Origin of the sequence: Bacillus sp. NSP9.1 (genome assembly GCF_000465465.2) — a bacterium.
Lineage (GTDB): Bacteria > Bacillota > Bacilli > Bacillales > Bacillaceae > Bacillus > Bacillus sonorensis_A.
The window spans coordinates 2,009,951-2,067,621 of sequence record NZ_CP048273.1; the positions used below are offsets into that span (position 1 = coordinate 2,009,951).

General features: G+C 46.9%; 57 protein-coding genes and 1 other annotated feature (2 of these 58 running past the window's edge). Of the genes, 54 read left to right on the plus strand and 3 right to left on the minus strand.

The window, feature by feature from the left end; translation table 11 throughout:
- From M654_RS10435 to coaD, 9 genes are all read left to right on the plus strand, one after another.
- On the plus strand, positions 1–404 hold the 3' portion of the coding sequence (locus tag M654_RS10435) for a CBS domain-containing protein (RefSeq protein WP_026586844.1). 43 nt of this gene lie to the left of the window's left edge; the window shows 404 of its 447 coding nt (coding positions 44–447); the start codon falls outside the window, past its left edge; it ends in the stop codon at positions 402–404.
- A gap of 147 nt (positions 405–551) precedes the next feature.
- Complete coding sequence (locus M654_RS10440; RefSeq protein WP_026586845.1) at positions 552–1,595, plus strand: CAP domain-containing protein; 1,044 nt, start codon at positions 552–554, stop codon at positions 1,593–1,595.
- Positions 1,596–1,885: 290 nt separating this feature from the next.
- Positions 1,886–2,284, plus strand: coding sequence for a YlbD family protein (locus M654_RS10445; RefSeq protein WP_026586846.1), 399 nt, complete (start codon positions 1,886–1,888; stop codon positions 2,282–2,284).
- Positions 2,285–2,298: 14 nt separating this feature from the next.
- Positions 2,299–2,538, plus strand: a complete 240-nt coding sequence (locus tag M654_RS10450; RefSeq protein ID WP_026586847.1) for a YlbE-like family protein — start codon at positions 2,299–2,301, stop codon at positions 2,536–2,538.
- A gap of 296 nt (positions 2,539–2,834) precedes the next feature.
- Positions 2,835–3,284, plus strand: coding sequence for a regulatory iron-sulfur-containing complex subunit RicF (locus M654_RS10455; protein WP_026586848.1), 450 nt, complete (start codon positions 2,835–2,837; stop codon positions 3,282–3,284).
- A gap of 68 nt (positions 3,285–3,352) precedes the next feature.
- Entirely contained in the window at positions 3,353–3,625 is a 273-nt protein-coding gene (locus tag M654_RS10460) for a YlbG family protein (RefSeq protein ID WP_026586849.1), read from the plus strand.
- A gap of 109 nt (positions 3,626–3,734) precedes the next feature.
- The gene (locus tag M654_RS24115; RefSeq protein ID WP_256860424.1) at positions 3,735–3,869 is read left to right on the plus strand and encodes a hypothetical protein; all 135 of its coding nucleotides are present in this window, start codon (positions 3,735–3,737) and stop codon (positions 3,867–3,869) included.
- A 41-nt stretch (positions 3,870–3,910) separates the two neighbouring features.
- Positions 3,911–4,477: a 16S rRNA (guanine(966)-N(2))-methyltransferase RsmD gene (gene rsmD, locus M654_RS10465; protein WP_026586850.1), complete on the plus strand. Its 567-nt coding sequence runs from the start codon at positions 3,911–3,913 to the stop codon at positions 4,475–4,477.
- On the plus strand, positions 4,470–4,955 hold the full coding sequence (coaD, locus tag M654_RS10470) for a pantetheine-phosphate adenylyltransferase (RefSeq protein WP_026586851.1): 486 nt from the start codon (positions 4,470–4,472) through the stop codon (positions 4,953–4,955). The genes rsmD and coaD overlap by 8 nt, the downstream gene beginning before the upstream one ends.
- Positions 4,956–4,973: 18 nt before the next feature.
- Here coaD and ylbJ read toward each other — a convergent pair whose 3' ends face one another.
- Positions 4,974–6,194: a sporulation integral membrane protein YlbJ gene (gene ylbJ, locus M654_RS10475; protein ID WP_026586852.1), complete on the minus strand. Its 1,221-nt coding sequence runs from the start codon at positions 6,192–6,194 to the stop codon at positions 4,974–4,976.
- A 238-nt stretch (positions 6,195–6,432) separates the two neighbouring features.
- Between ylbJ and M654_RS10480 the strand changes: the two genes are divergently transcribed.
- Positions 6,433–7,455 carry a SepM family pheromone-processing serine protease gene (locus M654_RS10480; RefSeq protein WP_026586853.1) on the plus strand — a complete coding sequence of 341 codons (1,023 nt, stop codon included), beginning with the start codon at positions 6,433–6,435 and terminating at the stop codon, positions 7,453–7,455.
- 12 nt (positions 7,456–7,467) lie between these two features.
- On the opposite strand, the gene M654_RS10485 is transcribed toward M654_RS10480, so the two are convergent.
- The gene (locus M654_RS10485; protein ID WP_026586854.1) at positions 7,468–8,715 is read right to left on the minus strand and encodes a nucleotidyltransferase; all 1,248 of its coding nucleotides are present in this window, start codon (positions 8,713–8,715) and stop codon (positions 7,468–7,470) included.
- A gap of 216 nt (positions 8,716–8,931) precedes the next feature.
- Here M654_RS10485 and M654_RS10490 point away from each other — a divergent pair, with 216 nt between their 5' ends.
- From M654_RS10490 to gerR, 3 genes are all read left to right on the plus strand, one after another.
- Positions 8,932–9,447 carry a YceD family protein gene (locus M654_RS10490; RefSeq protein WP_026586855.1) on the plus strand — a complete coding sequence of 172 codons (516 nt, stop codon included), beginning with the start codon at positions 8,932–8,934 and terminating at the stop codon, positions 9,445–9,447.
- Between the two features lie 23 nt (positions 9,448–9,470).
- Entirely contained in the window at positions 9,471–9,644 is a 174-nt protein-coding gene (rpmF, locus tag M654_RS10495) for a 50S ribosomal protein L32 (RefSeq protein ID WP_003181522.1), read from the plus strand.
- A gap of 153 nt (positions 9,645–9,797) precedes the next feature.
- Entirely contained in the window at positions 9,798–10,403 is a 606-nt protein-coding gene (gene gerR / locus M654_RS10500) for a sporulation-specific transcriptional regulator GerR (protein WP_026586856.1), read from the plus strand.
- A 38-nt stretch (positions 10,404–10,441) separates the two neighbouring features.
- Here the strand turns inward: gerR and M654_RS10505 are convergent, their stop codons facing one another.
- A complete protein-coding gene (locus tag M654_RS10505; RefSeq protein WP_026586857.1) occupies positions 10,442–10,921 on the minus strand; it encodes an N-acetyltransferase in 480 nt (159 codons plus the stop codon).
- 184 nt (positions 10,922–11,105) lie between these two features.
- On the opposite strand from M654_RS10505, the gene M654_RS10510 reads away from it, so the two are divergent.
- The 41 genes from M654_RS10510 to M654_RS10710 form a co-directional block, all read left to right on the plus strand.
- Positions 11,106–11,987 carry a 2-dehydropantoate 2-reductase gene (locus M654_RS10510; RefSeq protein WP_026586858.1) on the plus strand — a complete coding sequence of 294 codons (882 nt, stop codon included), beginning with the start codon at positions 11,106–11,108 and terminating at the stop codon, positions 11,985–11,987.
- 84 nt (positions 11,988–12,071) lie between these two features.
- A complete protein-coding gene (bshC, locus tag M654_RS10515; RefSeq protein WP_026586859.1) occupies positions 12,072–13,688 on the plus strand; it encodes a bacillithiol biosynthesis cysteine-adding enzyme BshC in 1,617 nt (538 codons plus the stop codon).
- 125 nt (positions 13,689–13,813) lie between these two features.
- The gene (gene mraZ / locus M654_RS10520) at positions 13,814–14,245 is read left to right on the plus strand and encodes a division/cell wall cluster transcriptional repressor MraZ (RefSeq protein WP_026586860.1); all 432 of its coding nucleotides are present in this window, start codon (positions 13,814–13,816) and stop codon (positions 14,243–14,245) included.
- 63 nt (positions 14,246–14,308) lie between these two features.
- On the plus strand, positions 14,309–15,247 hold the full coding sequence (gene rsmH / locus M654_RS10525) for a 16S rRNA (cytosine(1402)-N(4))-methyltransferase RsmH (RefSeq protein ID WP_026586861.1): 939 nt from the start codon (positions 14,309–14,311) through the stop codon (positions 15,245–15,247).
- A 31-nt stretch (positions 15,248–15,278) separates the two neighbouring features.
- Positions 15,279–15,632 carry a cell division protein FtsL gene (ftsL, locus tag M654_RS10530; RefSeq protein WP_026586862.1) on the plus strand — a complete coding sequence of 118 codons (354 nt, stop codon included), beginning with the start codon at positions 15,279–15,281 and terminating at the stop codon, positions 15,630–15,632.
- An 8-nt stretch (positions 15,633–15,640) separates the two neighbouring features.
- Positions 15,641–17,785 (plus strand): penicillin-binding protein, encoded by a 2,145-nt coding sequence (locus M654_RS10535; RefSeq protein WP_026586863.1) that lies wholly within the window; start codon positions 15,641–15,643, stop codon positions 17,783–17,785.
- Positions 17,786–17,922: 137 nt separating this feature from the next.
- On the plus strand, positions 17,923–19,884 hold the full coding sequence (locus M654_RS10540; protein ID WP_026586864.1) for a stage V sporulation protein D: 1,962 nt from the start codon (positions 17,923–17,925) through the stop codon (positions 19,882–19,884).
- Positions 19,885–20,104: 220 nt separating this feature from the next.
- Positions 20,105–21,571: a UDP-N-acetylmuramoyl-L-alanyl-D-glutamate--2,6-diaminopimelate ligase gene (locus M654_RS10545; RefSeq protein WP_026586865.1), complete on the plus strand. Its 1,467-nt coding sequence runs from the start codon at positions 20,105–20,107 to the stop codon at positions 21,569–21,571.
- Between the two features lie 142 nt (positions 21,572–21,713).
- On the plus strand, positions 21,714–22,688 hold the full coding sequence (gene mraY, locus M654_RS10550; RefSeq protein ID WP_026586866.1) for a phospho-N-acetylmuramoyl-pentapeptide-transferase: 975 nt from the start codon (positions 21,714–21,716) through the stop codon (positions 22,686–22,688).
- Positions 22,689–24,044, plus strand: a complete 1,356-nt coding sequence (gene murD, locus M654_RS10555; protein WP_026586867.1) for a UDP-N-acetylmuramoyl-L-alanine--D-glutamate ligase — start codon at positions 22,689–22,691, stop codon at positions 24,042–24,044.
- A gap of 53 nt (positions 24,045–24,097) precedes the next feature.
- Positions 24,098–25,198 carry a stage V sporulation protein E gene (gene spoVE, locus M654_RS10560; RefSeq protein ID WP_026586868.1) on the plus strand — a complete coding sequence of 367 codons (1,101 nt, stop codon included), beginning with the start codon at positions 24,098–24,100 and terminating at the stop codon, positions 25,196–25,198.
- Between the two features lie 82 nt (positions 25,199–25,280).
- Positions 25,281–26,384, plus strand: coding sequence for an undecaprenyldiphospho-muramoylpentapeptide beta-N-acetylglucosaminyltransferase (gene murG / locus M654_RS10565; RefSeq protein WP_026586869.1), 1,104 nt, complete (start codon positions 25,281–25,283; stop codon positions 26,382–26,384).
- 28 nt (positions 26,385–26,412) lie between these two features.
- Positions 26,413–27,324: a UDP-N-acetylmuramate dehydrogenase gene (gene murB / locus M654_RS10570; RefSeq protein WP_026586870.1), complete on the plus strand. Its 912-nt coding sequence runs from the start codon at positions 26,413–26,415 to the stop codon at positions 27,322–27,324.
- Positions 27,325–27,502: 178 nt separating this feature from the next.
- The gene (locus M654_RS10575; protein ID WP_026586871.1) at positions 27,503–28,291 is read left to right on the plus strand and encodes a cell division protein FtsQ/DivIB; all 789 of its coding nucleotides are present in this window, start codon (positions 27,503–27,505) and stop codon (positions 28,289–28,291) included.
- Positions 28,288–28,983 (plus strand): DUF881 domain-containing protein, encoded by a 696-nt coding sequence (locus M654_RS10580; RefSeq protein ID WP_026586872.1) that lies wholly within the window; start codon positions 28,288–28,290, stop codon positions 28,981–28,983. The genes M654_RS10575 and M654_RS10580 overlap by 4 nt, the downstream gene beginning before the upstream one ends.
- 21 nt (positions 28,984–29,004) lie before the next feature.
- On the plus strand, positions 29,005–29,730 hold the full coding sequence (locus tag M654_RS10585) for a DUF881 domain-containing protein (protein WP_026586873.1): 726 nt from the start codon (positions 29,005–29,007) through the stop codon (positions 29,728–29,730).
- On the plus strand, positions 29,730–30,083 hold the full coding sequence (locus tag M654_RS10590) for a small basic family protein (protein ID WP_026586874.1): 354 nt from the start codon (positions 29,730–29,732) through the stop codon (positions 30,081–30,083). The genes M654_RS10585 and M654_RS10590 overlap by 1 nt, the downstream gene beginning before the upstream one ends.
- 183 nt (positions 30,084–30,266) lie before the next feature.
- Complete coding sequence (ftsA, locus tag M654_RS10595) at positions 30,267–31,565, plus strand: cell division protein FtsA (protein WP_026586875.1); 1,299 nt, start codon at positions 30,267–30,269, stop codon at positions 31,563–31,565.
- Between the two features lie 34 nt (positions 31,566–31,599).
- Entirely contained in the window at positions 31,600–32,736 is a 1,137-nt protein-coding gene (gene ftsZ / locus M654_RS10600) for a cell division protein FtsZ (RefSeq protein ID WP_026586876.1), read from the plus strand.
- A gap of 367 nt (positions 32,737–33,103) precedes the next feature.
- The gene (locus tag M654_RS10605; protein WP_026586877.1) at positions 33,104–34,615 is read left to right on the plus strand and encodes a S8 family serine peptidase; all 1,512 of its coding nucleotides are present in this window, start codon (positions 33,104–33,106) and stop codon (positions 34,613–34,615) included.
- 337 nt (positions 34,616–34,952) lie between these two features.
- A complete protein-coding gene (locus M654_RS10610; RefSeq protein ID WP_026586878.1) occupies positions 34,953–39,260 on the plus strand; it encodes a S8 family peptidase in 4,308 nt (1,435 codons plus the stop codon).
- A gap of 176 nt (positions 39,261–39,436) precedes the next feature.
- A complete protein-coding gene (spoIIGA, locus tag M654_RS10615) occupies positions 39,437–40,366 on the plus strand; it encodes a sigma-E processing peptidase SpoIIGA (RefSeq protein ID WP_026586879.1) in 930 nt (309 codons plus the stop codon).
- Between the two features lie 60 nt (positions 40,367–40,426).
- Positions 40,427–41,146 carry an RNA polymerase sporulation sigma factor SigE gene (sigE, locus tag M654_RS10620; RefSeq protein WP_026586880.1) on the plus strand — a complete coding sequence of 240 codons (720 nt, stop codon included), beginning with the start codon at positions 40,427–40,429 and terminating at the stop codon, positions 41,144–41,146.
- Between the two features lie 139 nt (positions 41,147–41,285).
- Positions 41,286–42,065, plus strand: coding sequence for an RNA polymerase sporulation sigma factor SigG (sigG, locus tag M654_RS10625; RefSeq protein WP_026586881.1), 780 nt, complete (start codon positions 41,286–41,288; stop codon positions 42,063–42,065).
- A 131-nt stretch (positions 42,066–42,196) separates the two neighbouring features.
- Complete coding sequence (locus M654_RS10630; protein ID WP_026586882.1) at positions 42,197–42,994, plus strand: ABC transporter ATP-binding protein; 798 nt, start codon at positions 42,197–42,199, stop codon at positions 42,992–42,994.
- A gap of 287 nt (positions 42,995–43,281) precedes the next feature.
- Positions 43,282–44,169 (plus strand): putative RNA methyltransferase, encoded by an 888-nt coding sequence (locus tag M654_RS10635; RefSeq protein WP_026586883.1) that lies wholly within the window; start codon positions 43,282–43,284, stop codon positions 44,167–44,169.
- Positions 44,170–44,252: 83 nt separating this feature from the next.
- Positions 44,253–44,486, plus strand: a complete 234-nt coding sequence (locus M654_RS10640; protein ID WP_026586884.1) for a YlmC/YmxH family sporulation protein — start codon at positions 44,253–44,255, stop codon at positions 44,484–44,486.
- A gap of 139 nt (positions 44,487–44,625) precedes the next feature.
- Positions 44,626–45,459 carry a peptidoglycan editing factor PgeF gene (gene pgeF / locus M654_RS10645; protein ID WP_026586885.1) on the plus strand — a complete coding sequence of 278 codons (834 nt, stop codon included), beginning with the start codon at positions 44,626–44,628 and terminating at the stop codon, positions 45,457–45,459.
- A gap of 7 nt (positions 45,460–45,466) precedes the next feature.
- Positions 45,467–46,162, plus strand: a complete 696-nt coding sequence (locus M654_RS10650; RefSeq protein ID WP_026586886.1) for a YggS family pyridoxal phosphate-dependent enzyme — start codon at positions 45,467–45,469, stop codon at positions 46,160–46,162.
- A complete protein-coding gene (sepF, locus tag M654_RS10655; protein WP_026586887.1) occupies positions 46,159–46,611 on the plus strand; it encodes a cell division protein SepF in 453 nt (150 codons plus the stop codon). The genes M654_RS10650 and sepF overlap by 4 nt, the downstream gene beginning before the upstream one ends.
- A 7-nt stretch (positions 46,612–46,618) precedes the next feature.
- Positions 46,619–46,894: a YggT family protein gene (locus M654_RS10660; RefSeq protein WP_026586888.1), complete on the plus strand. Its 276-nt coding sequence runs from the start codon at positions 46,619–46,621 to the stop codon at positions 46,892–46,894.
- Between the two features lie 124 nt (positions 46,895–47,018).
- Positions 47,019–47,795: a YlmH family RNA-binding protein gene (locus tag M654_RS10665; protein WP_026586889.1), complete on the plus strand. Its 777-nt coding sequence runs from the start codon at positions 47,019–47,021 to the stop codon at positions 47,793–47,795.
- Between the two features lie 95 nt (positions 47,796–47,890).
- Complete coding sequence (gene divIVA, locus M654_RS10670) at positions 47,891–48,385, plus strand: septum site-determining protein DivIVA (RefSeq protein WP_026586890.1); 495 nt, start codon at positions 47,891–47,893, stop codon at positions 48,383–48,385.
- Between the two features lie 62 nt (positions 48,386–48,447).
- Positions 48,448–48,675: a binding site (T-box leader), on the plus strand.
- A gap of 51 nt (positions 48,676–48,726) precedes the next feature.
- Positions 48,727–51,489 carry an isoleucine--tRNA ligase gene (ileS, locus tag M654_RS10675; RefSeq protein WP_026586891.1) on the plus strand — a complete coding sequence of 921 codons (2,763 nt, stop codon included), beginning with the start codon at positions 48,727–48,729 and terminating at the stop codon, positions 51,487–51,489.
- Positions 51,490–51,660: 171 nt separating this feature from the next.
- Positions 51,661–52,026 carry a TraR/DksA family transcriptional regulator gene (locus M654_RS10680; RefSeq protein ID WP_026586892.1) on the plus strand — a complete coding sequence of 122 codons (366 nt, stop codon included), beginning with the start codon at positions 51,661–51,663 and terminating at the stop codon, positions 52,024–52,026.
- 44 nt (positions 52,027–52,070) lie between these two features.
- On the plus strand, positions 52,071–52,610 hold the full coding sequence (gene lspA, locus M654_RS10685; protein ID WP_256860416.1) for a signal peptidase II: 540 nt from the start codon (positions 52,071–52,073) through the stop codon (positions 52,608–52,610).
- Between the two features lies 1 nt (position 52,611).
- Entirely contained in the window at positions 52,612–53,526 is a 915-nt protein-coding gene (locus M654_RS10690; protein ID WP_026586894.1) for an RluA family pseudouridine synthase, read from the plus strand.
- 180 nt (positions 53,527–53,706) lie between these two features.
- Positions 53,707–54,255: a bifunctional pyr operon transcriptional regulator/uracil phosphoribosyltransferase PyrR gene (pyrR, locus tag M654_RS10695; protein ID WP_026586895.1), complete on the plus strand. Its 549-nt coding sequence runs from the start codon at positions 53,707–53,709 to the stop codon at positions 54,253–54,255.
- A 195-nt stretch (positions 54,256–54,450) separates the two neighbouring features.
- Positions 54,451–55,743, plus strand: coding sequence for a uracil permease PyrP (gene pyrP, locus M654_RS10700; protein ID WP_026586896.1), 1,293 nt, complete (start codon positions 54,451–54,453; stop codon positions 55,741–55,743).
- 158 nt (positions 55,744–55,901) lie between these two features.
- A complete protein-coding gene (locus M654_RS10705) occupies positions 55,902–56,822 on the plus strand; it encodes an aspartate carbamoyltransferase catalytic subunit (protein WP_026586897.1) in 921 nt (306 codons plus the stop codon).
- A protein-coding gene (locus tag M654_RS10710) for a dihydroorotase (protein ID WP_026586898.1) crosses the window boundary here: on the plus strand, positions 56,806–57,671 show its 5' portion. It continues 421 nt past the right edge of the window; the window shows 866 of its 1,287 coding nt (coding positions 1–866); its start codon is at positions 56,806–56,808; its stop codon lies off the right edge, out of view. Before M654_RS10705 ends, M654_RS10710 begins: the two co-directional genes overlap by 17 nt.

Below are 57,671 nucleotides of genomic sequence, written 5' to 3' on the forward strand. Positions count from 1 at the left end.
GTACCGTTCTCGACAATGTATATGAGGCAGCCGTGAAAATGAAAGACGGAAATGTCGGAGCGATTCCGGTCGTGCTTGACGAACATCTTGAACTCGTCGGGATCGTAACAGACAGGGATTTGGTATTGCGCGGAATAGCCGCAAAAAAACCGAATTCACAAAAGGTGACAAATGTGATGACAACAGAGCTTATCACATTAAGTGAAGATGATACAATTGAAAAAGCAGTCGACCTCATGGGAGATTATCAGATCAGAAGGATTCCGGTCACAAACGGAAAAACGCTGGCGGGCATCATCACCCTCGGAGATGTCTCAACTTATGAAAAATCGAATCGTCAGGCAGGGGACGCGCTGACGTTTATTTCGGAAAATGAAGAGAGGTCCGGAGATTTTCTTCATTAAAAACATATTTGATTCCACATGGTAATAGTCTGTAATATCATTGAAAATTCGCGTCAGTTCTGTTTAAATGACACTAAAGACCATTTGGACGGAACCGACCCGGATCCTTTTTATGGATAGACAGACCGATTAGCCGGAGGTGAAAATTTGAAAAATGTATTGAGAGTTTTTGTGATTCTTCTAATCGTCGCAGCTTCATACGCCCTTTTCATTCAATACGGATCAAATCCCGAGAAGATCGTCAAAGAAGACAAGCCACAGGTTTCCAGCAATGATGCGAAAAAGGAGAAATCGTTAAACATTCCTTCGTCTGGTTTGCTGTCATTTATCGGAAAATCATCCGAAACGATTGAAAAGAAATTGGGAAAGCCCGACAGAGTGGACCCTTCAGCATATGATTATGATTGGTGGGTCTATAATCAAGGGAAAAAGCAGTATGTGCAAATCGGCATTCAGAATCATAAGGCTGTGACGCTTTTTGCGACAGGCGACGGAATCAATGTATCGCCATTTAAAATTGGTCAGCCGTCAAGAGACGTCTTTAAAACGACCCAGATTGCACCTTATGTCAATGTCAAATACGACGGCAATTCATACCGGTTTGAGTTTTCCGAAGAGGATATGAACACGAGGCCGACCGTGAAAGCGGGCAACCGTTATGTTCAGCTTTATATGGACAAATTTGACGGCACTTTGTCGAGCGTCAGGGCATTTGACGCAGCGACATTGATTAAACAAAGGCCGTATGAGGTCGTATACAGAGGAGCGCTGATTGAGCCGAAAACCCTCACTGAAGCGGATTGGAAGAAAATTGAGAGGGCGAACGAAAGACAGATTTTCGACTTGACCAATGTGATCCGACAAAGGCGCGGCCTCTCCCGGCTGGACTGGGATGAAGCCGTTTCAAAGGTTGCATACGGCCACAGCAGCGATATGAAGGAACATCAATATTTTTCCCATGTGTCAGAAACGGATGGAACATTAAAAGACCGCCTGGAAAAAGGAAAGGTGAACTTTGAACAGGCGGGGGAAAACATCGCGCTCAACTATGTCGACGGGCCTGCTGCCGTAGAAGGCTGGATGAACAGCGAAGGACACAGAAAAGCTCTGCTGAACGCGGACTATACCCATCTCGGTGTCGGGGTGGATGAGAAATATTATACGCAAAACTTTATTAAACAATGGCAATAACCTTGACAAGCCCGGGAGTATCCCGGGCTTGTCTTATTTGCAATGGAGCGCAACGGCCCTGATTAACAGTTAGGCATGTTTACCGAGGGTGATGGAGTTAAAAATGAAATCAAGACGGTTCCGATTGCTGTATCTGAATGCAGGAAAATGGGAGAAGGCATCCACCGTTCAACATCGCCGCTCTCCAGGGAAGAGATTTATGTTTGAATGACAGAAAAAATTTAGGCGAACAAAATCTGCGCGGAACGGATACATTATAGTAGGCACTTGTTTTCGGAGGGGGTGTAGACTTGGCAAATCAAAACGCGCAATCTTCTATTGAAGAGTTTAAACGGTTTATCAAACGGCATCCTAAGCTGATTTCCGAAGTTCGAAAAGAGCAAAAGAGCTGGCAGGAAGTGTATGAAAACTGGGTTTTGCTAGGGGAAGATGACGACATATGGGAGCCGTACAGAGAACATGAAACATCAACAGAAACACCATCGGGAGACGGCGGCAAAAACGATTTTATTTCGAAAATGGTCAAGGCTGTAAAGAAGATGGACGCTAACCAAATGAATGAGCAGATCAATAAAATGAGCCAGTCTATTTCTTCGCTGCAAAGCTTGCTCAACCAGTTTTCGGCCGGAAGTGGAAAACAGGAAAACCATGGTGGCGGCGAGCATCCGTTTTCTTTCCGAAAAGATTAGCAAAGGAGATTCGTATGCGCAAAGAAGTACAGGAGTTTGTATTCGCCGATGAGGAGCGCCGCCGGTTTATCCGCGAGCAGCCGATCTGGTACCGCAGGCTTTCGCGGAGACCGAATGATCTGTCTTCCTTTCAGCTGGATATGATGAATTTTTATGAAAAAACGATTCCCCACCGTGTCAACCAGTTTTCAAACGGGATTCAGATGGCTAACATGATGATGCAGATGTTTCAAGCGATGCGCACTCAGGATTAACCGAGCCTGAGTCTTTTTTTGTGATTATAAAAACGTCACGATTCGTAAAAGATAGGGCTGAGGGAGTTGATTCAGATGAAGAAATGCTGGCTGATTTTTTGTTTGTGCATACTGCTGGCGGGCTGCACAACCTATAAACCGAAGCCAAAGGGGAGCTCAGAGTCGGAGCAGATCACTGGACTCGAGCAAGATGAACCCCTCTAAAGCCTTCGGTTGATTTAAAAAAGTATGGCATTGACATATACATTTTGAAAACGGCTGTTTTGTGATACACTAATAGCTGGAGGTGCATGTCAATGTATGCCACGATGGAATCGCTCAGGATTCAAAATGAAGCAGATGTGTTGGCCGGCATGATTCTTCAATCAGAGGCGGCTGAACATTACAGAAAGTGCTACAAGCGTCTCCGGGAAGATGAAGAGGCTGGGCGCATCATCGCTTTGTTTAACAAAATAAAAGAACAATATGAGGATGTACAGCGTTTTGGAAAGTATCATCCTGATTATAAAGAGATTTCAAAAAAAATGAGGGATATTAAACGGAAGCTGGACCTGCATGATACGGTGGCCGAATTTAAAAGAGCCGAAACCGAGCTCCAAAGCATTTTAGATGAGGTCAGCGTGGAGATTGGCCAGGCGGTGTCAAAACATATTAAAGTGCCGACTGGGAACCCTTATTTTGATAATCTTTCATCTTGCGGCGGCGGCTGCGGATCAGGCGGCAGCTGCGGCTGTAAAGTTTCCTGACGAGACCTTGTTAGTCTCGTCTTTTTCATAGAACATAAGGTAATAGAAGCGACAGGCAGGTGATCATTTTGGATATCAGGCGTCAAGGATTGATCGTTTGGCTTCATTCGCTGAAGCAGGCGAAAATGCTCAGGAAATTCGGAAATGTTCATTACGTTTCAAAACGGCTGAAATATGTGGTGGTGTATTGCAATATGGAAGAGGCCGAGAGCATCATGGCCAAGATTCGCTCTTATTCTTTTGTCAAACAGGTGGACCTATCCTATAAGCCGTTTTTGAAAATGGAATTTGAATCCAAGCTGGACAAAGCAAAGGAATATGACTATAAAGCAGGAATCTAACACGGTTCATTTTAAAAAAATCCCCGCAGAAAAAACCCTGCGGGGTCCTTCTATTCCTTAAAGATTTAAGGAGAAGGCAAAGGGAGAGGAGAAACCGGAGGAAGAACTTATGGGGAAACGTAAGTCTTCTCCGCGGTTGGCAACAACATCAATCGATGCTGTTGCTATTATTATCACCATGAGGTCCGGCCGCTATACATATGAATTTGCACTTTGGGTGTTTGTGCCAAAAAACACTTTGTGATAAGATAGTGATGATTTTTTTCAAGAAAAAGTGGTGGAAGTATGAGAGTGATTTCTGGAACGTATAAGGGACGTGTTTTGAAAGCGGTGCCTGGAACGTCAACAAGGCCGACGACTGACAAGGTTAAAGAGTCCATATTTAATATGGTCGGCCCGTATTTTGACGGAGGAAGCGGCCTTGATCTATACGCTGGAAGCGGAGGGTTGGGCATTGAAACGCTGTCCAGGGGTTTTGACCGCTTCATTTTTGTAGACCGGGATTTTAAAGCTGTGCAAACCGTAAAAGGAAACTTGAGAACACTCAGTTTAGAAAAGCGTGCAGAGGTTTACAGAAACGATGCTGAAAGAGCCTTGCATGCATTGGTGAAAAGGGGCATCACCTTTGATGCGGTGTTTTTGGATCCGCCGTATCGGGAACAGAAACTGGAAGCGCTTTTATCGGTGATTGATGAAGCGGATTTGTTGACCGATACAGGGTTTATTGTCACTGAGCATGCGAAGGAAGTCGCACTTCCGGAAGCCGTAGGAAAACTCCTGATGACGAGGCAGGAAATATACGGTTTAACAGGTGTAACGATATACAGAAAGAGAGGGAATGGGGATGGCTAACATTGCCGTATGTCCCGGAAGTTTCGACCCGGTGACGTTTGGACATTTGGATATTATCAGGCGCGGGGCGAAAGTGTTTGATCAAGTGTATGTATGCGTTCTGAATAACTCTGCGAAAAAGCCGCTGTTTACGGTGGAAGAGCGCTGTGAGCTGCTGCGTGAAGTCACGCGGGATATCCAGAATGTTCGTGTTGAATCTTTTCAGGGGCTTTTGATTGACTATGCCAAAAGCAAGCAGGCCAATGTCATCCTGCGCGGCTTGCGGGCTGTCTCTGATTTTGAATATGAGATGCAGGGAACCTCGATGAATAAAGTGCTTGACGAGGACATTGAGACATTTTTTATGATGACGAACAATCAATACTCGTTCTTAAGTTCAAGCATTGTCAAAGAGGTGGCAAAATACAAAGGATCTGTTGCAGAGCTCGTTCCGGAAGCGGTCGAATCTGCGCTTGAACAAAAGTTTGCCAAAAAATGAGCGGCCTTATCCGGCTGCTCATTTTTTAGCAGGTGCACACGTTTTTGCGTAAAGAATGACATACAGCAGAAGGGTGCCGATCGTCAGAAGCGGTCCGGCCTCTGCCATGGTGCTTAACATCTGGGCCAAAAAAGATTCCGTTTTCCCGTCCGGAATCAGGGAAAAGACGGGCTCTGCCGGCGTATGGAAGGAAGTATAAAGCGGCTTCCACAAGATCAGCACAAATACAGCTGCATAAATGCCCTGGAGGAAGCGGGCGATAAAAAACGGTTTGAAGCGAATATCCGTTTCTGCGAGAATCCCGGCCACTTGAGCTTGTACGCAAAAACCGCTGAATCCGAGAATGAAGCTGACGATCACGGCTTTTTCAAGCAATGATGCATCCGTCGCGCTGACCAGTTTGCTGCCAAGCGTTATCTCAAACACTCCCGATAATAGAGGTTTGTCAAAAGCAGCCGGGAACTGAAGCGCAGTCAAAATCATTCTTGTGCCTTTGGAAAGAATGTCCGTTATATGAATGACGGAGAGAATGTTATTAAAGACAGAAAAAAGAATGATAAAACCGCCTACCATCAGCAAGGTTTGCACGGAGGAAATGACAGCATCACTCAGCAGCTTGCCGAGCGGCCGTTTTTCTTTAAGCCGGGCTTGGTGAAGCGCTTTGAATGCTTCTTTAATTGAAGGCAGGGGGAGCTTCTTTTTTCTTGCGGTGCGGTTTTCTTCTTTTCTTCCATAGGAGCGCATCGTCAGTCCGACCGCGAAGTTGCCTAAATAGTGCGCTGCTGCAAGAACGACTCCGAGTGACGGATTATGAAAAAAGCCAACCGCGACTGCTCCAAAAATAAACAGCGGGTTAGATGAATTGGTGAATGAAGCAAGCCGCTCTGCTTCAACCCTGGAAATCTGCCGCTCTTGTCTAAGCCGTGACGTCAGCTTTGCACCGGCCGGATTGCCTGAAGCCATACCCATGGCAAGCACGAATCCCCCGACACCGGGCACGCGGAACACGGGCCGCATGAAAGGCTCCAGAAGCAGCCCGACAAAGCTGACGATTCCAAACCCGATTAAGAGCTCTGATAAAATAAAAAAAGGCAAAAGGGAAGGGAATACGACCTCCCACCACATGGCAAGTCCGCTTTTTGAAGCGTCGAATGATTCCTGCGGGTGGGTAATGACGGCAGCAGTAAACAAAAGCAGCAAAACGGCAATGATGAACGTCTTTACCTTTGACATGTCCATTTCTAACCCCCCTTGCGTTACGGCTGTGAATACACATTGGAAACTGGATCATGATAAAATAAACTGGAGCTTGCCCAAAACTTCTTTATCATTATACGAAGCTTGGTCCTGATTTTAGACCACCATTATGAGAATCAAAACAGGCGGACTCCTAAAAGCCGCAGCGCAGAAAGTATTTGAGTCAGCCGTGAATGTTAAAAAGGCCGGCCGTTAAAAAAAGATGGAGGGTTACATATTGATGCAAAAAAGAAGATTGATCCGTATCGCGTTATTGATCATAATCATTGGGGCGGCCCTTTCGTTTATCAAGCTGCCATATTACATCACTGAGCCGGGCGAGGCGACAGAATTGAAGCCTTTAATTAAAGTCGACGGCGGCTATTCGGAAAAAGGAAGCTTTTCTTTAATGACAGTTAAAGTCGGTCCTGCCAATCCGATTACATACATGTGGGCCAAGATCCGCCCTTACCATGAAGTGCTTCCCGAAGAAAACTTCAAACAACAAGGGGAATCTGATGAGGAGTATATGAAAAGGCAGCTGCAAATGATGAGAGACTCCCAAGAGAATGCGATGATCGCAGCATACAAGCGGGCGGGTAAAGATGTCAGCTATACATTCAACGGCGTCTATGCCATGTATGTCGTCTCAGGCATGCCTGCAGAAGGAAAAATTGAGGTCGGAGACAAAATCAAAGCGGTGGACGGTCAAACATTTCGCTCTGCGGAAAGCCTTGTCCGCTATATCGAATCGAAAAAAGCCAGGGATCAGGTGAAGGTCGCTATTGAAAGGGATCAAAAAGAAAAGACGTATGACTTGAAGCTTAAAACCTTTAAAGAGGATCCGAAGCGGGCCGGACTTGGCGTATCTCTTATCACAGACCGCGATGTCAAAGTCAAGCCCGAGGTCAAACTTGATATTGAAAATATCGGCGGACCTTCGGCCGGGCTGATGATGTCAATGGAAATCTATAATCAGCTGACAAAAAAGGATGAGACAAAAGGGCATCATATCGCGGGAACAGGAACGATTGATGACGAAGGCAAAGTCGGTCCGATCGGGGGGATCAGCCAGAAAGTCGTCGCCGCGGACAAAGCGGGAGCTGACATCTTTTTCGCACCCAATGAAGGCGGGAAAAAAGGATCGAATTATGAAGAAGCGGTCAAAACGGCGAAAGACATCAACACCGACATGAAAATCGTCCCGGTCGACACGATGGATGATGCGATCGAATATTTGGAAATAAAAGTGAAAAACACCTGATCAAGGTGTTTTTCATTTGCGCAAAAATATACGGCTGTCTTCGTCAAATCTAATCGGTGAAAGCGAATATTCCTGCTCTGTCAGCTTCGTTTGTTCAGGCTCCTTCAGCGGTGCGCTGTACACCCGCCCTGCTCTGATGTCCAATTGAAGGGACGGATGTGTGAAAGATCCGATCTTGGTGATCAGCGGGACACACAAGCTTTTTTTCTGAGACGCAAGGTATGCCTGGCCTTTTTTGGTCATGCCGAGCAGCCTGATATAAGCGGGCCGGTTTTCGGCAAGGATGCTGTGAACAGCAGATTTTTTCACTTTCATTAAAATATGTGTGTTCATGCGCTGCAGCCTTGTCCATGTATAGCGTTTCGTCTTTAAAAGCTCCATATATTCCATAAAAGAGCCCGCTTTGCGAATGGCTTTTTTCACCCGGTGTTCAAGACCTTCTTCAACCTCATACACCCCGGCCAATTCTTCTGTATCCATCGTATACAGACTGTATTTCAAAAAAGGGAAATAATCTTCAGGCGAATGCCAGAGCCCGAAAGTCCGCAGATATTCATTCAGCTCATCTTTTGATGCTTCAGGCAGATAGAAGCTGCTTTCGGCAAGGCTCCCGTTTTCAAGCATTGATTTGCGGATGCTTGTCGCGCTGGCGATTTGGCTTTTTTCAGGAAGAATGGAATCGTGATAGCCGGAGGAGCGCCGTTTGACAGTCTCAGGCTTCATTTGAAAATGCTTCTCTAAGATCGTTTTGACATAGTGGAACCCGAGAATGTTGTTCGGTTTGGAAAGGTCAAGTGTCGGCCTGTTTTCCGCCACAGTTTGAAAAGCCTTTGCCATTGCTGCCGGGTAGCTTAGTCCAACCGCAATATGCTTTTTTACCTCCCCGTCAAGCGCATCTCCATGCTCGGCGGTGAATCGCACGGTTTGGATGAACGCGTCAATATCGCCGTGTTCACTTCCGAAAAACAATGAGCGGCACCCTAATTCATTCAAGATGGAGACAGCTCCTGCCGCAAACGTTTCCGCCTTTTGGACGGCGAATGCGTACGGCAATTCAACGACAATGTCAGCATGGGACATGAGCGCCATTTTTGTCCTGGCCCATTTGGAAACGATGGCGGGTTCGCCGCGCTGCAAAAAAGAGCCGCTCATGACGGCGACCGCCACATCGCTTCCCGTTTGTGCCTTTGCCTCTTTTATATGAAATAAGTGTCCGTTATGAAATGGATTGTATTCAACAACAAGACCGACCGCTTTCATCTTTTCACCTCTCTTGCATCTCTAGAAATAGATGTGATACATTTACACATATGTGTTTAGGACGCCTGTTTTGGCAGCGTTTTTTTAAGTGTATGAATTGTTGCGGGCGATGTCAACGAACGAAAGACGCGGGCGTGTGATCTGTAAAGAAAAAATATTGACAAAAAACATGATGAAAGCTATAATCATGTTTGTTGCTCTCTTAGAGGTGATACAATGAAATGGACGATACATCAGCTGAATCAAATGCCGAAGAAAGACTTTGAATTTGATGAAACAGTTGATTTAAGCGAACTCTCTCAAAACTCGGATATACGCCGGATTTCGCCGGTTCGGGTGAAAGGAAAAGCGGAAATCCGCTCAAAGCAGGCTGCATTTGATTTCACGATTTCGGGCGAGATGATCTTGCCTTGTTCCAGAACGCTTGTTGATGTTCGTTATCCATTCAGTATTTCAACAAAAGAACTGTTTATATTTCATAAGACCGATGAGATGGAAGATGAAGACGTTCATATTGTGGAAGACGATCTCATCGACTTGACGCCGGTCGTGAAAGAGGAAATCCTTCTTGAGATCCCTATGCAAATCTTTTGTGAAACTGTACAAAATGAAGAAGGTGCTCCCCAAGAAGGCAAGGATTGGCAGGTCATTACAGAAGATGACCGGAAAAATCGGATCGATCCGAGACTTGCCGGACTTGAGAAGCTCTTAAAACAAGAAGATGAATCTTAACGCTCTTTAAGGAGGTGGGAATAATGGCTGTACCTTTTAGAAGAACTTCTAAAACGAAAAAAAGACTTCGTCGTACACATTTTAAATTGCAAGTGCCTGGTATGGTAGAATGCCCAAACTGCGGTGAGATGAAACTTTCACACCGCGTCTGCAAAGCATGTGGATCATACAAAGGAAAAGACGTAAAAAGCAACTAATTCGTCAAGATGAAAACACAAGACTTCAGGTCTTGTGTTTTTTTATATGCAAATCGCCCCCATCCTTTTATTTCCTGAAAAGAAAATAGTCTATCTACTCTATCAGCCGCATATGTATGAGGTAAATTCATAAAGTCATGGAGGGGGATATCTTTGACAATCACAAGACAGGATGCATGGACAAAAGATGAAGATATATTGCTGGCTGAGGTTGTATTGAGGCATATTCGGGAAGGGGGCACACAGCTTTCGGCGTTTGAAGAAGTCGGCAAAGCGCTGAGCCGGACAGCGGCCGCCTGCGGCTTCCGCTGGAATTCCTTTGTCAGGAAGCAATATCAATCAGGAATTGAACTGGCAAAAAAACAGCGCAAAGAGCTCCGCAAGAAAATCGGCATCCATTCCGCCAATCTGCCGAACTCCGTCAAAACCATATCTGGAGACAAAACGGAAAACATGACAATTGAGGATGTCATCAGCTTTTTAGAAAAACTGAAGGAAGCCCCGGCTCAGAAAGAATTCGCCGAAGAGAAAAAACGGCTCGTTGAAGAAGTCAATGAATTAAAGCAGGAGGTTGAAAAGCTCAGGAGCGAAAACGAATCGCTGAAGAAACAGCTGGAATTGACTGAGGATGATTATAAAGCGTTGATTGAAATCATGGAGCGGGCCAGAAAAATGGTCGTCCTTCAGGAAGATGAGAGAAATAAAAAGGTGAAGTTTCAAATGGAACCGAACGGAAATCTTGAACGGATGGAGGAATAGAGAACCGGCCACTATGCTTTTCGGCCGGTTTTTTTGTTTTAAGCTGATTCTGAGCTTTGATTTGCTTCGCTGTTTGGATGCCAAACGAGCGGGTTTTCCCCTTTGTCGCGGGCCATATCGTATTTTACCGGTTTAAAGCCCATTTTGCTCCAGAAATCAGATGATTTTACACGCGGACTTGTGCGAATCGGCAGTCCGTATGATTTGGCGAATTCCACCAGCATCGTCCCGTATCCGTTTCGCTGGTATCCGGGCAGAACTTCAAGCTTCCAAAGCTCCAGGTAGTCTTCACCTTCCTCAAAGTATTGGTTGGAATTTCCATCTACTTGATACAGGCTCATTCTCGCCACGAGCCGATCCCCGTAATAGATGCCGTAAAACGGTGAATTGCTGTCGTTTTCAATCATGTTGCTTTCAAGGTCTTCCAGCATGGACAGCTCTTGAAGGCCGTATTCCCTGAACTTTTTAAATTCCTCAAGCGTTTTATAGTTGATCAGCAAACGTTCCACTTTGACCATCATGTTACCCCCTTGTTAGTGATCTACTTATATTGTAAACGCTTTTTTACAAAAATCCAAATGATACAAATTTTCTAATATCACGACAGGAAATGGTTATCTGAAAATTTGAAACAACTTACGGGTCAATTGTTTAAAATTCTGCTATGATATACAGTATATGAAAAAAGCCGGGGTGTGAGAATTGAGAATCGGAGTTGTTGGTGGAGGTTCAATCGGCCTTCTTTTTACATACTACTTTTCCTTCCGCCATCAGGTGACGGTGATCACAAGACGGAGGGAACAGGCGGAAGCTATTCAGGAAAAGGGAATCCGCCTAGTGGAAGACGGAAACGAACAGACCGCCGAAGTCATGGGCAAGGCGGAGCTCGGTTCGGGCTATGACCTTCTTTTCGTGGCTGTAAAAGAGCATCAGCTGGCTGCTGTTTTGCCTGAGTTGGAAAAAGCGGCCCCGCTTGATATCGTGTTTCTGCAAAATGGAATGGCCCACATTCCAGTGCTAGAAAATTGGCGTACGACCCACCGGATTTATGTCGGTGCTGTTGAACACGGAGCCGTCAGGGTGGATGACCGTTCATTTCGGCACACGGGGAAAGGAGCTGTGAAATGGAGCGCATTCCGTTCCTTTTCGGCCGACCGGCTGAAAAAAGAGCTGGCGTCCGTTCATGAAGCTTTTCCTTTCACTTGGTGTGATGACTGGCATCAAATGCTTGCCGGAAAATTGATTGTCAACGCCTGCATCAATCCGCTGACAGCTCTTTTGCGGGTGAAAAACGGCAGGTTGATAGAGGCGCCGATGTACTTGTCATTTATGAAACTTGTGTTTGAGGAGGCAAGCCGGATTTTGGCAATTGACGACCCGGAGACGGCTTGGGAAAATGTTCTTTCAGTCTGCCGGAAGACAGGAATGAACACCTCTTCGATGCTCGCGGATGTCCTTAACAGAAGGCGGACGGAAGCGGATGCCATTATGGGCTATTTGCTGAAACGGGCGAAAGAAACCGGACGCGACGCCCCTCACCTCACCTTTTTATATGACAGCATAAAGGCTGCGGAAGAGGGATGAAGCTAAATCTTTTGACCGAAGCGCCGAACATGCTATACTCGTTTCGGAAAGCTAACTATTTATTGGAGAAAGGAAGTTCGAAAGATGCAGCTTACTGAACTTTCCATACAAAGTCAAAATCCTTTTGTACGAGACTATATAAATGGAAACAACGTGATCGGGCCGTTTTTTGATTACGGCTTAACGAAAGAGGATTGGAAAGTCCGTCTGAATGACCTTTCATCCCGGACTTATAACCGCGCCGCTCTGGTCGATTATCTGCTCGATTACCATCGCAAATTTCAATCGGAAAACATGAACAAAGCGATTGAGCGCCTTCGTGATCCCGAAAGCGTCGTCATTGTCGGCGGACAGCAGGCCGGTCTTTTGACAGGACCGCTTTATACCATACATAAAATCATTTCGATCCTTGTTTTAGCAAAGCAAAAAGAACAAGAACTGAACGTTCCGGTCATCCCGGTGTTTTGGGTCGCGGGAGAAGACCATGATTTGGAAGAGATCAATCATTTATTTATATCGGACAGCGGACATGTTAAAAAATATAAGCTGGCCCAGCCCCACTGGAAAAAAAGCCAGGCTGCCAACACCCCGCTTGACACAGACAAAACCGAAACATGGCTGAACGGGATTTTCGCATCTTTTGAAGAGACGGAATACACGAATGGGCTTCTCACTCATTTAAGGCGATGTTTACGGCAATCATCCTCCGTTACTGAGTTTTTTGAATACATTGTCGCCGATATGTTTGAAAAAGAAGGCTTGGTTATGCTGAATTCCGGAGATCCGGGAATCAGAGCCCTTGAAGCCGGGTTTTTTCAGCAGTTGGTCAAAAACAATGATCAGCTCGCTGAGTCAGTCAAACGGCAGCAGGCGCTCATGACGGAAATGGGCTATTCGCCGATCATTGAAGGAGCGGCACAGCACGCCAATCTTTTTTACGAACATGAGGAAGAGCGGTTTTTGATCGAAAAAAAGGACGATGCATTTTTCATAAAAAAACTTGACCTTGAATGGACGCCGTCCGAGCTTTTCGATTTGATCGACAAAACGCCGGAAGCCTTTAGCAATAATGTCGTGACAAGGCCGCTGATGCAGGAATTCCTTCTGCCGACATTGGCCTTTATAGCAGGTCCCGGGGAAATCAATTATTGGGGAGAATTGAAGGGCGCTTTTCAGGTGATGGGTTTTAAAATGCCTCCTGTTGTACCGAGGCTGCAAATCACCTTTCTTGAGCGCCATATTGAAAAAAAGCTGTCTGAACGGGGTATAGAACTCCGGGAATCCCTTGAACAGGGAGCTCTTGCGAGGAAAGACCAGTTTTTTCAAAGCAGAGTGCCAAGCGAATTTACCGCGTCTGTCAAAAGCGCGAAAGACAAAATTGCAGGCATCCATTCTTCAGTGGTGCAAGAAGCGCTGGAAATCGACAGGAGCCTTGAGCCGCTGTTAAAGAAGAATGCCGCCTTTATTCAAGATCAGCTGGGATTCTTGGAGAAAGCGGTGCTGAGAAAGATAGAAGAAAGGGAAAACAACATTCTGCGCGATTTTGACAAAATTCAAACGAGTCTGAGGCCATCAGGCGCTCCGCAGGAGAGAATTTGGAATATCATGTATTATTTGAATAAATACGGTCCGGATTTCTTGGAAAAATACAAAAAACTGCCATATTCATTTCAAAATATGCATCAAGTTGTCAAACTTTGAAATAATTTTTTAAAAAACCCTGAGTAGTTCAGGGTTTTTTTTTGTTCTAAAACAGTGTAAAATGAATATGTGGAGAGAAGTGGTGGATAGTGGTGAGTTGAGGATGGAAAGTGGGGGCCGAGATCATGTTTATGGGTGAATACCAGCATACGATTGATTCAAAAGGCCGCATGATCGTCCCGGCAAAGTTCAGGGAAGGCCTCGGCGAACAGTTCGTTCTGACGCGAGGGCTTGATCAGTGCCTGTTTGGCTACCCGATGTCCGAATGGAAGCTCATCGAGGAAAAACTGAAAGCTCTTCCTCTCACAAAGAAAGACGCACGCGCTTTCACCCGCTTTTTTTTCTCCGGAGCCACAGAATGCGAATTGGACAAGCAGGGCCGGATCAACATCGCATCGCCGCTGTTAAGCTATGCGAAGCTTGAGAAGGAATGTGTGGTCATCGGAGTTTCAAATCGAATTGAATTGTGGAGCAAAGAGATTTGGGAACAATATGTAGAAGAGCAGGAAGATTCATTTGCCGAAATTGCTGAAAACATGATCGGCTTTGATATATAATGAATCTTTGCGGCGTCGCTCTCTAAATTCGTTCATTTGAAAAAGGTGGGACTAAATAAGAACATGTTTCAGCATAAAACAGTACTATTAAAAGAAACAGTCGACGGTTTAAATGTAAAAGAAGACGGTACATATGTAGACTGCACATTAGGCGGTGCGGGTCACAGCGAATATTTGCTTTCCCAGCTGTCAAAGGACGGCAGATTGATCGCTTTTGACCAGGATGAAACCGCGCTCCGCCATGCCGAGGAAAAGCTGGCGGGATACGAAGGACAAGTCGTTTTCATCAAAAGTAATTTTCGGTATTTAAAAGACCGTCTAAACGAAATCGGCATTGCGAAGGTGGACGGTGTTTTATTTGATTTAGGTGTCTCATCTCCTCAGCTGGATACGCCGGAAAGGGGATTCAGCTACCACCATGACGCTCCTCTTGATATGAGGATGGACCAATCGGCCCGGCTCACGGCGAAGGAAGTCGTCAATGAGTGGCGTTATGAGGATCTCGTGAAAATTTTCTTTAAATACGGAGAAGAAAAATTCAGCAAGCAAATAGCCAGAAAGATTGAAGAGGCAAGAGAAAAATCGCCTATTGAAACAACAGGCCAGCTTGTCGATATCATCAAAGAAGCGATTCCCGCACCGGCGAGAAGAAGCGGCGGGCATCCGGCAAAACGGATTTTCCAGGCGATTCGGATCGCGGTGAATGATGAATTGAAAGTATTTGAAGAAGCGCTTTTGCAGGCGATCGAGGTGCTGAAGCCAGGCGGAAGGGTATCGGTCATTACATTTCACTCGCTGGAAGACCGGATTTGCAAGACGACATTTAAAGAAATGGCTTCGCTTCCTGAACTGCCGCACGGCTTGCCCGTGATCCCCAAGGAGTTTGAACCGAAACTGAAACTGGTCAACAAGAAGCCGATCACAGCTTCAAAAGAAGAGCTTGAACATAATAACCGTGCCCGCTCAGCGAAGCTGCGCGTCGCGGAAAAAGCACGAGAATGAGCTGTACGAATGAAAAGGAGGTCATCAGTCTATGAGCAATCTGGCTTATAAGGTGGACAAACAGCAAAGACAGACACAAAGTGCAGAACAAACCGTTATCATCCGAAGAAGAGCATCCATTACATTGGGGGAGAAAGTGCTGATCGTCCTTTTTGCCCTGGCGGTGCTCAGCGCATCAATCTTTATGATTTCCAAAGCTTTTGCGGCATATCAGACCAATATTGAAATTCAAAAGCTCGAAAAAAAGGTTGAAGCGGAAAAAAACAAAGTCGATGACCTCGAAAAAACGGCTGACGAGCTGAAAGAACCTGACCGTATCATGAAAATTGCCCGTGAAAGAGGCCTTAACTTAGGCGACAAAAAAGTAAAAAGCATACAGGAATGATGCAAATGATGCCGAAAAAGAATAAATTTATGAACAGAGGAGCGGCAATACTCAGTATTTGTTTTGCCCTCTTTTTCTTTGTCATTTTAGGAAGATTCGCATTTATTCAAGCGACGGGAAAAGTAAACGGGGAAGTGCTTGCCGTAAAGGCGAACGAGCAATATGAAAAAAAACGGACGATTGAAGCCCACAGAGGGTCGATTTTGGATCAAAACGGAAAAGTGCTTGCGGAAGACACCGCGACTTACAAGCTGGTTGCGATTTTGAACAAAAAGATGAAGCCCGATTATGTCCAAGATAAGCAAATGACGGCGGAAAAACTTGCGCCGATTATCGGCATGGATGAGGGAAAAATACTCGATCTTCTCAACAAAGATGCAGAAGGAGCGTTTCAAGTCGAATTCGGATCAGCAGGACGGGATTTGACATACACCCAGAAGGAAAAAATCGAAAAGCTCGATCTTCCGGGGATCGCCTTTGAGCGCGATACGAAGAGATACTATCCGAACGGAATTTTCGCTTCCAACCTGATCGGCTTTTCCCAAGTCAATGCAAAAACGGGTGTCATGTCAGGTGTGATGGGTCTTGAAAAAACGCTCGATCAATACCTGAAGGAAACGGATGGATACATGTCATACGATACCGACAGAACGGGCTGGCGCCTGCCGAACAGCGATGAAAAGATCAAAGCGCCGGATAACGGAGACGATGTGTATCTGACGATCGACCAAAAAATTCAGGCTTTCCTGGAAGACAGCATGACAACGGTGCAAAAAGAGTATAAACCGAAAAAAATCATGGCGGCGGTCGTTGATCCAAAAACAGGAAAAGTGCTGGCGATGGGGCAAAGACCGAGCTTTGATCCGAATAAGCGCAATGTGAGCAATTATTATAACGACCTCGTCTCCTACCCGTTCGAGCCGGGATCGACGATGAAGATCTTCACCTTGGCGGCGGCGATCGAAGAAGGGGTTTACAATGGAAAGGATCGATATAAATCGGGAAGCTATTCCGTCTCCAAAAAAGACAAACCGATTAAAGACCATAACAACGGAAACGGCTGGGGAACAATTCCATTTGACGAAGGTGTCGTGCGTTCTTCCAACGTCGCCTTTGCCATCCTTGCCAATGAGAAGCTCGGCACAGACCGTTTTAACCAATATTTAAGGAAATTCCATTTTTACGAAAAAACAGGCATTGATCTGCCAAACGAAGCTTCAAGTAAAATCAACTTTAAATATGAGCGTGATAAAGTGTCGACGGCTTACGGACAGGCGTCTGCGGTAACACCGATCCAGCAGCTCCAGGCCGCAACAGCCATCGCTAACAACGGGAAGATGATGAAGCCGTATGTGATCGATCATGTCGTTGATCCGGATCAAAAGAAAACGGTTCTGCAAAATAAACCTGAACAAGTCGGCCAGCCGATATCGGCGGATACGGCAAAAGAAGTGCGTAAGCTGTTGCGACAAGTTGTCACATCTGAAAAAGGAACGGGGCAGCCGTATAAGATCGAAGGGTTTGACGTCGCCGGAAAAACGGGAACGGCGCAAATTGCCGGAGAGGACGGCAGATATTTGACCGGCCGGGAAAACTACGTGTTCTCCTTCATGGGCATGGCGCCGAAAGACGACCCTGAGCTTCTCGTCTATGTCGCAGTTCAGCAGCCCAAGCTAAAAGCGACCGAGACAGGCTCTGAGCCGGTGTCGAAAATCTTTAAACCGGTCATGAAAAATAGCCTTCTCTATTTAAATATCTCACCGAAAGAAAGCAAAACGGAAGACGAAAAAACAGAAGAAAAACAGGTCAAGATGCCTGCCTTGACGCAAAAGCGCAAGGAATCTGCGGTCAAAGAAGCCGAAGAAAAAGGCCTTGCTCCCATCACGATCGGTGAGGGGGTCGCTGTTAGAGAACAGTATCCGAAAGCCGGTGAAGAGATTCTTCCGAATGAACGGGTCTTTCTGAAAACAGACGGCAAAATCAAAATGCCGGATATGACGGGCTGGTCGAAACGAGATGCCCTCCGCTTCGGTTCCATGGCCGGCATTCATATCGAAACTAGCGGGCAGGGCTATGTGACAAGCCAGAGCGTAAAGGAAGGCAAGGAACTGAAAACGAATACGGTCGTTAAAGTCGGCTTGAAAAATTCATAGTGTCAAAAGGAAGGCTATCGGCAGCTGCCGGTAGCCTTCTGTCCTAGCAGTGAGAAAATACACAAACCGCTGCCGTTCTATTAAAATGCTCCGGGGCATAAAAATAAAACAAGCCTAAATAAGGAGTGAACGGTCTCTTGCGCGTTTCTCATGTAACGGTCAGAAAACGGTTAATATTTGTATTGCTTTTTGGTGTGATCATCTTTTTGATTATCGATACAAGGCTCGGTTACGTCCAGTTTGTCATGGGGGAAAAACTGACGAATTTAGCAAAGGACTCCTGGAGCCGGAATCTCCCTTTTGAGCCGGAAAGAGGTGAAATCCTTGACCGAAACGGGGTCAAGCTTGCGACAAATAAAAGCGCGCCGTCCGTTTTGGTCGTCCCCAAGCAGGTTGAAAACCCGATTAAAACGAGCAAGCTGCTCGCCAGCGTCTTGAATATGTCGGAAGAAAAAGCGTATAAACACGTCACAAAGAAAACCTCGATTGAAAGAATCAATCCCGAAGGCCGGAAAATTTCCCACGAAAAAGCAAAGGAAGTCAGAGATTTGAATTTGAAAGGCGTTTATATCGCAGAAGACAGTGTCAGGCACTATCCGTTCGGGAGCTATCTGTCACATGTGCTCGGCTTCGCCGGGATCGACAACCAGGGCTTGCTCGGGCTTGAAGCCTACTATGATGAAGAACTCAGAGGCGAAAAAGGGTATGTGAAGTTTTACTCGGATGCCAAAGGAAAAAGAATGCCCGGTGAGGCGGATGACTATACACCGCCAAAAGACGGCCTTGATATGAAGCTGACGATCGATACCAGGGTGCAGACGATCATGGAGCGGGAATTTGACATCGCCGAAGCGAAGTATAACCCCGACGGGATGGTCGGTGTGGCGATGAATCCGAAGAACGGCGAAATCCTTGCCATGGTGTCCAGACCGGATTTTGATCCGGCAAACTATCAATCAATCGATCCAAAAGTCTATAACCGGAATCTGCCTGTGTGGAGCACCTATGAGCCGGGATCCACGTTTAAAATCATCACGCTTGCGGCCGCCTTGGAGGAGGAGAAGGTCAACCTGCAGAAAGACCATTTTTATGATAAAGGGTCTGTAGAAGTGGACGGCGCAAGGCTGAAATGTTGGAAACGGGGGGGCCACGGCTCACAGTCGTTTCTTGAGGTTGTGCAAAATTCCTGCAACCCCGGCTTTGTCGAACTTGGCCAGCGGCTTGGTAAAGAAAAGCTGTTCAGCTACATTGATGATTTCGGTTTTGGAAAGAAAACCGGAATCGACCTGCAGGGAGAAGGGACAGGGATTTTATTTCCGCTCGATCGTGTCGGTCCTGTAGAGCAGGCGACAACCGCTTTTGGACAGGGGGTATCGGTGACGCCGATCCAGCAGGTGGCTGCCGTTTCCGCCGCGGTCAACGGCGGAACCTTGTATACGCCGTATATCGCCAAAGAGTGGATTGACCCAGTCACAAAACAAACGGTTAAAAAACAGACACCGGTCGCGAAAAGAAAAGTGATTTCTGAGGAAACATCCAAAAAGATCCGTTATGCGCTTGAAAGCGTCGTCGCCCAGGGAACAGGGCGCAACGCATTTGTCGAGGGCTACCGGGTAGGGGGAAAAACGGGAACGGCACAAAAAGTAAAGGACGGAAAATATTTAAAAAACAACCATATCGTCTCGTTTATCGGTACAGCGCCTTCCGATGATCCGAGCATCGTCGTCTACGTCGCCGTTGATAATCCGAAAGGAACGATTCAATTCGGTGGTACGGTTGCGGCCCCGATCGTCGGAAATATCATGAGAGACAGCCTGCCGCAGCTCGGCGTCGAAAAGAGAAAAGACCAGATCGAGCGCAAATATCAATGGCTGGACAAAAAAATGGTCGAGGTTCCGAACCTTATAGGGCTGTCTGTGACAGAACTGGAACCTTTGCTCTTAGATTTTAAGCTGAAATCTTCCGGAGAAGGCGATGTCGTAGTTCAGCAATCTCCCAAACCGGGAGAGAAAGTAAAAGAAGGTTCAACCATCCGCATCTATCTTGACGAGCAGGATGAAAAGCAAGGGAAGCAGGATAAAAAAGAAAGCCAGGATTGACATGGCGATAGAAACGAAACGGCGGCCGGAGATGGCCGGCTGCCTGTTTCACGCTAAAAAATATAGAGATTTTACAGGATTAGCTGGATGTCTTCTCTTTTTTACGCTAAAATATGAACTGTATGTCCGCATGAAGTCCGTGCGGGAAATCAGGCAGCAATCGATATAAAAGATATAAAAACGAATTTGGAATGAAGAGAACTAGGAGAGGTTTGATACGATGAAATTAACAAAGCTACTTACATATTTAAAAAACGAACCTTCCTTTAACAGCCAAGAAGACCCTGAAATAACTTCAATTGAGATGGACTCCAGGGAAGTCAAAACAGGGAGTCTTTTTGTTTGTATAAAAGGGTATACAGTTGATGGACACGACTATGTCAAGCAGGCGGTTGAAAACGGCGCGCAAGCGATAGTGGCGGAAAGGCAAGTGGAGGCGGCAGTTCCCGTCATCATCGTCCGCCATTCGAAAAGAGCGCTTGCCGTTTTATCAGATGCTTTTTACGGGCAGCCGACAAAGCAACTGAGACTGATCGGCATCACCGGCACAAACGGCAAAACATCGACCTCCCATATGGCCGAAGAGATTTTCAGAAAGGCGGGCAGCCGCACAGGGCTGATCGGGACGATGTACACGAAAATCAACGATGAAACATTCGATGCGAAAAATACGACGCCGGAAAGCGTCACACTTCAAAAAACGTTTAAAAAAATGGTTGACCAAGATGTGGATACAGCCATCATGGAAGTTTCTTCTCACGCTCTCCATATGGGCCGGGTGCACGGCTGTGATTACGATATCGCCGCATTTACAAACCTGACGCAGGATCACCTCGATTATCATCAAACAATGGAAGAATATAAACATGCGAAAAGCCTGCTTTTCTCCCAGCTGGGCGGCTCCTTTAACCATGAAAAACCAAAGTGGGCCGTTTTAAACGCAGATGACCCGGCTTCAGCATATTTTGCCCAGGTGACAGCAGCACACCTTTTGACTTACGGCATTGAAAACGATGCCGATATCAAGGCCGAAAACATCAGGATGGCGCCGAAAGGGACAACCTTTGATCTTGTGACACCAAAAGGAACGGGACGGGTGACAATTCCGCTTGTCGGCCGGTTCAACGTCTATAATGTGTTGGCTGCGGCGGCTATCGCGATTGCGGCGGACATTTCATTCGATGTGATTACGAAAGGAATTGAAGGGCTGAGAGGTGTCAGGGGAAGATTTGAGCTGGTGGACGCCGGCCAGGATTTTCCGGTGATCGTCGACTACGCCCATACACCGGACAGCCTCGAAAACGTCCTCAACACATGCAGAGGGATGACGGAAGGCAAGCTCTTTGTCGTCGTCGGCTGCGGAGGGGACCGGGATAAGACAAAGCGCCCGAAAATGGCGAAAATCGCCGCTGAACTGGCCGATGAGCCGGTGTTTACAGCGGACAACCCGAGAAGTGAAAACCCGCTCGCCATTTTGAACGATATGGAAGAAGGCGTGAAAGGTGCTTACTATCACAGCATCGTCAACCGGGAGCAGGCGATCTTTTTTGCGATTGCCAACGCTAAAAAAGGCGACGTTGTCCTGATTGCCGGCAAGGGCCATGAGACCTATCAGCAGATCGGCGGCCAAACATTCGATTTTGATGATGCAGAAGTGGCGAAACGGGCCATTCTTGAACTGAAATAAAAGAAAAAGAATTACAGGAAAGAGTTGTTAAAGTGATGGAAGCGTTCAAAATAAATCAACATATGAAAAAAAACAGTGAATATGATAGATGCGTATGCAGCTTCTTAAAAACTGGCGATGGCGCGGAAAGGGGAGGAGCACAATGCTGGAGCAAGTGATTTTATTTACGATTATCATGGGCTTTTTAATCAGCGTTCTTTTGTCTCCGATCTTCATCCCGTTTTTAAGAAGGCTTAAATTTGGCCAAAGCATTCGCGAAGAAGGTCCGAAATCCCACCAAAAAAAATCGGGAACACCGACAATGGGCGGTGTGATGATCATTTTATCGATCATTGCCACAACGATCGTGATGACGATGAAATTTTCCGAAGTCAGCATGAACATGTTCCTGCTGCTGTTTGTCACGATTGGCTACGGACTTCTCGGCTTTTTGGATGATTATATAAAAGTGGTGATGAAGCGGAATCTCGGCTTGACATCCAGACAGAAGCTGATCGGCCAAATCATCATCGCCGCGGTGTTTTATGCCGTCTACTATGCTCAGGGAATGCCGACCACCATCCGCATTCCGGGAACTGATGCTTCGTTTGATTTCGGCTGGGGCTACCTGATTCTCGTCATCTTTATGCTTGTTGGCGGCTCAAACGCTGTCAACTTGACAGACGGGCTTGACGGGCTTTTATCGGGGACGGCGGCGATCGCTTTCGGCGCCTTTGCGATTTTGGCGTGGAATCAAGGGCAATACGATGTTGCGATCTTCTCGGTTGCCGTTGTCGGCGCTGTGCTTGGATTTCTTGTCTTCAATGCCCATCCCGCAAAGGTTTTTATGGGCGATACGGGTTCGCTCGCCTTAGGGGGAGCAATTGTGACGATCGCGATCTTAACGAAATTGGAAATCCTTTTGGTTATCATCGGCGGTGTATTCGTCATTGAAACCCTTTCTGTCATTCTGCAAGTGATTTCTTTCAAAACGACCGGCAAAAGAATCTTTAAAATGAGCCCTCTTCATCATCACTATGAGCTTGTCGGCTGGTCGGAGTGGAGAGTCGTCGTGACATTTTGGACAGCGGGTCTCTTGCTTGCCGTCTTAGGAATTTACATCGAGGTGTGGTTATAAGTGGTTACTCAAGATCTATTGCAAAATCAAAACGTGCTTGTATTGGGGCTGGCGAAAAGCGGTTATGCGGCTGCTTCGATCCTGCACGAAAAAGGCGTCAACGTTGTCGTCAACGATCAAAAGCCTTTTGAAGAAAACGAACCTGCACAAATTCTCGCCGAAAAAGGCGTTAAGGTGGTCTGCGGCACCCATCCGACAGAGCTTTTCGACCTCCATTCGATCGACATTCTCATTAAAAATCCGGGAATCCGCTATGAAAATGTGATGGTTGAAGAAGCCCTGAAAAGGGGGGTTCCCGTCTGGACGGAGGTCGAGCTCGCCTATCATCTCACAGATGCGCCTTTTATCGGGATTACCGGATCTAATGGTAAAACGACAACAACTACACTCGTTTATGAAATGCTGAAAGCCGATTCGAAAAAAGCGCTCGTTGCGGGAAATATCGGCACAGCGGCAAGCGAAGTGGCAAATCAAACCCGCAGCGATGAGTGGATTGTGACAGAGCTCTCTTCCTTTCAGCTGATGGGGACGTATCAATTCAGGCCGAAAATCGGTTTATTGTTAAACGTATTTGATGCCCATCTGGATTATCACCATTCTCGAAAAAATTACGAGCTTGCCAAACAGCAGATCTACCGAAACCAATCGGAAACAGATGTTGCCGTTGTTAATTTGGACGATGATACAGTCGTCCGGCTGGCGGAATGTTCACAAGCGAAGAAAATCTTTTTCTCAGTCCGGCAAATCGTAGAGCGCGGCGCCTGTGTCAAAGACGGAATGATCATGTTTAACAATGAACAAATCATGCCGCTAAAAGACGTTGTTTTGCCAGGAGAGCACAATCTGGAAAACATTTTGGCAGCCCTTTGTATCGTAAAGACGGCAGGGGTGTCGGACGAGGCTGTCCGCCAAGTGCTGACGACCTTCACAGGGGTTAAACATAGAATGCAGTACGTGGCAACGGTCAAAAACAGAATGTTTTACAATGACAGCAAAGCGACGAACATCCTGGCGACGAAAAAAGCGCTCTCCGCTTTCAAGAAGCCGGTGATTCTCCTTTGCGGGGGGCTTGACCGCGGAAATGAGTTTGATGAATTAAAGCCGCACATGTCTTATGTCAAAGCGATCATAACCTTCGGCGAAACCGCGCCCAAGTTTGAAAAGCTGGCGGAAGATATGGGAATACAACAGGTGAAACGTGTCGATAATGTTGAACAGGCAGCATACGCGGCGTTCAGCCTGTCAGACGAAGGTGATGTCATTCTCCTTTCCCCGGCATGTGCAAGCTGGGATCAGTACAAAACATTTGAAGAACGTGGTGACATGTTTGTAAACGCCGTGCATATGCTTAAATAAGGGCTTGTCTTTACCGTAAAAGCCCTAAGAAATAAAGCTTGGGGTGTTCGGCTTTGCAAACAAAAAAAACGTCACCGGATTTTTTATTGGTTATCATTACGTTATTACTGCTAGCGATCGGACTGATCATGGTATACAGCGCCAGTGCGGTATGGGCGACACACAAATACGATGACTCCTTTTTCTTTGCCAAACGGCAGCTTTTGTTTGCCGGCATCGGGGTCATCGCCATGTTTTTTATCATGACCGTCGACTACTGGACATGGAGGACTTACGCGAAGATTCTGATCATCGTCTGCTTCTTTCTCTTGGCGATCGTTCTGATTCCGGGAATCGGAATGGAGCGGAACGGCTCGCGGAGCTGGATCGGTGTCGGCGCTTTCAGCATACAGCCGTCCGAGTTTATGAAGCTCGCGATGATTGCCTTTTTGGCAAAATTTCTTTCTGAGAAGCAAAAGAATATCACATCGTTCAGAAAAGGTTTTATGCCGGCGCTCGGCATTGTCTTTTCCGCCTTTTTGATCATCATGATGCAGCCTGACCTCGGGACTGGCACGGTGATGGTGGGAACGTGCATCATTATGATATTTGTGGCGGGGGCGAGAATTTCGCACTTTGTTTTTCTCGGTCTGATCGGCCTCAGCGGATTTATCGGCCTCGTTCTGTCGGCGCCGTACAGGATTAAACGGATTACATCATATTTAAATCCTTGGGAAGATCCTTTAGGAAGCGGCTTTCAGATCATCCAGTCGCTGTATGCAGTCGGCCCCGGCGGGCTCTTTGGCCTCGGACTCGGCCAAAGCAGACAAAAGTTCTTTTATTTGCCTGAGCCGCAGACGGACTTTATCTTCGCCATATTATCGGAAGAGCTCGGATTCATCGGAGGATCGCTCATTCTATTGCTCTTCAGCGTGCTTTTATGGAGAGGGATCAGAATTGCGCTTGGGGCGCCCGACTTGTACGGCAGCTTTGTCGCCGTCGGCGTCATTTCAATGATTGCGATCCAGGTGATGATCAATATTGGCGTCGTGACCGGACTGATTCCTGTAACGGGCATTACGCTGCCGTTTTTAAGCTATGGAGGGTCATCGCTGACCTTGATGCTGATGGCGGTCGGCGTGTTGCTCAATGTCAGCAGATATTCAAGATATTAGTCCCATTAAGCCATTTGCCGATAACCCTGTTGCCAAAAGCAGGGTTATCGGCATGTACATATGAAAATAAGGGGGAAAACAGATGCGGATCGTTGTAAGCGGAGGCGGCACGGGGGGCCACATATACCCCGCGCTTGCTTTTATTAAAGAAGTCAGACAGCATCATCCTGATGTGGAATTTTTATATATCGGAACGGAAAAAGGGCTGGAGAAAAACATCGTCGAACGGGAAAATATTCCCTTCAAAGCGATTGAAATCACAGGCTTTAAACGAAAACTGTCATTTGAAAATGTGAAAACCGTCATCCGCTTTTTAAAAGGTGTTAAAGAGTGCAAAAAAGAATTAAAGCGGTTCAAACCGGACGCGGTGATCGGCACCGGCGGCTATGTGTGCGGCCCGGTCGTCTATGCGGCCTCAAAACTGGGGATCCCGACGATCATCCACGAACAAAACAGCCTCCCGGGACTCACCAATAAGTTTTTATCCAAATATGTTGATAGGGTAGCGATTTGTTTTGAAGAGGCTAAAGCTCATTTTCCAAAAGAAAAAGTTGTGTTTACAGGAAACCCGAGAGCCTCTGAAGTCGTCTCTATAGAAGAGGGCCGCTCACTTGGCGCTCTCGGGCTTTCCGAAGATAAAAAAACGGTCTTGATTTTTGGAGGCAGCCGCGGCGCTGCGCCGATCAATGAGGCTGTGATTGCGATGCAAAACGAATTGAAAAAACGGGATTACCAGGTTCTTTATGTCACAGGGGAAGTTCACTATGAGAAAGTAACAGCAGCACTTGAAAAAGAAGGAGCTGCTTCAAATATGGTCGTTCAGCCGTTTTTGCACCAAATGCCCGAGTATTTAAAATCACTTGATGTCGTGGTAGCGCGGGCAGGCGCGACGACGATAGCGGAAATAACCGCGCTCGGCATTCCAAGCGTCCTAATCCCGAGCCCTTATGTCACAGCCAACCATCAGGAAGTGAATGCGAGCTCGCTCGGCGACCGGAACGCCGCAGTCGTTTTAAAAGAATCAGAGCTTAATGGTGAGCGCTTAATTGAAGCGATCGATCATATTTTACAAGACGAAAAGACGTTAAAAGAGATGAGTGAGCGCACTAAATCTCTCGGCGTGCCGGATGCGGCGCAGCGACTATACAATGTGCTGACAGAATTGAATCAAAAGAAGGAAAAATGATAAGACAGAAGGATTTTGGAGGTTTTCGATGGATAAGGTGATACAAGAATTAAAAGAGCTTGAAGTCGGCAAAGTGCTGGAAAACGAACCGCTCAGCAACCATACAACGATTAAAATCGGCGGACCTGCAGATGTCCTGGTTGTGCCGAAAAGCATTGAGGCGATTCGGGATACGATGAAGGTGGTCAAAAAACACGGCGTCAAATGGACGGCGATTGGCAGAGGCTCCAACCTCCTTGTCCTTGATGAAGGCATCAGAGGCGTCGTTATTAAGCTTGGCGCTGGGCTCGATCATATGGAAATCGACGGCGAGCAAGTGACGGTCGGCGGCGGCTACTCTGTCGTAAGGCTTGCGACAGGCATCAGCAAAAAGGGGCTTTCCGGCCTCGAATTTGCCGCAGGCATTCCGGGTTCGGTCGGCGGAGCGGTTTACATGAATGCCGGCGCCCACGGCTCTGATATCAGCAGGATATTGGTGAAAGCATTGATCCTTTTTGAAGACGGAACGATTGAATGGCTGACAAATGAAGAGATGGCGTTCAGCTACCGCACGTCGATCCTTCAAAACGAGCGGCCGGGCATTTGTCTTGAAGCCGTCCTCCAGCTGGAGCAAAAAGAACGCGATGCAATCGTCGCGCAGATGCAGAAGAACAAGGACTACCGAAAAGAAACACAGCCTGTATCCAATCCGTGCGCAGGCAGCATCTTCAGAAACCCGCTGCCCGAGCATGCGGGCCGGCTTGTTGAACAGGCCGGATTGAAAGGCCATCAGATCGGCGGGGCAAAGGTTTCCGAGATGCACGGCAATTTCATTGTCAACGCCGGCGGCGCTACGGCCAAAGACGTTCTCGATTTAATTGCATTTATTCAAAAAACGGTTAAAGAAAAATATGATATTGACATGCACACCGAGGTTGAAATCATCGGAGAAAAACGATAATCAGCCTCTAAAATCAGATCGCCTTATGATATAATGAACAAAAGCAAACGGCATCCTTGTATGTCGTTTGTTTCGCTGATGGAAGGTTTTTCAAAAGACGCCGTAAGAGCGCGTCTTTTTTCGAAAAAAAGCAAATAAAAATCTTTGTCTGCTTGATTGGATCTGAGGTGAGCCTTTAGTGAAACCCGATATTGATAAAGAAAAAGTAGTGAATATAGAAGAACGGATTCCCAAAATCAAAGAACAGAGAAAACAGAAGGCAAACCGCCGGCTGATTACGTTTATTCTCCTCTTTTTTACGATGATGCTGATCATCATTTACCTCCAGACGCCGATCAGCAAAGTGTCGACGGTTGAGATCAAAGGAAATCAAAACGTTTCCAAGGATACGATCATTTCCCTGTCTTCCATTTATAAAGGGCAGACGGAATTCTGGAGCCTGAACAAGGGAAAGACAGAACAAAAGATTGAGCAGGATAAATTGATAAAAAAAGCCGAAGTCTCCAAAAAACTGCCCAATAAAATCGCAATCTCTATCGAAGAGTATAAAAGCATTGCATTTTTGCAAAAGAACAATGTGTATTACTCGGTGCTCGAAAACGGGACGGTTCTCCCGGATGAAGTGACGCCGAATGAAAACGGCCCGATCTTGAACAACTGGACCGAAGATGAAAAGCTTGTTCAAATGGCAAAACAGCTGAACAAACTTTCCAGCTCAGTGAAACAGTCGATTTCCGAGATCGAATACACACCTCAAAAATCAAATTCTTGGCTGATCAGGATGTATATGAATGACGGCTATATTGTGACAGCTTCGATCAAATCGTTCGCTAAGAAAATGGAAAGCTATCCGGCGATCGTAAAGGAGCTGCCAAAAGGAGAAAAAGGAATCATTCATTTGGAAGTTGCGACTTACTTTGAACCCCTGAAAAAGGCTGAGGACGGCAAAAAGGAAGACGAACGTTGAAAAGACATACAGTCAATCTCTCATTGGCCATGCTCGTCCTCGGTTTTCTATTGTCTTTTTCCTATCAATTTGCTCAAGAGAACAGAGAGCATGAGGAAACCGCCGAAAACTGGAAAGAGGAATATGTGCTGCGCGACCGGCTCATTTCGCAGGAAAAGCAAAACAAAAAGCTGGAACAGGAATTATATCAGAAGCAGCAGGAAGTTCAGAAAACAGAGGCAGCGCTGAAAAAGGAAAAAAAAGAATACTACAACATTCTGGAAGATGTTGAAAGATACAGAATGTTTGTCGGCGAAATCGGTGTTCAGGGCGAAGGGATTGAAGTCACACTGAAGGATGCTTCATACATACCGGAAGGGGAGAATGTCAATAACTACATCGTCCATGAAAGCCATATTTTCCGTTTGCTGAATGAACTGTGGATCTCAGGCGCGGCGGCCGTATCGATCAACGGACAACGGGTGACGCATCATTCCTACATATCCTGCAACGGTCCCGTCATTACCATTGACGGAAGCCAGCATCCTGCTCCTTTCGTCATTTCGGCCATCGGTGAAGCCGATGTGCTCATGCCGGCGCTGAATATCGCCGGAGGACTTGTCGACCAGCTGACTCAGGATCATGTGTCAGTCGGCATCGAGAAAAAAGATAACATCAAGATGGAGCCTCTTTTAAAGCAGGGGAATGAATGATGAAAAGTTGGTGGGCGAATCTTGAAGAAAAGCAATCGTTTCATCAGTCTAAGCGTGCTGATGCTCATATTCGGAATCATGCTTTCCGTGCAGTTCAATTCCCTGAAGGAGCCCGAAATCCGGGATACTAGGGATATCTGGGACCTCAGGGAAGATTTGAAAGCAGAACAAAAAAAGCAGCTCAATCTGATCAGCGAGATTGATAAATATGAAAAAATGCTGGATACATATCAGCAGCAGGAAGAAAACTCGCGGATTAAAGCGCTGAATGATACGCTGCAAAGCCTCAAAAAACAGGCCGGCTTCACAGACGTCACCGGCAAGGGGATTACGATCCGCATTTCTCAGCTCTTCTCAGATGAACTAACGGGAGAGCCGATGCAAAATCCGCCTCCTGATCTCTTAAAAAAACTGATCAATGAATTAAATATGTATGAAGCAGAGGACATTTCCATCAATGACAGAAGGGTTATCAATACGACGGTGATCAGGGATATCAACGGAACGACGAAAATAGACGGATATCCTTTGGACAACTATCCGATAACAGTAAAAGTCATTGGCAAAAACGCCGATAAACTATATAGCCGAATGAATGCCTCAACTCTTCAAGATCTGTTTGCCGGAGAAAATCTGGATTTACAAATAGAAAAGCCTGAGAAACAAATCAAAATCAAAGCATACGAAGGTTCAATGCAAACCGCGCCATTGAAACCGATCGATAAATCAAAAGGAGAGAATTCCTAATGTGGCTTCCGGTTCTAGGCCTTTTGCTCGGAATTGCCATCGGGTTCGGCTCGAACTTTACAATTCCGGAAGAGTACTCCAATTACTTGTCCTTAGCGATTCTCGCTTCGCTTGATACACTGGTCGGAGGCATAAGGGCTCATTTGGAAAGTGCATACGATGAACTAGTTTTTGTGACCGGCTTCTTTTTCAATATCATCCTCGCGATAGGTTTGGCTTTTCTGGGCGTTCATCTTGGTGTAGACTTGTATTTAGTCGGCATGTTTGCATTTGGCGTGAGACTTTTTCAAAACATCGCAGTCATCAGAAGAATACTTCTTGCCAAATGGACGGCTTCCAGGAGAAAAAAATAAAAAAAATCAGATTTAAAAGAGGATATACATAGGATATAACGAATATTCACAGTAATCCTAAAACTAAAAAAGAAGCGTATTGGTTTTTATTGATTGTTACACACTTGTAAAACCAGATTCATTGTATTGTTGTTCGGCAAATAATAGAATAGAATTGACTGAAATGTGAGGAGGTGCCATAGAATGAACAACAATGAACTTTACGTCAGTCTAGACATCGGTACGTCCAATATTAAAGTGATCGTCGGCGAAATGTCAGACGAATCGCTTAACATTATCGGAGTCGGAAATGTTCCCTCAGAGGGGCTGAAAAAAGGGTCAATCGTTGATATAGATGAAACTGTTCATTCTATAAAAAAAGCGTTTGAACAAGCAGAAAGAATGATAGGTTTTCCGCTGACTCATGCGATTGTCGGCGTAAATGGGAACTACATCCACATTCAGGAAACGAACGGTGTTGTGGCGGTTTCCAGTGAAAATAAAGAAATACAAGTGGAAGATGTGCGCAGGGTCATGGAAGCGGCTCAAGTTGTTTCGATTCCGCCTGAACAGCTGATCGTCGATGTGATTCCCAGGCAGTTTATTGTTGACGGAAGAGGCGAGATAACAGATCCGAAAAAGATGCTCGGTGTCCGGCTTGAAGTAGAAGGGTCGCTCATCACCGGCTCAAAGACGATTTTACATAACCTCCTCCGCTGCGTGGAACGGGCGGGAATCGAAATTACGGATATATGCCTGCAGCCGCTGGCAGCCGGATCTGTAGCCCTGTCAAAAGATGAAAAGAACCTCGGGGTGGCTTTAATCGACATCGGAGGAGGCTCAACGACCGTCGCCGTCTTTGAAAACGGCCAGCTTTTAGCAACCCGTGTCGTGCCTTTGGGCGGCGAAAACATCACCAAAGACATTTCAATCGGTCTCCGCACATCCACGGATGAAGCTGAGAGGGTCAAAAAGCAGTTTGGACACGCTTTCTATGAGGAAGCTTCAGAAGAGGAAACATTCGAAGTCGCCGTCATCGGGACAGACCAAAAGCAGACCTTCACTCAGCGGGAAGTGGCCGACATTATTGAAGCCAGACTCGAGGAGATCTTTTTATTCGTTGCAGACGAGCTGCGGAGCATGGGTATTAAAGAACTGCCGGGCGGGTTTGTGCTCACAGGCGGACAGGCGGGAATGCCGGGCGTCCTCAGCCTTGCACAAGATGTTCTTCAAAATAACGTCAGAGTGGCTAGCCCGAATTACATCGGTGTGAGAGAACCTCAATATATGACAGGCGTAGGTCTCATCCAATTCGCTTACCGCAACGCAAAAATCCAAGGCAGAAAAGTAGGGTTTAAAATGCCGACGGAAGCGGTTCAGGAAGTCGCGGCTTCCCATCAAAAAGAAGTGCAGCAGCGTCCGAAACCAAAATCAAAGCAGCAGGCTCAAGCTGAGAAAAAGCCGAGCAAAATGAAGAAAATATTTAACTTCTTTTGGGAATAGAGATTAGTCATTCGACGGATTAGGAGGATTTAGCATGTTAGAGTTTGAAACAAATATAGACGGCTTAGCATCGATTAAAGTAATTGGAGTAGGTGGCGGCGGCAACAACGCTGTCAATCGGATGATTGAAAATGACGTTCAGGGAGTTGAGTTTATCGCAGTCAACACGGATGCTCAGGCTCTTAATCTATCAAAAGCGGAAACGAAAATGCAGATCGGTGCGAAGCTGACGCGCGGACTTGGCGCCGGTGCCAATCCGGAAGTCGGGAAAAAAGCGGCTGAAGAAAGCAAAGAACAGATTGAAGAAGCCTTAAAAGGCGCTGACATGGTGTTCGTTACCGCTGGAATGGGCGGCGGAACAGGTACGGGAGCGGCTCCCGTCATCGCACAGGTCGCGAAGGATTTGGGCGCATTGACTGTCGGCGTTGTGACAAGGCCGTTTACATTTGAGGGGAGAAAAAGACAGCTTCAGGCAGCCGGCGGCATTTCAGCCATGAAGGAAGCCGTCGACACCCTGATCGTCATTCCGAATGACCGTCTTCTTGAAATTGTTGACAAAAACACACCGATGCTTGAAGCGTTCCGTGAAGCGGATAACGTTCTCCGTCAGGGTGTTCAGGGGATTTCAGACCTGATTGCGACACCGGGGCTGATCAACCTTGACTTCGCCGATGTGAAAACGATCATGTCCAATAAAGGCTCAGCATTGATGGGAATCGGTGTGGCAACAGGTGAAAACCGCGCTGCCGAAGCCGCGAAAAAAGCTGTTTCCAGCCCGCTGCTTGAAACGGCGATTGACGGTGCACAAGGCGTTCTCATGAACATTACAGGCGGCACGAACCTGAGCCTGTATGAAGTCCAGGAAGCCGCGGACATCGTAGCTGCAGCATCTGACCAAGACGTCAACATGATTTTCGGATCTGTCATCAATGAAAATTTAAAAGACGAAATCGTCGTAACCGTGATTGCGACCGGCTTCATCGAACAGGAGCACGATGCTTCAAAACCGCAAAGACCTTTGAATCAGGGGTTAAAACAGCATCATCAGCAAGCTCCGAAACGGGAGATGAAACAGCGTGAGGAGCCAAGCATGCCGCACCGCAGTCCTTCACAGCCTGCCGAGGACACGCTTGACATCCCGACGTTCTTGAGAAACCGGAATAAGCGCTAATTTATCAATGGAAAAGCTGCTGACTAACAAGTCGGCAGCTTTTTTTACATTGCCCTAAAAAATCCGCTGCCTCCTGCAAAAGAATCAATTCTCAAATCTTTCAGGCATCTGAACCGAAAGGCTTGCACAAAAACTCTCTCTTTCCTCCCGGTTGAGCCGGCTTTCTTTTTGGTCTGAGATCCGCACGAACTACACATGAAAACAGCTGATCCATCAAAAGAACGAATTTACAAAACAATACAGAAAGAATGACAAAAAACGACAAAATCTATAGGTTTTTTCTTTTACAGTATAAATATCTTCTTTTTCCAGACAAAAAAATGCAAGAAGCGTCACAGAACGGCTTCATGTGTAAGGAGGATGTCATTTGAAGAAAAAGCCATTATTCCGTACAGTCATATGTGCAGCACTCATCGGCTCGCTGCTCACTCCGGGGGCTGTCCATGCAGAATCCGGAACAAAAGCAAAGGCTGACACGCAAAACAAAATAGCGGCTGCTCTTTACAAAAGCTTTGCAAAAGAAGACAAAGTCACCTTTTTAATTAAAATGAAAGATCAAGCCAATCCTCAGCAAACAGCGGAAGCCGCTGAGAAAAGGGCAAAGCTGAGCGTCATGACGGTCAAAAGGGTCAAAGAGCTCAAGCGTTCAGCCGTTTTGACCTCATTGCGGACAAAGGCCGAGCGAACACAAAAGAATCTGAAAGCCTTTTTGGAAAAAGAAGAGAAGAAAGGCCATGCGAAACAATTGGAATCATTTTATATCGTCAATGGGATGGCCGTAACGGCCACTAAAGATGTCATGGAAAAAGCAGCGTCCTATCCAGAGGTGGAAAAAGTGCTGCCGAACGAAAAGATCAAGCTGAGTGAAACGGAAAAAGCGACAATTGATTCAACAAAATCAAGTGCTGCTCATCCCGCATCCAACATTCGCCAAGTACATGCGCCGGATGTCTGGAAAAAACATTATAAAGGCAAAGGAGCTGTCGTGGCATCAATTGACACCGGTGTTGAGTGGGATCACCCGGCGCTGAAAACGAAGTACCGCGGATATAACCCTGACAAGCCAAACAGTCCCAACAATCAATATAACTGGTTTGATGCCACAAGCAAGAGCAAGAAAACGCCTTACGATGACCTGGGCCACGGCACACACGTCACAGGCACGATGGTCGGCTCTGAAGCGGGCGGCAAAAACGAGATCGGTGTCGCTCCTACAGCAAAATGGATCGCCGTTAAAGCTTTTTCAGAGGACGGCGGTAGTGAAAAGGACCTTTTGGCCGCGGGGGAATGGATATTGGCGCCGACAGATGCGAAAGGAAAAGCCCACCCTGAAAAGGCTCCTGATGTCGTCAACAATTCCTGGGCGGGTGAACGAGGTCTTAATGAATGGTATCGCGATATGGTCAAGGCATGGCGTGCTGCAGACATCTTTCCTTCGTTTGCGGCGGGAAATGTAAGTGAATTTGAACCCGGCGGACCGGGCTCTGTTGAGAATCCTTCCAATTATCCGGAGTCATTCGCGATCGGTGCGGTTGACAGCGAGAATTCACTGGCTGACTTTTCACTGCAAGGTCCTTCGCCATATGATGAAATCAAGCCTGATCTTTCGGCTCCAGGTGTCAGCATCCGCTCCGCTTATCCGGGACACAGATATGCAATAATGGACGGCACATCAATGGCGACCCCGCATATTTCCGGCATCGTTGCTTTGATGAGAGAAGTGAATCCAAATATCTCAGTCGATGAAATCGAACGCATTCTGCTGAAGACGGCGACCCCTCTGTCCGACAAAACGTTCACAAAATCGCCGAACAACGGTTATGGATACGGCCTTGTCAATGCTTTAAAAGCGTTCAATGAAGCGAAAAAATCAAAATAAACAAGAAAAAAGGCAAACCGAATAAAGGTTTTAGTCCTTTTTTTAACTTGATTTTAAACTAATTTTCTTTGTACAAATAAACGAACAAAAATACTCAACCAACTTTTAACTTATATTTAAAAGTAACAACTAAAAATCAAAATAAACAAGAAAAAAGGCAAAACCGATAAAGGTTTTGCCTTTTTTTAACTGATTTTAAACATTTTCTTGACAAATAACGACAAAAATCTCAACCAATTTTTACTATATTTAAAAGACAACTAGAGTCAGACAAGATTTAGAGATGAAAGGGGGACGGATGAAAAGAAGCCATTTCAAGAAAAAAGGGGGAATTGATTTGAAAAGCAAGCTGAAAAGAAAGGCGTTCAGTACACTTTTAAGCGGACTATTAATCGGTTCGATGTTCATGCCCGCTTCTTCCGGACTGGCACAAAAGCCCGCGCTCACGTCTGTGAAAGAACAAGTGAAACAGCAGGTTTCCGCCAAGGGGAAAATCTCGAAAACGCTTGTCAAACGCTTCAAAAAAGAAGATAAAGTCACCTTTTTGATTAAATTGAAAGATCAGGTTGATACGCAAAAGGTAGCAAAACAAGCGGAAAAAAAGGCGAAAGCGAAATCGCTCAGCTCCGCCAAGACCGAGTATCAAAAGCGTTCGGCTGTTGTATCGTCATTAAGAATCAAAGCCGATGAAACGCAAAGCCAGCTGAAAACCTATTTGAGAAAGCAAGCGAAGAAGGGAAATGCCGAAGACATCCGCTCATTTTACATCGTAAACGGCATGGCCGTCCATGCGACAAAAGATGTCATGGAACAGGTTGCGGCTTTTCCGGAGGTTGAAAAAGTGCTCCCGAATGAAAAAAGGCAGCTGATTAAACCGGCTAAACAATCGGGCAAGCACACCTCTCTCAAGGCTCAAAACGGTGTGGAATGGAACATTGACCAGATCGAGGCCCCGAAAGCGTGGGAACTGGGATACGACGGAACCGGGACCGTTGTGGCATCGATTGATTCCGGCGTACAGTGGGATCACCCGGCTTTAAAAGAAAAATACCGCGGATATGATCCTGAAGATCCGGACAACCCCGATCATGAAATGAACTGGTTTGACGCTGTATCCGGCGAATCCGCGCCATATGATGACTTAGAGCATGGGACACATGTGACAGGCACGATGGTCGGCTCGGAGCCTGACGGTCAAAACCAAATCGGTGTGGCCCCGGGTGCGAAGTGGATCGCAGTTAAAGCGTTTTCTGAAGACGGCGGAACAGATCAAGATCTTCTCGCTGCGGGAGAATGGATATTGGCGCCGAAAGATAAGGACGGAAATCCTCACCCTGAAATGGCACCAGATGTTGTCAACAATTCCTGGTCAGGTGGTGCGGGTCTTGATGAGTGGTACAGGGACATGGTGAAGGCCTGGCGCGCTGCCGATATCTTTCCGGAATTTTCGGCGGGCAATGTTGATTTCACTAACCCGGGGGGACCAGGTTCAATCGCCAATCCGGCAAATTACCCGGAAGCATTTGCAACCGGTGCGACCGATATCAATCAACAATTGGCAGATTTTTCGCTTCAAGGCCCGTCTCCTTATGATGAGACAAAGCCTGAAATCTCTGCGCCCGGTGTCAACATTCGCTCGTCTGTGCCGGGAAGCGGGTATCAGGACGGCTGGGACGGCACTTCCATGGCGGGACCGCATGTCTCAGCGGTTGCGGCTCTGATCAAGCAAGCGGATGCCTCGCTTTCTGTCGACGAGATCGAAAAGATTTTAACCGATACGGCCATACCGCTTACAGACAGCACCTTTTCCGAATCACCAAATAACGGTTACGGCCACGGGCTCGTCAATGCGTTTGATGCTGTTGCAGCCGTCAGCGGCGGATTGGGCAAAGCAGAAGGACGGGTCGGCAAAGAAGGAGAAGATCAAACACCGCCGGTTTTAAAAGATGAAGAAAAAACAGATGTGTTTGCAGGCACTAACATTCCGTTCACAGCTGAAGCAGAAGACGACATCAGCGTTGTATCCGTCAAGCTGAAGTATAAAACGGATGATGGCGATTGGCAGACGATCACGGCCAAGCTGACCGGGGGCGACTACAAAAAAGGAACATATGAAGCGGTCATTCCGACTTTAGACGGCAAAGTCCTTTTTTATCAGTGGATTGTGACAGACTACGGCGGCAACACCACGGAATCCAAAGTGTATGAAGTGCCGATTTCCCCTGCCGTCACCACAGGCTACAAGCAAGATTTCGAAACTCATGCCAGCGGCTGGACAAGCTCTGGTACAAAAAATTCATGGCAGCAGGGAACACCACAGTCAGGGCCGCAATCTGCCGCATCAGGTAAACAGGTTTACGGCACGAATTTGACAGGGCCATACGAGGAGTCGGCCAACATGAATCTTCTGATGCCGACAGTACAGGTTCCAAAAGACGAAAAGCTTTTCTTGAAGTTCAAATATTGGCATGACATTGAGGAAGATTTTGACTATGGTTTTGTCTATATCCAGCCTGAAGGGAAAAGCGATTGGGTGCAGGCCGCCCAATACACCGGCACGACTTCAGAGTGGATGGATGGTGAAATTGATTTATCGGCATATGAAGGACAAAAGATTAAGATCATGTTTAACCTTCAATCCGACGACAGCATAGGAGGAGACGGGCTTTATATCGACGATGTGGAGCTTGTGAAGCAGTCCGAGAGCGCGGCCAAGAAAAAGCATTTCAGTGTTGAAAAACGCAAGGGAAAAATGAAAGCCAAACATACGAAAAAACAAATGATCGACCCTAAAAAAGCGAAACCGGCAAATGCTGCACAAGCAAACAGAGAGCGCGGCAAGGCATCCCCGGCCGTTCTGCCGCTCAGGGCGCAGGTGAGCGTTCTTGAAACAGGAAAATCGACTTATTCAAGCGCGGCAACGGGGGCATACAGCTTGTCCCATTTACCGGGAACCTACACGATGAAAGCCGAAGCCTACGGTTATGAATCAAGCGCGCAAAGTGTCACCATCGAAGCAGACAAAACAACGTCCGCCGACTTTGTTTTGAAAGAATTGAAAAAAGGCACGCTTTCGGGAACCGTCAAAAATAAAAAAACCGGAGAGCCTGTACGGAATGCGAAGCTCTATTTGTTTGAAGATGCTGCCGTAGAGCCTGTCAAAACAGATGAAAACGGCCGCTATTCGATTACAGCCTATGAAAATTCGTACACCGTAAAGGTCGCAGCCAGCGGGTATTACAGCAGTGAATTTACGGTTGATTTAAAAGGCGATGTCTCAAAGGATATTGAACTTGAACCTTTCATCGGCTATCCGGGTGAAATCGGCTATGATGACGGAACCGGTGAAAACGCATGGGCGTTTTATGAAGCGGGCAACGGGCTGGCTGTGAAAATGTCGCTGGAAAACGGCCAGGAAAAGGCGATGCTGAACGGCGGATTATTCAAGTTCTGGGGTGAGGATTTTCCTGATCCGGGCGGCACCGATTTTGAAGTTGAAGTCTATGACGCCTCGGGAGACAAAGGGGCTCCAGGCAAAAAAATCGCCGGTCCGTTCAAAGGGGAAGCCCTCCGCAACGGTGAATGGACGAAGATTGATCTCGGCGATGAAGGCATCATGGTCGGAAAAGATTTTTATCTTGTATACGTCCAAACGAGTGATATGGACCACTCCCCGGCTCTTGCGGCCGATGAGGACGGAGAATATGCCGGACGCAGCTGGCAGTATACGGACGGCTCCTGGTCAAAAACGCCTTCAGACCAAGGAAACTTCATGATCCGCGCCTTGGTCGACTACGAAGTGTCAACACCTGTGATTACATCGCCAAAAGACGGACTCATCACCAACCAAGAGAAAACGGTCATCGAAGGGACGGCTTCTCCGACAACAACCGTCCATCTTTTTAACGGCGGGGAAGAAATCGGCACCGTCAAAACCGGAAAGGACGGCACATTTTCAAAAGAAATTCAATTAAATAAAGGGGAAAATGTCATCACCGCTAAAGCATCCACAGATTCAGGGACAACGGATGTTTCTGATCCGGTCCGAATTGTCCTTGATCAGGAAAAGCCGAAGCTTTCCATTGATACGCCGGAAGACGGTTCAAAGCTTAATAAAGAGACTGTCACAGTCAAAGGCACGGTCTCAGACGACCACTTGAAATCGGTGAAAGTGAACGGAAAAAAAGCAGCCGTTGACAATGGTGAATATTCGGCCCGGATTATGCTTGATAACGGAAAAAACGAAATCAAAGTGACAGCGGCTGACGAGGCCGGCAATAAACGGACGAAAAAAGTCACGGTTGATGTCAATTTTGAAGCGCCGCAAATCTCCGGCCTCAAACCGGCTGAGGATCTGGAGCTCAAAACAGGGGAAACCGTGAAAATCGAGTTTGAAAGCGACGCTGATTTGGATGCCGTCTTTGTCATCAGAATGCCTTTGACCAATTTTAAAACGGCTTCGCAAAACGTGACAGAACTGCCGATCAGAGAAGTGTCAAAAGGTAAATATGAAGGGTATTGGACCGCGACTTCCACCGCGAAAGCGAAAGGAGCGGAAATCGAGGTGATCGTCCGCGATGATTACGGCAATGAAACAAGAAAAACGGCGAAAGGCAAATTGTTTATCAATGAAAAATTGAAATAAAGGTACAAAGCGCTGTCTCTTAGAGGCAGCGTTTTTTTCGTCAGACCATCGACAAATTCAGTATGAATCTCTCAAAAAATGTGCCCTTTGACAAACATTAATTGACAGACTTTACCTTTGGGCTTGATTTATACTTAGGGAAACAAACAGTCGGGCGTTAAAAAAGGGGGACGGATGTGGAAATCTATTTAGATGTGATTTGGCTTTTAAATTTTTGCTTTGATTTGCTGCTTTTAATGATGACCGCATTCATTTTAAAGCGAAGGGTAAAAAAACGGCGGTTTTTCCTGGGCGCATTGGTTGCCTCAAGCATCGTCCTGCTGATGTTTACCCCTTTATCGCCATATGTTCTTCATCCGGCAGGCAAGCTCTCTTTTTCCGTTGTGATTATTCTTGTCACTTTTGGTTTTAAACGGTTTCGATTTTTTTTGCAAAATTTGTTTTCTTTTTATTTTGCCACTTTTTTAATGGGGGGAGGGATTATCGGCGCGCATTCTTTGCTGGAAACGGATTCGATTATGAAAAACGGAGTCTTTATGACAAATTGGTCGGGCTTCGGCGACCCCGTCAGCTGGCTGTTTGTCGGCGCGGGATTTCCTGCCGTCTGGCTGTTTTCAAAAAAACGCTTTGAGGACGTCGAGGCGAAAAAGATTCAATACGAGGAGCGGGTTCAGCTTCAAGTGGATGTGGAAGATCAGACGCTCCGGTTTAATGGATTGATCGATTCGGGAAACCAGCTGTATGATCCCATTTCAAAAATGCCTGTCATGATCGTCAATATGGAAAAGCTGAAAAGCGTGCTGGGTGAAGAAGCGAGCGCGGTCATCATGGAAAAAAGCCCTCTTGATGCCGTCGGCCTTCTTGATGATGCACTGCCGTATATCGGACGAATCCGTCTGATTCCGTACAGAGGCGTCGGCCATCAGCATCAGTTTTTGCTGTGCCTGAAGCCCGATCATGTGCTGATTTTTACGAAAGATGAGGCAATTGAAGCGCCGAAATGCCTGATTGGCCTCAGCACATCGCCATTGTCAGCGGACGGCGAATTTGATGCGATCGTTCATCCGAAAATGCTGTCGGGAAACCCGATCAAACACGTTTCTTAAACTTGGTGAGCTGTTACATTATCATACTCCGGAAAATGTTTATTTAGAAGGGGGAGGAAGATGAAAAAACTAAAATTAAGGCTGACTTATCTCTGGTACAAACTTTTGCTGAAATTAGGTTTAAAAAGCGATGAAATTTATTATATTGGCGGAAGTGAGGCGTTGCCGCCGCCATTATCGAAAGATGAAGAACAGGTGCTTCTCCACAAGCTTCCTGACGGCGATCAGGCTGCGCGGGCCATCTTGATTGAACGCAATTTGAGACTTGTTGTATACATCGCCAGAAAATTTGAAAACACCGGCATCAACATCGAGGATTTGATCAGCATCGGGACGATCGGCCTCATTAAAGCGGTGAACACCTTTAATCCGGAGAAAAAAATCAAGCTGGCTACATACGCTTCCAGATGTATTGAAAATGAGATTTTAATGTATTTAAGACGGAACAATAAAATCCGCTCGGAAGTATCGTTTGACGAGCCTTTAAACATCGACTGGGATGGGAATGAGCTGCTCTTGTCAGATGTGCTCGGAACGGAAAATGACATCATCACGAAAGATATTGAAGCAAATGTCGATAAGAAATTGCTGAAAAAAGCGCTGGAGCAGCTGAATGACAGAGAAAAACAAATCATGGAGCTCCGCTTCGGCCTGGTCGGGGGAGAAGAAAAAACACAGAAAGATGTTGCCGATATGCTCGGAATATCGCAGTCCTATATTTCACGGCTTGAAAAAAGAATCATCAAAAGGCTCAGAAAAGAATTCAACAAAATGGTTTAATTTTTTTATGAAATTTGAAGCGTTGACTGACAAGGGTTTTCGCCTCGAACTTCTTATTTTTGGAAATTAGCGATGCATATTTTTCCCACCCAAGGAGATACTGAACTTTGTACAGCAGCTCCTGTAGGGAGGGAAAAAAGTGTCAAGAAATAAAGTCGAAATCTGCGGGGTTGATACATCAAAACTGCCCGTACTCAAGAATGAAGAGATGAGAAAGTTATTCAAGCAAATGCAGGAAGAAGGAGACCGCTCAGCAAGAGAACAGCTTGTTAACGGCAATTTGCGCCTTGTCTTAAGCGTCATTCAACGGTTTAACAACAGAGGAGAATATGTTGATGACTTATTCCAAGTCGGCTGCATCGGACTAATGAAATCAATTGATAATTTTGATCTGAGCCACAATGTTAAGTTTTCAACATATGCTGTACCCATGATTATTGGAGAAATCCGCAGATATTTGCGAGACAACAATCCGATCCGCGTATCGCGGTCACTCAGGGATATCGCATACAAGGCGCTGCAAGTGAGGGAACGTCTTATGAGTGAGACAAGCAGGGAGCCGACAGCGGAGGAAATCGCGAAAGAGCTTGAAGTGTCCCACGAAGAGATCGTTTTTGCACTTGACGCCATCCAGGATCCAGTCTCACTGTTTGAACCGATCTACAATGACGGAGGAGACCCGATTTATGTGATGGACCAAATCAGCGATGAGCGGAACAAGGATTCGCAATGGATTGAAGAGCTCGCTTTAAAAGAAGGAATGAGGCGGCTGAATGAACGGGAAAAAATGATTCTCAGAAAACGCTTTTTTCAAGGCAAGACGCAAATGGAAGTCGCCGATGAGATCGGGATCTCCCAAGCTCAAGTATCACGGCTGGAAAAAGCCGCAATTAAACAAATGAATAAGAATATCCATTAAAGCCGCAGAATCGTCTGCGGCTTTTTATATGTTAAAAATGGAAAATCTCTCATTCACTTTACCATTCAAATAAGCTATAATAAAAGAATTATATTTTCTGAATATTTACATAAGTGAAAGGAGTTCTGATCATGGCATTGAAGCTTGAACAAGCGACACTAAAACGAAATGGACAGCAGATACTTAAATGTATTGACTGGGAGGTGAAAAAAGGGGAGCATTGGGCTTTGTACGGCTTAAATGGCGCCGGAAAAACAGCGTTGCTCAACATGCTGTGCGCTTACTATTTTCCGACAACCGGGAGAGTGAATGTGCTGGGTCATGAGTTTGGAAAAACGGAGCTGGGCGAAAAGCTCCGCCGTAAAATCGGTCTCGTCTCCGCAGCATTGCAGCAAAAATTTTATCCGGAAGACAGCGCTTTTGAAATTGTGCTGAGCGGCGCATTCGCTTCAATCGGCCTTTATGAGACGCCGTCACAGCATATGAGGGAAAAAGCGATCGCCTTCCTGGAAGAGTTCGGATCAATCAGCTATGCCGACAGAAGATATGAAACACTTTCACAAGGAGAAAAGCAAAAAGTCCTGATTTCCAGGGCCTTAATGGCCGATCCGGAACTGTTGATCCTTGACGAGCCTGTCACAGGCCTCGATTTCATCGCCAGGGAACAGGTGCTTGAAACAATTGAGCACATCGCCCAGAAAGAGGAAGCGCCATCCATGCTGTATGTCACACACCATGCCGAAGAAATTCTCCCGGCCTTTAAAAAGACGCTTCTCTTAAGGAAGGGTGAAGTATTTGCCAAGGGGGAAACGAAGGATATGATGGCAGATGACACGCTCTCCGCTTTTTTCGGCATGCCGGTCAAAGCCGTTTGGACGGATGGAAGGCCGTACTTGTCCAAGAAAAAGCCCGTTTGTGTAAACGGCTAGCCCATTTTTGGCCCGGCTGTTTTGCTGTGTAAAAACAGTCTGGCCGGCTTGACCATTCGCCGCACTTCTCTTCCAAAGACGTCATTTCAATGTTAAGATGTCATTGATTTCCCATAAAAGGAGTTTTTCTTTCATGATCATCCAATTCATTCGCTATAGATAAATGCAAGGTATAGGCAAACTTAAAGCAAATCCACACCGTCAGGTTTTAAAAACGCTGATGGAGCGGGTTTATTTGTCTATGCCTTTTTCATTTATCTCCATTTGTGAATGAAAGAGGTGCTGTCATGAATAACAAGATGAGAAGCGCAGTGCTGATGAAGAGGTTTGAAAAAGTGCTTCAATGCCCGCTCTGCGCTGCGGACATGAAAGTGGCGGGCTTCAAAAGCCTCGCTTGTGTCAATCATCATACATTTGATTTAGCCAAACAAGGATATGTGAATGTTGCGGCGAATACAAAGGCCGGAAAATATGATCAAGAGCTGTTCGAGGCCCGAAAAATGATAGCTGACAGCGGATTTTTCGAGCCCTTGTATAAAGTGCTGACGAGCCGACTCAAGCAAGCATTGCCGCTGAGGCAGAAGCCGATCGGGATTCTTGATGCGGGCTGTGGTGAAGGGTCCCATCTGATCAGGATCACAGAAGATCTTAAAGCCGAGATTGGCGGCAGGGTGTTCGGAGCTGGAATCGATTTGTCAAAAGCGGGGATTTTGACGGCGGCAAGGCGTGATGCCGAACTAATCTGGTTTGTCGCTGATTTGGCGAACGCTCCTTTTCAGCGCCGATCATTTCATGTGATTTTGAACATTTTATCACCTTCCAACTATGCGGAGTTCAAAAGGCTGATATCTGCCGATGGCATGGTGATTAAAGTGATGCCAAAGGCCGGCTATCTGCAGGAATTAAGGGAAGCTTTCTATGCTGGGTCGGAAAAGTCCGTTTATTCCAATCACGATACGGCCGGTCGCTTCCTCGCGCAATTTGCGCTGATAGACAGGATAGAGCTTTCATACAGCTGCGTCCTGAACCGGGAGGAGCTCAGCCGGCTGCTCCGGATGACCCCTTTGTCATGGCGCGTAAAGGATGATCGGATTGCGGACTTTTTGAATCGGAACCAAGCCGCTTCGATCACGGTTGATCTCGATGTTTTAATCGGCGTCAAAAAAGCGGAATAAAAAGGCGGAAAGGCAGTCTAAATGAAAGACTGCCTTTCATATAATTTTAAAGGATACACGATCAGAGGAGGCGTGCGGCTTATATGATGAACATTTCCGATTTCCAGGTGAAGGACGTTGTCAATGTGTCAAACGGCAAGAAACTGGGCAGCATCGGTGATATTGATATAAATGTAACGACGGGTAAAATACAGGCGATCGTCATCGGCGGATCAGGTAAAGTTTTTGGATTTTTCGGAAAAGAAGAGGAAATCGTCATTCCGTGGCGAAATATAGTCAAAATTGGAGAAGATGTCATTCTCGTCCGTTTAAGCTGAACAGAAAAAAGGTGAATATTGTTTCAAAAAATACATTTCGTTTAGTTTTTTGAAACGAAACTAAACGAATGCATCAAGATGTGTTAAAATAGGAGCGATATGATGAAAGACTACGATGCTTGTCGAAAGGCTGATCACCATGAGTACATATAAACCCTTTCGTCTTGATGCTCCGTCAATGCTTTTGATAGAGGATTGGACGGCGAAAAACGGCGGAGCGATTACAGCCGGATTTACGACAAAAAACGGCGGGGAAAGCAAGCCGCCTTTTCAAACATTAAATACAGGACTGCACGTGCAGGATGATCGGCGGCATGTTGCAAACAACCGAAAAAAAATTGCCGATATTTTAGAGACAGACCTCGATCATTGGGTGTTTGCCGATCAGACCCATGAAGACCGGATTCAAAAAGTGACACACGAACACCGCGGCAGCGGCGCATTACAATATGAAACGGCTCTCCGGGGAACAGACGGGCTTTATACAAACGAGCCAAATGTATTTTTGGCACTCTGTTTTGCGGACTGTGTTCCCGTTTATTTTTATGATCCGGTCCGCTCGCTTGTCGGAATTGCTCACGCCGGATGGAAAGGAACCGTCAAAGGAATCGCCGGCAAAATGATTGAAACCTGGGTCAGACAGGAAGGATCTAATCCCCGCGACATCCAGGCGGTTATCGGGCCTGCGATCGGATCATGCTGCTACATTGTCGATGACCATGTGATGAACAAAGTCAGAAGCCTTCCTCTTCAGCAAGAAGACAAAGCTTTTTTGCCGATAAAAGAAGGGGAGTACCGTCTTGAATTAAAAGAGGTGAACAGACAGCTTCTCATTCATGCGGGAATTCCGAATGATCAGATCAAGGTCAGTTCACTGTGTACGAGCTGCGAGCGTTCGCTGTTTTTCTCCCACCGCAGAGATCAGGGAAAGACGGGACGGATGATGTCCTTCATCGGTTTAAAGGAGGTATAGCTTACAGTTGGATGTAAAAAGCAATTTACGACATATAAATGACAGAATCAACGAAGGGTGTATCAAAGCGGGCAGAACCCCCGATGAAATATCCGTCATCGCTGTCACGAAATATGTTTCCCCGGAACGGGCGCAGGAAGCGCTTGATGCGGGAATCAGGCATTTGGGTGAAAACCGTGATACCGGGCTGCTTCACAAGCTCGATGCTTTGAAAGACAGCGAACCGGTATGGCATTTTATCGGAACCTTGCAGACGAGAAAGGTAAAGGCCATTATCGATCATGTCTCATATATCCATTCTTTAGACAGGCTTTCACTGGCCGACGAGATTCAAAAGAGGGCGAAAAAGCCGGTTGACTGTTTTGTTCAGGTCAACACTTCCCTTGAATCTTCAAAACACGGCATGACAAAAGAAGAAGTTCTTCCTTTTGTAAAAAAACTGTCTGCCTACGAAAACATTCGGATTGCGGGATTAATGACGATGGCTCCTTTTACGGATGATGAGGAGGCAATCAGAAGCTGTTTCCGCCAGCTGAGAGAGCTCGCAGGCGAGGTGCGGCGGCTTGATCAATGGAATGCCCCGTGCGATGAGCTTTCAATGGGCATGTCAAACGACTTTACAATCGCCGTAGAGGAAGGCGCAACATTCGTCAGAATCGGTTCTTCCTTAGTCGGAAATGAAACTGGAGGTGGACAAACATGAGTCTTAAAAACAAGTTTAAAAACTTTTTTTCCTTGGATGACGAGGAATATGAATACGAATATATTGAAACGGACAGGGAAGAAATCCCTGAAGAGCACGAGCCGAAAGACAAAGCCGCCTACCAGTCAAAAGCGGCCGGGAAGCAGAATGTTGTCAGTTTGCAAAGCGTGCAGAAATCTTCTAAAGTGGTGTTAAGTGAGCCCCGTGTATACGCGGAAGCCCAGGAGATCGCCGATCATATCAAAAACCGCCGCGCGGTTGTCGTCAACTTGCAGCGCATCCAGCATGATCAGGCGAAAAGAATCGTCGATTTCTTAAGCGGAACGGTATATGCCCTCGGCGGCGATATTCAGCGGATCGGTGCGGACATCTTCTTATGCACGCCTGAAAACGTCGATGTCTCCGGCACAATTTCCGAGCTCATTGAAGAAGAACATCAGAGGTGGTAAATCGCAGATGATCCTATTTTATATTTACAAAGTTTTAAGCATGCTTCTAACCGTGTATTCCTTTGCGCTGATTATTTACATTTTTATGTCTTGGGTGCCGAATGCAAGAGCAACATCATTCGGCAGGGTTTTGGCGTCCGTGTGTGAGCCGTATCTGGAGCCGTTCAGAAGAATCATTCCCCCGCTTGGCATGATTGACATTTCGCCGATTGTGGCGATCTTCGTCCTGCGGTTCGCAGATATGGGGCTGATCGCGGTCTTCAGAATGCTCGGCGCTTTTTAAGACATCGCCCCTTTAAGGAGGGAAGGGCTTGCCGAAGAACGCGGCAAAGCGCCGCCTTCAAATGTTTTAGGGCAAGTTTTGGCTTGGCTTACAGCCAAGCCTGTTTACTTGGAAAGGATAGACAATGAGCGATATTTACCAGCATTTCAGAAAAGATGAGGAGCCGTTTATTGACAAGGCTCTTGAATGGAAACAAACAGCGGCCGATCAATATCGGATGAAACTGACCGATTTTTTGGACCCGCGGGAGCAGGTGATTTTGAATTCTCTCGTCGGCCAGTCGGATGAGGTGAAGCTCGCCTTTTTCGGCGGCTTTCCTGAAGCCGAACGGAAAAGGGCCGTTTTTTATCCGGAATACGTCGAGCCGTCCGCGGAAGATTTTCAGCTTCAGGCCTATGAAGTGCTGTATCCGCAGAAGTTCGCCTCCATCGAACATCGCGAGCTTCTCGGATCTTTAATGGGGATCGGGCTGAAGCGGCAAAAGTTCGGTGACTTGATCTTTGCGGACGGGACATGGCAGTTTGTTTGTTCGGAAGAGGTCGCTGATTTTGTATTTTCCCAACTTGGGCAAATCGGCAAGGTGAAAGTATCACTGGAAAAAATTCCGCTGTCAAAACTTAAAGTACCGGAGCAAGCTGTCGAAATAAGGGATGACACTGTTTCATCTTTAAGGCTTGATGCGGTTTGCTCGGCAGTGAGCAGACAATCCCGGCAAAAGGCGCAGGTTCTTGTTAAAAACGGACTCGTCAAAGTGAATTGGAAGGTTATCGAAGACCCTTCTTATACACTTCTCGAAGGGGATATGCTGTCCGTGCGCGGTTTTGGCCGCTTCAGGCTGAAAAACATTGACGGCAAAACGAAAAAGGGCAAATGGAGATTGTCGTTTGAACTGCAAAAATAAGCCAATTTCACAGTTTTTTCTCCGTCCGGTCGAATTTTGCTTTATAATGTGAACAAGGACAATTGTACATAAAGAAAATAATGGAGGTGGGCAGCATGCCTTTGACGCCAAATGATATTCATAATAAAACATTTACGAAAGCGTTCCGCGGCTATGATGAAGATGAAGTAAACGAATTTCTGGCCCAGGTGAGAAAAGATTATGAGATCGTGCTGCGCAAAAAAAGCGAGCTTGAAGCAAAGGTGAATGAGCTGGACGAGCGTCTCGGCCATTTCTCAACGATTGAAGAAACATTGAATAAATCGATTCTTGTCGCACAGGAAGCGGCGGAGGACGTAAAGCGCAATTCGGAGAAAGAAGCGAAGCTCATCATCCGCGAGGCTGAAAAAAACGCGGACCGGATTATTAACGAATCGCTCTCTAAATCAAGAAAAATCGCGATGGAAATCGAAGAGCTCAAAAAGCAATCAAAAGTGTTCAGAACCCGATTCCAAATGCTGATTGAAGCACAGCTTGACCTGCTGAAGAATGACGATTGGGATCATCTGCTTGAATACGAAGTCGACGCGGTCATGGATGAAAAAGAATAGATTTTTCATTCATTCTTGACATGTTGTCATGCGTTCGCATATAATACGTTCATAAAATCGAGTGAAAAACGTTTGAGAGGGACCGACATAATTCCTAAATCAGCAATCGAAGCGACCCGGGGGCGGTGTGAGCCCGGGATTGTTGGGATTCATGTGGATCAGCCCTTAAGTTTCCTTTCTGAACCGCGCAGTAGGAAAGGACGTCCCATCACGTTACGATGTTTGAGCGGATAAGCTGCAGCTTATCTAAAAGGGTGGTACCGCGAGATCAAAGCCTTCTCGTCCCTTATGGGATGAAGAGGCTTTTTTTGTTTTAGAAAAGATGTTTTGGAGGAATGATAATGGATTACAAAGACACGCTCTTAATGCCGAAAACGGATTTTCCAATGAGAGGAAACCTGCCGAAACGGGAGCCGGAAATTCAGGGGAAATGGGAGGACATGGATATCTACAGCCTTGTGCAGGAACGGACGGCGGGCAGGCCGATGTTCGTATTGCACGATGGGCCGCCATATGCAAACGGCGACATCCATATGGGTCATGCGCTGAACAAAATTTTAAAAGACTTCATCGTCCGTTCAAGATCAATGAGCGGCTACCACGCGCCGTATGTACCTGGCTGGGATACTCACGGACTGCCGATTGAAACGGCGCTGACAAAAAATAAAAAAGTCAAACGCAAAGAAATGACGGTCGCCGAATTCCGCAAGCTTTGCGAGGAATATGCATGGCAGCAGATCGAAGGCCAAAAGGAGCAGTTTAAACGCCTGGGCGTCAGAGGAGATTGGGAAAATCCATATGTCACGCTGAAGCCTGAGTTTGAAGCACAGCAAATCAAAGTGTTTGGCGAGATGGCAAAAAAAGGCTATATCTACAAAGGGCTGAAGCCTGTGTACTGGTCTCCTTCGAGCGAATCGGCTTTAGCGGAAGCGGAGATCGAGTATCATGACAAGCGCTCACCATCCATTTATGTCGCGTTTGATGTGAAGGATGGCAAAGGGGTTTTAACAAACGGCGAAAAATTCATCATCTGGACGACAACGCCATGGACGATCCCGGCGAACCTTGGAATCGCGGTACATCCTGAGCTGGAATACAGCGTCGTTGCTGCGGGAGGCTCACGCTATGTGATCGCCAGCGCATTGGTGGAAAGCGTAGCAAAAGCGATCGGATTTGAAGATCATGAAATCGTTCAAACGGTTAAAGGAAAAGACTTGGAGCACATCGTGGCCGCTCATCCTTTATACGGCAGAGATTCGCTTGTGATGCTCGGCGAACACGTCACAACAGACGCGGGCACAGGCTGTGTTCATACAGCACCGGGACACGGTGAAGACGACTTTATCATCGGCCAGAAATACGGGCTTGATGTCCTTTGCCCAGTTGATGAAAAAGGGAATATGACAAGCGAAGCGCCTGGATTTGAAGGACTGTTTTACGATCAGGCCAACAAACCGATTACCGAAAAGCTTGAAGAAAAAGGCGCGCTCATGAAGCTGGATTTTATCACCCACTCTTATCCGCACGACTGGAGAACGAAAAAGCCGACGATTTTCCGCGCGACTGCTCAGTGGTTCGCTTCCATCAAAGATTTCAGAAACGAGCTGCTTGAGGCTGTTAAAGAAACGAAGTGGGTGCCTGAATGGGGTGAAACCCGCCTTTACAACATGATTCGCGACCGCGGCGACTGGTGTATTTCAAGACAGCGGGCATGGGGCGTGCCGATTCCGGTATTTTATGCGGAAAACGGTGAACCGATTATCACCGATGAAACGATTGAACACGTCTCCGCTTTGTTCAGGGAGCACGGATCAAACATCTGGTTTGAAAAAGAAGCGAATGAGCTGCTTCCTGAAGGCTTTACACATCCTGGAAGCCCGAACGGCAAGTTTACGAAAGAGCAGGACATCATGGATGTCTGGTTTGATTCAGGTTCATCCCACCAGGCCGTCTTGGAAGAGCGCGATGATTTGGTAAGACCTGCTGACCTTTATCTTGAAGGGTCTGACCAATATCGCGGCTGGTTCAACTCATCGATTTCAACGGCTGTCGCCGTAACGGGAAAAGCGCCGTATAAAGGCGTCCTTTCACACGGTTTTGCGCTTGACGGCGAAGGCCGGAAAATGAGCAAATCGCTCGGCAATGTCGTCGTACCGGCAAAAATCATGAACCAGTTTGGCGCCGATATTCTCAGGCTGTGGGTTGCATCTGTCGATTATCAAGCGGACGTCCGCGTATCTGACGCGATTTTAAAACAGGTCGCAGAAGTATATCGGAAAATCCGCAACACGTTCCGTTTCCTTCACGGAAATATCAGCGATTTTGACCCGGCGAAAGATGCTGTCTCTGCAAACGATCTTCGTGAAGTGGATCAATATATTTTGATCAAGCTGAACAACCTGATTGAAAAAGTGAAAAAAGCGTATGAAGAATATGATTTTGCGGTAATTTATCATGCGGTTCATAACTTCTGTGCAATCGAACTCAGCTCGTTCTATATGGATTTCGCAAAAGACGTCGTCTATATTGAACATGCTGATCACAAAGACCGCCGCAGCATGCAGACTGTTTTTTACGAAACGCTGCTCGCCCTCGTCAAGCTGATCGCGCCGATCCTGCCGCATACAGCAGATGAAATGTGGAGCCACTTTACATTCGTATCGGAACAAAGCGTCCAGCTCAGCGATATGCCGGAGACGAAGGACATTCCGAACGCAAAAGAGACGGAAGAGAAATTCGACCGTTTCATGACGCTCCGCGATGATGTCTTAAAAGCGCTGGAAAACGCCCGTAATGATAAGATCATCGGAAAATCTTCCGTTGCGAGCCTGACGCTTTATCCGAACGAACAATCCAAGGCATTATTAGCTTCCATCAATGAGGATGTCAAACAGCTCTTCATCGTTTCCGAGTTCGCAATCGGCGGAACTGAAGCGGAAGCTCCGGAAGAGGCGCAATCGTTTGAAACAGGAAAAATCGTCGTCGCCCAAGCGGACGGAGAGACTTGTGAACGATGCCGCATGGTCTCAAAAGAAATCGGCCAGGATCCTGACCACCCTGAACTTTGCCCTCGCTGCGCAGGGATTGTCAAAACATATTATTAAAATGAACGCAACAGCGGTTCGGTTTTCCGAGCCGCTGTTTTTTTACTTAAAAAACAGCTTTTTTCAGGAACTGACATCGTTTTGTACGTCAGGAAAAATCTTATGGGCTTGGAGATCGAAATTGTCGGTAACACTAAAGGCACAACGCTAAAAGCAGGAGTTGATTCAGGAGTGAATGACCAGCTGGCGAACATCCATACAGAGCTTCTTCAAATGAAGGAGGAACTGGAGTCAAGATTATTTGAGTATTCCTTTTTTCAACAAGATTCACCGACAATCAATTCATATCAGCAGGCAACTTTGATGTACCATGTAAAAGAAGAACTGCAGGATGTGCTTTTGGCCCTTTCCAAAATAGAAAACGGAACATACGGGATCTGTGAAGAAACGGGTCAGGCGATTCCGCTTGCAAAACTTGCTGTTCTGCCGACTGCGAGAACGGCGAACGATTTTTTGTACCACATTCAGTTTGAGAAAAAGACGCTGCCCATTTGGGCCGAAACAGATGAAACCTACAGTCAAGCACTGTTTTCTTAAATGCCTTAAAGGGGGAAGCTTCGCTTTCCTCTTTAAGGATGTCAATGAATATTCCTTTACTCCGATTCTTTTTCTTGGTAAAATGCTTAAATGAAGAGAAACAGAAACTGGAGGAACAGTGTGTGCCTTATTACATAATTGCACTGATAATCATCGGTATCGACCAATTTACAAAATGGCTTGTCGTCAGCAGGATGGAATACGGAGAAAGCATCCCTGTCATCGACGGCTTCTTTCAGATCACCTCCCACCGGAATACAGGCGCTGCCTGGGGCATTCTTGAAGGGCAGATGTGGTTTTTTTACATCATCACAACGGTCGTCATCATCGGTCTTGTCTACTACATCCAAAAGCATGCAAAAGGGCAAATGCTGCTCGGGACCGCACTCGGCCTGATGCTTGGCGGGGCTGTCGGCAATTTTATCGACCGAGCCGCCAGACAAGAGGTTGTCGACTTTATTCATGTCACGATCGTCAACTATCATTACCCGATTTTCAACATCGCTGATTCATCATTATGCATCGGCGTCCTGCTTTTATTTGTGCAAATGCTGCTAGACGGAAAGAAGAAGAAGGAGCTGTAACATGGAGCAATATGAAATGACCGTTCCGGAAGCCCATAAAAGTGAACGGATTGATAAATACTTGACCGCGGTCGAATCAGACTGGTCGCGGACTCAAGTACAGCAATGGATCAAGGAAGAACGCGTACAGGTAAACGAAAAGGCTGTCAAAGCCAATCACAAAGTGCAGCCGGGAGATGTTGTGAAAGTCGATGTTCCTGAACCGGAGCCGCTCGATGTCGAACCGGAACCGATGGATCTGGATATTTATTATGAGGATCAGGATGTCCTTGTCGTCAATAAACCGCGCGGAATGGTAGTCCACCCTGCTCCCGGCCATCTGACGGGAACGCTTGTCAACGGCTTGATGGCGCACTGCAATGATTTGTCCGGCATCAACGGTGTCATGCGTCCCGGGATCGTCCACCGCATCGATAAAGACACCTCAGGCCTGCTGATGGTTGCCAAAAACGATCTGGCTCATGAATCGCTTGTCAACCAGCTCGTCGATAAAACGGTGACGAGAAAATACACGGCGCTTGTCCATGGTGTCATCCCGCATGACCACGGGACAATCGATGCACCGATCGGCCGGGATAAAAAGGACAGGCAAAGCATGACGGTTACAAGAGAAAACGGCAAGCACGCCGTCACTCACTTTGAAGTGAAAGAACGGTTCGATCATTTTTCCGTTGTTGAGTGCCGTCTGGAAACCGGGAGGACCCATCAAATTCGCGTTCATATGAAATACATCGGTTTTCCTCTGGCCGGGGATCCTAAATACGGTCCGAAAAAAACGATCGATTTCAACGGCCAGGCGCTTCATGCCGGAGTGTTGGGATTTGATCATCCGCGCACAGGGGAATATATCGAATTTGCGGCTCCATTGCCTGAAGATATGAAAACGCTCATCGACAATCTTCGAAATAATCATTGACATGCGGTTTCTTTTTTGAAATAATAAATGCAGTTACATCAGATTCTTTAACACAGTCCAGAGAGGCTGAGAAGGATAGCGGACAAGTGAATGATACCATTCGCTTACAGAACCCCTCTCTGCCTTTTAGCGGAAGGGGTTCTTGTTTTATCCTTAGAAAGAGACGGGGTGCTTTAAGCCATGCACGAACAAGAAAAGGCTGTTGTACTTGACGAACAGGCGATCAGAAGGGCGCTGACAAGAATCGCCCACGAAATGATCGAGCGAAACAAAGGAATGAACAACTGTATCCTTGTCGGCATCAAGACGCGAGGCATCTACTTGGCCAAACGACTCGCCGAACGGATCGAACAAATTGAAGGAAACAGCGTGACGGTGGGAGAACTCGATATTACGCTGTACAGAGACGATTTGTCCAAAAAAACGTCCAATGAAGAACCGCTTGTCAAAGGCGCGGACATCCCGGTTGACATTAATGACCAAAAAGTCATACTCGTGGATGATGTGCTTTTCACAGGACGGACGGTCAGAGCGGCGATGGATGCCCTCGTCGATGTCGGACGTCCATCTGCGATTCAGCTTGCTGTACTGGTTGACAGAGGCCACAGAGAGCTTCCGATCAGGGCTGACTTTATCGGGAAAAACATTCCGACATCAAAAGCCGAAAAGGTTATGGTTGAGCTTCAGGAAGTGGACGGGCGCGACCTTGCCGCAATCTACAAAAAATAAATGATATATCCTTTTTTAAATGCATTCCAGTGAGTTTGCAAAGAGGGATCTAGACACTAACTTAAAGTCACCGCCAGCAGTGACGGTTTTTGTCTGCCTCTTTGCGCACATATGCAAAGAGGCTTTTTTTATGGCGTTATCTTGACAACATAAGAAGACATCATAGATTACGAATCGAACATCAGGAGGAAAATTATGAGCATGAAAAATATGAACTTAGATGTAAGAGATGTGCCAAAACCGCTGAATTGGCTATCCTTCAGCCTTCAGCATCTGTTCGCCATGTTTGGCGCGACCATCCTTGTGCCGAAGCTTGTCGGCTTAAGCCCGGGAGTGGCGCTGATTACGAGTGGACTCGGAACACTTGCCTACCTGTTGATCACGAAAGGGCAGATTCCCGCCTACCTAGGTTCATCGTTCGCCTTTATCTCGCCGATTCTTGCAGCCAAAGCGGCCGGCGGGCCGGCAGCTGCCATGATCGGGGCCTTTATGGCCGGAATCGTCTACGGATTGATTGCCCTTTTCATTCAGCGGCTGGGAACGGGCTGGCTGATGAAGCTTCTTCCGCCGGTCGTCATCGGACCGGTTATCATCGTCATCGGACTCGGACTGGCGAGTACAGCGGTCAATATGGCAATGTATGAAAATCCGAACGCCGAAACGCTTGTCTACAGCGCCAAACACTTTGGCGTAGCCGGGTTTACGCTGGCAGTGACCATCATCTGTGCCATTTTCTTGCGCGGATTCTTCAGCCTGATCCCGGTGTTGATCGGAATTATTTGCGGATACTTGTACGCGCTCACCCAAGGGATTGTCGACTTTCAAATCGTGGCTGATGCCAAATGGTTTGCGGTTCCTGATTTTGTTCTCCCGTTTGTCGATTATACGCCGGGTATAGCCGCTATTGTCACCGGTCTTGCGATGGTTCCTGTCGCATTCGTCACCATGTCGGAACATATCGGCCACCAGATGGTGTTAAGCAAAGTGGTTGGCCGCGATTTCATCAACAAGCCGGGGCTTCACCGCTCCATCTTCGGTGACAGTGTGGCCACAATGCTTGCTTCATGCTTGGGCGGACCGCCGACAACAACGTACGGCGAAAATATCGGTGTCCTGGCGATCACACGGGTATTCAGCGTGTTTGTCATCGGAGGAGCGGCCGTCATCGCACTTTGCTTCGGGTTTATCGGCAAGGTGTCGGCGCTGATCAGCTCAGTTCCGTCTGCTGTCATGGGCGGTGTATCCTTCCTGCTCTTCGGCATCATCGCTTCTAGCGGACTGCGGATGCTGATTGACAATAAAATCGATTTGGAAAATAAGCGAAACCTGATCATTTCATCCGTCATCCTCGTCATTGGAGTCGGCGGCGCATTTATCAAAATCTCCGGATTCGAACTGTCCAGCATGGCGCTGGCGGCTATCGTCGGCGTCATATTGAACCTTGTCCTGCCTGAATCCAAGGAAGAGCAGGATGCGACAGAAGTGTAAAAAGCAAATATGAAGACCTTTTAATTGAAGTCCAGAGAGGCTTGGAAGGGTTGTTAACAAGAGAAGTGCTGTCACATTCTCTGATTTACTGTACCCCAAGCTCCCATGGCTTGGGGTTTTTTTTACGGAAAATCCGATGAAAGCGGAGGGGAAAACAAATGAAACATTTGACCGCAATGAACGAGTTGAGTATCGAGGACATTTTCGGGTTGATTCAAGAGGCGGAGGAGCTCAAAAAAGGCAAATCAGATCACGTTCTCTCCGGAAAATTTGCCGCCAACTTGTTCTTTGAGCCGAGTACAAGAACCCGTTTCAGCTTCGAAGTCGCAGAAAAGAAGCTTGGCATGAATGTGTTGAATCTTGACGGTGTATCGACAAGTGTTCAAAAAGGGGAATCTTTGTACGATACGGTGCGGACGCTTGAATCCATCGGCGCCGACGTTTGTGTCATCAGGCACTCGGAAGATCATTACTACAAGGAATTGGTCGGCCGTGTCGGCATCCCGGTTGTCAACGCAGGTGACGGCTGCGGTCAGCATCCTACACAATCTTTGCTCGACTTAATGACGATCTATGAGGAATGGGGCAAATTTGACGGATTAACCGTCTCCATTCACGGCGATATCAAGCACAGCAGAGTGGCCAGATCAAACGCCGAAGTGCTGACAAGGCTCGGGGCAACGGTTCTCTTCTCAGGACCTGCTGAGTGGAGGGATGAGGATAATCCTTACGGAACGTATGTTGCGGCAGATGAAGCTGTTGCCGATTCGGATGTCGTGATGCTGCTGAGAATCCAGCATGAACGCCATCAAGCAAAAGCAGATGCCAGCGATTATTTGCAGACATTCGGATTGTCGACTGAACGGGCAAAGCGTTTGAAAAAGGATGCGATCATCATGCATCCGGCTCCGGTCAACCGCGGTGTCGAAATTGACAGTGCGCTGGTGGAATCCGCTCAATCAAGGATTTTCAAGCAAATGGAAAACGGCGTCTACATCAGAATGGCGGTTTTAAAACGGGCGCTCGAACTAGGCGAAAATGAAAAAAGGGGAGATCAAGCTTATGTCTTATTTAATTAAAAACGGCTTTATGCTCAACGAAAAAGGAGAAAAGGTCAAGCGCGATATCAGGGTCACTGGTGAAGCCATAAGCGAACTCGGCAGCCTTGAGGCTGGACCCGGCGAAGCGGTCATTGATGCGGAGGGGCTCCTCGTTTCTCCGGGGCTTGTCGATCTTCACGTCCACTTCAGAGAGCCCGGCGGGGAAAAAAAGGAGACGATCGAAACGGGTTCAAAAGCGGCGGCAAGAGGCGGATTTACGACAGTCGCCGCCATGCCGAACACACGCCCCGTCCCCGACACGACGGAACAAATGGAGTGGCTGACAAGCCGCATTCACGAAACGTCTGCCGTCAGGGTCCTTCCATACGCATCCATCACGGTTAGACAAGTCGGCGAGGACATGACCGATTTTGCAGGGCTTTCAGCTGCGGGCGCATTTGCCTTTACCGATGACGGTGTCGGCGTCCAGAACGCGGGTATGATGTTTGAAGCGATGAAAAAAGCGGCTTCTATCAATAAAGCAATCGTTGCCCATTGTGAAGACAATACTTTAATCTACGGCGGGAGCGTCCATGACGGTGATTTTGCAAAAGCTCACGGTTTAAACGGGATTCCTTCCGTATGTGAAGCGGTTCATATCGCCAGGGACGTTCTCCTGGCGGAAGCGGCGGGCTGCCATTACCACGTCTGTCATATCAGTACGAAGGAATCGGTCAGAGTCGTCCGCGATGCAAAAAAAGCGGGTATCCGCGTGACAGCCGAGGTGACACCGCATCACTTGCTGCTTTCTGACAGCGACATCCCCGGGCTTGATACAAACTACAAAATGAATCCGCCGCTCAGAGGCCAAGATGACAAGGAAGCACT

What these genes read in the sequence shown, in the direction of transcription:
- M654_RS10490 (WP_026586855.1), top strand. Translation starts at nt 8,932, where the DNA reads ATGAAATGGACGATACATCAGCTGAATCAAATGCCGAAGAAAGACTTT.
- pyrP (WP_026586896.1), top strand. Translation starts at nt 54,451, where the DNA reads ATGAGCATGAAAAATATGAACTTAGATGTAAGAGATGTGCCAAAACCG.
- M654_RS10485 (WP_026586854.1), bottom strand. Translation starts at nt 8,715, where the DNA reads ATGAAAGCGGTCGGTCTTGTTGTTGAATACAATCCATTTCATAACGGA.
- mraY (WP_026586866.1), top strand. Translation starts at nt 21,714, where the DNA reads ATGCTGGAGCAAGTGATTTTATTTACGATTATCATGGGCTTTTTAATC.
- M654_RS10690 (WP_026586894.1), top strand. Translation starts at nt 52,612, where the DNA reads ATGGAGCAATATGAAATGACCGTTCCGGAAGCCCATAAAAGTGAACGG.
- M654_RS10545 (WP_026586865.1), top strand. Translation starts at nt 20,105, where the DNA reads ATGAAATTAACAAAGCTACTTACATATTTAAAAAACGAACCTTCCTTT.
- rpmF (WP_003181522.1), top strand. Translation starts at nt 9,471, where the DNA reads ATGGCTGTACCTTTTAGAAGAACTTCTAAAACGAAAAAAAGACTTCGT.
- M654_RS10535 (WP_026586863.1), top strand. Translation starts at nt 15,641, where the DNA reads ATGCCGAAAAAGAATAAATTTATGAACAGAGGAGCGGCAATACTCAGT.
- rsmH (WP_026586861.1), top strand. Translation starts at nt 14,309, where the DNA reads ATGTTTCAGCATAAAACAGTACTATTAAAAGAAACAGTCGACGGTTTA.
- M654_RS10640 (WP_026586884.1), top strand. Translation starts at nt 44,253, where the DNA reads ATGATGAACATTTCCGATTTCCAGGTGAAGGACGTTGTCAATGTGTCA.
- M654_RS10450 (WP_026586847.1), top strand. Translation starts at nt 2,299, where the DNA reads ATGCGCAAAGAAGTACAGGAGTTTGTATTCGCCGATGAGGAGCGCCGC.
- lspA (WP_256860416.1), top strand. Translation starts at nt 52,071, where the DNA reads ATGAATATTCCTTTACTCCGATTCTTTTTCTTGGTAAAATGCTTAAAT.
- ylbJ (WP_026586852.1), bottom strand. Translation starts at nt 6,194, where the DNA reads ATGGACATGTCAAAGGTAAAGACGTTCATCATTGCCGTTTTGCTGCTT.
- ileS (WP_026586891.1), top strand. Translation starts at nt 48,727, where the DNA reads ATGGATTACAAAGACACGCTCTTAATGCCGAAAACGGATTTTCCAATG.
- mraZ (WP_026586860.1), top strand. Translation starts at nt 13,814, where the DNA reads ATGTTTATGGGTGAATACCAGCATACGATTGATTCAAAAGGCCGCATG.
- rsmD (WP_026586850.1), top strand. Translation starts at nt 3,911, where the DNA reads ATGAGAGTGATTTCTGGAACGTATAAGGGACGTGTTTTGAAAGCGGTG.
- M654_RS10635 (WP_026586883.1), top strand. Translation starts at nt 43,282, where the DNA reads ATGAATAACAAGATGAGAAGCGCAGTGCTGATGAAGAGGTTTGAAAAA.
- pgeF (WP_026586885.1), top strand. Translation starts at nt 44,626, where the DNA reads ATGAGTACATATAAACCCTTTCGTCTTGATGCTCCGTCAATGCTTTTG.
- M654_RS10505 (WP_026586857.1), bottom strand. Translation starts at nt 10,921, where the DNA reads ATGGTCAAAGTGGAACGTTTGCTGATCAACTATAAAACGCTTGAGGAA.
- pyrR (WP_026586895.1), top strand. Translation starts at nt 53,707, where the DNA reads ATGCACGAACAAGAAAAGGCTGTTGTACTTGACGAACAGGCGATCAGA.
- murG (WP_026586869.1), top strand. Translation starts at nt 25,281, where the DNA reads ATGCGGATCGTTGTAAGCGGAGGCGGCACGGGGGGCCACATATACCCC.
- sepF (WP_026586887.1), top strand. Translation starts at nt 46,159, where the DNA reads ATGAGTCTTAAAAACAAGTTTAAAAACTTTTTTTCCTTGGATGACGAG.
- M654_RS10665 (WP_026586889.1), top strand. Translation starts at nt 47,019, where the DNA reads ATGAGCGATATTTACCAGCATTTCAGAAAAGATGAGGAGCCGTTTATT.
- M654_RS24115 (WP_256860424.1), top strand. Translation starts at nt 3,735, where the DNA reads ATGGGGAAACGTAAGTCTTCTCCGCGGTTGGCAACAACATCAATCGAT.
- M654_RS10455 (WP_026586848.1), top strand. Translation starts at nt 2,835, where the DNA reads ATGTATGCCACGATGGAATCGCTCAGGATTCAAAATGAAGCAGATGTG.
- divIVA (WP_026586890.1), top strand. Translation starts at nt 47,891, where the DNA reads ATGCCTTTGACGCCAAATGATATTCATAATAAAACATTTACGAAAGCG.
- murB (WP_026586870.1), top strand. Translation starts at nt 26,413, where the DNA reads ATGGATAAGGTGATACAAGAATTAAAAGAGCTTGAAGTCGGCAAAGTG.
- sigE (WP_026586880.1), top strand. Translation starts at nt 40,427, where the DNA reads ATGAAAAAACTAAAATTAAGGCTGACTTATCTCTGGTACAAACTTTTG.
- M654_RS10590 (WP_026586874.1), top strand. Translation starts at nt 29,730, where the DNA reads ATGTGGCTTCCGGTTCTAGGCCTTTTGCTCGGAATTGCCATCGGGTTC.
- M654_RS10480 (WP_026586853.1), top strand. Translation starts at nt 6,433, where the DNA reads ATGCAAAAAAGAAGATTGATCCGTATCGCGTTATTGATCATAATCATT.
- M654_RS10630 (WP_026586882.1), top strand. Translation starts at nt 42,197, where the DNA reads ATGGCATTGAAGCTTGAACAAGCGACACTAAAACGAAATGGACAGCAG.
- coaD (WP_026586851.1), top strand. Translation starts at nt 4,470, where the DNA reads ATGGCTAACATTGCCGTATGTCCCGGAAGTTTCGACCCGGTGACGTTT.
- ftsL (WP_026586862.1), top strand. Translation starts at nt 15,279, where the DNA reads ATGAGCAATCTGGCTTATAAGGTGGACAAACAGCAAAGACAGACACAA.
- ftsA (WP_026586875.1), top strand. Translation starts at nt 30,267, where the DNA reads ATGAACAACAATGAACTTTACGTCAGTCTAGACATCGGTACGTCCAAT.
- M654_RS10705 (WP_026586897.1), top strand. Translation starts at nt 55,902, where the DNA reads ATGAAACATTTGACCGCAATGAACGAGTTGAGTATCGAGGACATTTTC.
- bshC (WP_026586859.1), top strand. Translation starts at nt 12,072, where the DNA reads ATGCAGCTTACTGAACTTTCCATACAAAGTCAAAATCCTTTTGTACGA.
- ftsZ (WP_026586876.1), top strand. Translation starts at nt 31,600, where the DNA reads ATGTTAGAGTTTGAAACAAATATAGACGGCTTAGCATCGATTAAAGTA.
- M654_RS10660 (WP_026586888.1), top strand. Translation starts at nt 46,619, where the DNA reads ATGATCCTATTTTATATTTACAAAGTTTTAAGCATGCTTCTAACCGTG.